Genomic DNA, 57,671 nt, shown 5'->3' on the forward strand with positions numbered 1-57,671 from the left:
CGGGAGCAGGGCGAGCGGGGCATCTGGGTGATCCATGACATCCGCTCGCGGGCGGTGCAGACGGGCCGCAAGCCGGTGGATGCCGGCCTGGTGCGGGGCTGGCAGGAGGAAGTGGATGGCGGCGCCAACCTCTGGCGCCTCGACCCGGTGGACGCCGTCCGGCACCAGGGTGGCCTCTACGGCTTCGACCCCTACAGCGACGAGTTCACCCTGGTCAACGTGGACCTCGGCCGGGGGCAGGCGGTGGTGCGGGTCAAGCACGACGGCCGGGACTACGAGGTGGTCCTGACCCAGCCGGTGCGCCGGGGCGAGAGGGGTGTCTGGTGGATCGACACCATCCGGGCGCTGCCGGCGGACAAGAACCGGTAGGCCGGTACGGCCAGGCGAAGGGATCCACGGGAAAAGAGGCGGCGGCACCGGGAGCCCGGGTTCCCGGTGCCGCCGCCCTTTCGCGCTCCGTCAGCTGGAGGTACCCGCGGACTTGCTCTCCTGCTTGCCGCCGAAGTAGCCGACCAGCCAGGTGAGGACCGCCGACGCCAGGATGGCCGCGATCATGTTGGCGCCGTCCAGGGTCCAGCCCCAGTTGCCCGGGATGAAGGCTCCCAGGACGCCGCCGATGACACCCGTCACCAGCGAGCCGGGCAGGTTGCCGGGGAACTGGCGGCCACCGATGGCGTAACGGCCTACGGCCCACCCAAGGATCAGACCGGCAACGATGGCGGCCACCCAACCAAGCACACCCATCATCGCAACCGCCCTCCTTTGCGTCCGGGATCGAGTCGCTCGCCGATCCCTGGCGGGATGGCGACGGTATGGGAAGACCGGCGAGCCGGCCGCCCGGGCCCGGCCGGGCCGGCCTTCTGCCTTCACCGTATGCAGGATCGTCAGGGAAGGTCAAAGTCAAGGGGCAGCCCTTAGCGGAAGTGCTAGCAAATCGCAAGGCCGGAATATTAGAGCTAGGTCAGTCATGCTTTCCAAATCTTCAGAAATCACTCTAATTCTATGAAAATTACAATCTGGACGGGCTGGCCCAGGCAGGCCGTCCGGGTCACCGCGCGGGTGGAAGAGGACTTGGCGGCCCGGCCAGCAGGAAACGACGGGCACGCCGGCGAATGGCGGAAGGGCGAATGTGTGTTCCATGGGGCGACGCACCTCGGGGGCCCTGGCCGGGGCCCGCCCCAGGGACCTGCTGCAAGAAGATCGGGCGACGGGGGGATGGGCATGCACGCGTACACGGGCCCCGGAGGCCGGGTGCGGACACCGGCCGGAACGCCGTGGGTCGCAACCTTCTCCATCGTGGCGGCGGACCCCGCGGCCGGCATCTGGGGGATCGGAGTCCAGTCCAAGTTCATCGCCGTCGGGGCGGTGGTGCCCTGGGCCGAAGCGGGCACCGGCGCCATCGCCACCCAGGCCTGGGCCAACGTGAGTTACGGCCCCGACGGCTTGGCGCTGTTGCGCCAGGGCCTCTCGGCGGAAGAGGTGGTGGCCCGCCTGGTGGAGGCCGACCCCGAGCGGGATCACCGCCAGCTGGGGGTGGTCGACGCCCAGGGGCGGGCGGCAGCCTACACGGGCAAGGCCTGCTTCGAGTGGGCCGGGCACCGGGTAGGCGAGGGGTATGCCTGCCAGGGCAACATCCTGGCCGGTCCCGCCGTGGTCGACGAGATGGCCCGGGCCTACGAGGCGGCCCGTGATCGCGGCCTGCCCATGGAAGAGCGGCTGATCGAGGCCCTGCGCGCGGCCCAGGCGGCGGGCGGGGACCGCCGCGGGCAGCAATCGGCCGCCCTGCTGGTGGTCAAGCCCCGGGGCGGCTACGGCGGTTACAACGACCGCTGGCTGGACCTGCGGGTTGACGACCACCCGCAGCCCATCGAGGAACTGGACCGGCTGATGCGCCTCCACCGGCTTTACTTCGGGACTCCCGACCCAAGCCGGCAGGTGCGCCTGGAAGGTCCCGTGGTGGGTGAGATCCAGCAGCTCCTGCTGGCGACGGGCTACTACCGGGGGCCCCTCACCGGCCGGCTGGATGAGGCGACCCTCAGCGCCCTGCGGACCTTTCAACTCAACGAGAACTTCGAGGAGCGGGTGGTGGGCCCGGAGGTCATGGACGGGGATGTGCTGGATTACCTCCGGTCCCTGGCCCAGCGGCAGACTGGGGCCGGCGGGGCGGGGCCGGCCCGGAGTCGGTGACCGGAACGCCCCGGTGAAGGGCGGGACCGGCAAAGGGAGGCCGTGGACAGGGTGGCCTGGGTGATATGACACCGGGTACGCGTCCGTCCCATTCCACCATCCGCATCACCCGCGAGCAGGCGGCGGCATACCTGCTTTTCCGGGTCGGCCTGGCGGAGTCCCGCTCCAGCATGCCCACGGGGCCGGCTGGCGTGGAGGGCGTGCTGAAACGGCTGGGAGCGGTCCAGCTGGATCCCGTCAATGTGGTGGGTCGAAATCACCACCTGGTGCTGTTCAACCGCATGGGCGAGTACCGGCCGGACTGGCTGGAAGCCCTGTATCAGCGGGGCCGGGTCTTCGAGGCGTGGTGCCATGCGCGGTGCATCCTGCCCGCATGCCTGTATCCAGCCTTCCGGCCGGCATTCCGGCGCCATGGGGAGGCCGAGCTGGAGCCCGCCGTACGGCAGTGGATGGAGCGGATCCTGGCCCTGGTGGAGGCGTCCGGCCCCGTCTCCTCGCGCCAGGTTGAAGCTCCGGAGCGGGTGGTCGGCTACTGGGATCGGGATGTCCCTAGGACCCGGGCCGTGAGCCAGGCCCTCCAGCACCTCTGGGAGGAGGGCCGCCTGGCGGTGCGGTGGCGCCGGGGCAACGAGCGGTGGTACGACCTTCCCGAGCGGGTCTTGCCGGACGGCGTCGCCCACCAGGAGCTGGACGAAGCCGAAGCGGCGGAACAGCGCCTGCGCCATTACGCCCAGGTGATGGTCCTCTTCGACGCCGGCGACCCTTGCTTCGGCTGGCAGCGCTGGCCGGCAGCGCGGCGGCGCCAGGAAGCCGAACGGCGGGTGGCGGCCGGCCAGTGGGTGGAGGTGGCCGTGGAAGGGGTCCGGCGGGTTTACTATGCAGTGGCCGAAGACCGTCCCGTCCTAGAGCGGGTGGCCGATCTGCCGGTGCTGGACGAGGCGCGGTTCCTCCCGCCCCTGGACAACCTGCTGTGGCGGCGGTCCCGGCTGCAGGACCTCTTTGCCTTTGAGTACACCTGGGAGATCTATCTCCCGGCCAACAAGCGGCGTTACGGGCCCTACACCATGCCCGTCCTGTACCGGAACCGGCTGGTGGGCCGGATCGACCTGGAATTCCGCCAGGCTGGCCGCACGCTGGTGCTTCAGCGGCTGGACCTGGAGCCTGCCTGGGAAGACCGCTGCAGGGAGATCCGGCGGGCGGTGGAGGCGGAGCTGGAGCGCCTGGGCCGGTACCTGGCGGCAGAGTCCATCGAGGTGGCGGTGCGTCGCTGAAGCTGCAGCGGGCCATGCCACCCCGTCACCAAGTCCAGGTCCGGGGTGAACCATCCCGGGATCAACCATCTCGAGGAGAGAAGCCCGGGGGCCGGTGTGCGAGAGCGACAAACCCCTTTGACCATCAGCCCTCGCCCGGCGTGAAGACGATCTTCACGGCCCCCGAGGAGCGCCGGTCCAGGGCAGCCTTGAGGGCCTCGCGGTAGCGGGCCAGGGGGAAGCGGTGGGTGACCATCCGCTCCACGGGGAGATCGGGGTGGCGGGCCAGGGCCTCCAGCACCAGATCAAAGGTGTGGACGGCCCGCCCGCCCACCTGCTCGAGGCCGTAGCCCACGGAGCCCACGATGTCCAGCTCCCGCATCCAGACGAAGGTCCAGTCGAGGCGGGAGATCTCTCCGGCGGCACCCAGCAGGATCACCGTGCCGCCCTCCCGGGCCAGGCGCAGGGCGTCATCCAGGGAACGGCGGGTCCCGGCGCAATCGACCACCAGGTCGAACCCGCCCCGGTACACGGGGCGGCCCAGCAAGGGGCGGAAGGCCCGGGCGCCCGCTTCCACAGCGGCGCGGCCCAGGTCCTGGGGCGCCACCACCTGGTCGGCACCCAGCTCCCGGGCCAGCCGGGCCTGCATGCCGTGGCGGGCGGCCACGGTGACGTGGGCCCCATAGCCCAGCAGCCGCAGGGCGGCCACCGCCGAAAGCCCGATGGTGCCGGCGCCGATCACCAGCACCCGGGCGCCCGTCGCCGGCGGCCGGCGCAGCAGGCCGTGGGCGGCGATGGCCAGGGGCTCCACCAGAACGGCCCGCTCGTCCGGAATGGTGTCGGGCACGGGGTGAAGCTGCGTGGCGTGGGCCAGCATCCGCTGGGCCCAGCCGCCGGGCAGGTCGCGGCAGTAGCCCACCAGAAAGCCGGGTGCCAGGGTCCCGCCGGTGCAGTTCTGGCAGAGATAGGGGAAACCCCGCAGGCACTGGGTGCAGGGCGGCAACCCCCGCATGGTGCACGAGATGGACGGGTCGATGACCACCCTGGTGCCGGCAGGCCACGGGACCCGGGCGCTTGCCTCGGCGATGACCCCGACCACCTCATGGCCCAGCACCGCGGGGAAGGAGCTGAAGGGGGAGGCGGAGGGGGAGGTGTGGGCGGCGATCACCCCCATGTCCGAGCCGCACAGGCCCGACAGGCGCGGTGCGATGACGGCCCAGTCGTCCCCCGGCGGCACCGGGTCGGGCCAGTCGGTATAAGTCACCGGCCCGGCCGGACCGTACACCAGCCAGGGCCAGCGATGGGCCAGCAACCTGGCCAGGACCACCCGGGGCAGCGACAGGCGGTAGACCAGGGCCTTCATGCAGCCGCCTCCTCTCCCCACAGTCGCCCGGCGCCGCTTCAGCTCATGGGCACCTGGCGCTGGATCCGCCCCTCGATGCGCTCGAAGATGTCGTCCAGCGAGCGGCCGGTGATGGTCAGGCCGTGGTTCTTGAGCCCGATGACCGCCGCGGCCGGATCGGGCGCCTGGCGCACCAGCTCCGCCACCGCCGTGGCCAGCTCGTAGGTGCCGCACGGGTAGTTGGCCTCCGTGGAGGGCACTCCCTCCATCCAGGCGTGGACGTGGATGATGGCCTGCACCTCGGGGTGCTCCCGGTAGATCATCCAGTGCTCGATGGCATCGACGGAGACCCGCCGCGGTTCGATGCCCGCCGGCACGCTGAGGATCATCGCCTGGCGCTCGGGATCGTAGTCCTTGACCAGCAGGATGTCGCGGCCCACCACCTCCATCCGCGACTTGTCGATCCCGCTGGCGCTCATCCAGAAGGTGTTGCCCTCGTGGCGGGCGCTCAGGTTGCCGTAACTCAAGCCCCCGATGCCGTACAGCAGCTTCAGGTGGCGCAGATCCCGGGGGGAGAGGTACTCCTCCAGAGGGAACGGTGCCGGCAAGAGGTCCAGGGCCGCCAGCCGCCGGCCGGCCCGGGCCAGGGCGCGGGTGGTTTCGTTGCCCTCCCAGAGCGCTTCCGGCAGGTCGGGTTCGAACACGTTGTCCAGGACGAACCGGGACTGGGCCAGGGGGCGCAACCGCTCGTACACCTCTTCGAAGAAGGCGCCCTCGTTGCGGGTTTCGTAAGCCACCTGGTAGTGGCCGAGTTCCGGCGTGATGAAGTGCAGCGTGCGGCGGCCGTCTTCATCGGTGACGTAGATCAGCAGGTTCGACAGGGTGCGGACCAGGTACGGGTAGGCCCGCTGGAGCAGGTTGGCCCCGGGCTCTCCCTCCATCAGGGTGACGACGAAGGTACCCCGGGACTGGCGCCGGAAGGGCCGCGGATCGGCCGGGTCGGCCACCTGGATGGCCAGGCCCAGGTCGGGGTCGTCGGCGGTGGTGGGCTCATGCCCGTGCAGGTCCAGCACGCCGCGCAGGCCGGCGATCAGGCGCCCCAAGAAGTCGTCCCGCGCCGGGGCCAGCAGGGCGTAACGCATGACCAATCCCCTCCCTCGAGGCTGGCATGGCTCGCGGCCGGCGGGCCGCTCCGGCCGGGGCGGGGGGAACCCCCCGGCGGCATGCCGCCCGCGGGCCTGGCGTGGCAGGGGGCAGCCGGCACGCCCGGATCGCCGCCGGCGGGGGCCGGCAGGCGCCGGCGGGGGCCGGCAGGCCGCGCCGCCGGTGCCCTTCCGGCCGGCCGGTGCCTGGCCGGCCGGAACTTGGCTGCCGCAACCGGCCGTAACCCCGCAGGCGGGCGAGCCGCCGGGCCCCGTCCGGGGACCGGCGAAGCCGGGGGCCGGCCGTCCGGGTGCCCGCCGGCCGGTGGCCACCCGCGCCGCACGCGTCCCCCGGCACGGCGGGCCTGGCAGGCCTGGGCAACCCCTGCCACCGGTGGTAGTCTGTCCCGCATCGCTGCATGACATTTTAGGAAGAAAGGGGCGGGTTCCTCCCGGTGGCGGGCCGCGGGCCCGCTCGAGCGGGCCCGCGCCGGCCACGCTCCCGCGGGCAGGCCTGCACGCTGCACGGGGTGCGGAACCCATGAACTGGATCAGCCGGCCACGAAGCGGAACCGGGCTCCCGGTCCCAGAAGGTCCAGCAGCGGCACGTCGTCGGGGTGGATCCAGGCCACCACGTTGACCCGCGGGTCGGCGGGCAGGTCCTGCAGGGTCACCTGCAGCTCGCCTGCATAGCGCAGGTAGGTGGTGTTGTCCACCGTCACCGTGCCCCGGGGCCGGGGTTCCGCCGGCCGCGGTTCGATCATCGCCCCCTGGCCCGCGTAGGCCCGGGAGGCTGTTGAGCGCAGCACGGCTTCGGCCGGGTCGACCCGGTTCACGTGGACGGCGTCCAGCAGGATGTGCCGCTCGGCGGCCGTCGCCGCGGGGTGGAGGCGCACCCGCAGGGGCACACCGTCGCCCAGCCACACCTCCCGCACCCCCTGCAGTTCCGCCGGGGACGGGCCGGGGTCGCCAAAGAGCACCGTGTGCACGCAACCCAGGGCCCGCAGCTCGGCCGCGGCCCGGTCGGGGGGAAGGCGGCGGTGGCGCTCCAGGGTGGGCAACCCTTCCCGCAGGGGTCCCCGGCGGCCGGCCTGGGAGGGGACGAAGGCGGCCACCCGGATGCCGCGCCGCGCCAGTTCCTCCGACCGGTGACGGAAGAAGTCCAGGCCCAGCCCCGTTTCCGGGCGCGGGTAGAAGTTGTGGCAAGCCGCCAGCCGTTCGGGCCGGGCGCCGGCCGCCAGGATGCGGTCCAGGTCGGCCGCCGTCACGGTGCTGGCGTTGAGCACCACGTCCAGGCCGTAAGGGTTGCGGGTCATCGCGGCGATGGCGGCGGCGTCGTAACCGTAGTCGACCCGCAGGGCGGCCAGGCCGAGGCGGGCCAGGGGCGCCAGGTCGCCGGGGGTGGCGCCCAGGGCCGCCAGGGCGGGGGGCGCCACGTCGGCCCAGAGGCGAAGGCCCAGGCGGCCGGCCAGCCCGGCCAGCCGCTCCAGCAAGCCGGCGGTGGCGGCCGGCGATGCCTCGGGCAGGTGTAGGGACGTGAAGACCTCGGTGTAACCCTGCCGGGCCGCCTGTTCCAGCAGGCGGGTGATGGCCGCCTCGCTGCCCTCCGGTCCGTAGCCCGGGTAAATGGCCACGCCCAGCGTGCGGGCGGGAGCCTGTTCGTCCATGGGATAACCTCCCTGGTAGGATCCGGGCCGGCGCGTTGACCCCGGCCCGGGGGATGTCTACACTACAGGCGAACTCCTTCCATAGTTTCCACACCGGGGAGGAACCGCCTTGGACCCTGCTGCCGCTCCCTTGCGCATCGCCGTCGCCCAGGTCAACGTCACGGTGGGCGATCTGGAAGGCAACGCCCGCAAGCTGGCCCGGTTCGCGGCCGATGCCGCTCAAGCCGGCGCCGACCTGGTGGTCTTCCCCGAGCTGGCCCTGACGGGTTATCCGCCGGAAGATCTGGTCTTCCGGCCGGCCTTCGTCGACACCACCCGCCACTGGCTGGGGTGGCTGGCCGGGGAGCTGGCCGCGGGGCCCGTGGCCCTGGTGGGGTTTGTCCACCGGGACCGGGACCTCTACAACGCCGCCGCGGTACTCCAGGGCGGGCAGATCAGGGCGGTGGCCTGCAAGCGGTTTTTGCCCAACTACGGGGTATTCGACGAGGAGCGCTACTTCGCCCCCGGCCGGCGGGCCCTGGTGCTGCACCTGCGGGGCGTGGCCCTGGGCGTCAGCATCTGCGAAGACCTCTGGTACCCCCACGGGCCCATCCGGGAGCAGGCCCTGGCCGGCGGGGCGGAGATCCTGCTCAACCTGTCCGCCTCCCCGTACCACATGGGCAAGCCCCGGGAGCGGGAGGGGCTGCTGATCACCCGGGCCACCGACTTCGGCGTGGCCATCGTCTACGCCAACCTGGTGGGCGGCCAGGACGAGCTGGTCTTCGACGGCCACAGCCTGGTGGTCGACGCCGGCGGCCAGGTCGCCGCCCGGGGCCGCCCCTTTGCCGAGGACCTGTTCTTCTGGGACTACGACCCGGCGGCCGCCGCCGTGGCCCGCTGGCACGAGCCCCGTTACCGCCACATGCCGGTGACGCCCGAGGAGGCGGCCCGGGTCGAGCATGTCGACCTGGACGAACCGGCCGCCGGAGGCGGCCCCGGGGGGCGACCCCCCGGCCCGGTGGCTGGGTCGGGGGTTGCGGTGCCCGGGGTGGCGGCGCCCGGGACGGCTCCGGAGGCGCCGGCGGCTCCGCAGCCGCCGGAAGGGCCTGCGGCGTTCCAGGGGGCTCCGCCTGCCGAGACGTCCCGATCGCCCCTGGTGTCGGGGCCGGCCGCGCACCCTGCCTCACCCCCACTGGCCGTGGCATCCCGGCAGGCGGGGACGGCTGGAGATCCCCCGCCGCTTCAGCCGGTTCGGCCGCCGGTGGCGTCGCGCCCGCCGCTTCCGCCCCGGCAGGTAGAGGTGCTGGAGGGCGAGGCAGAGGTCTACGCCGCCCTGGTGCTGGCCCTGCGGGACTATTTCGAGAAGAACGGCTTTCGCCGGGCGTGGCTTGGTCTCAGCGGCGGCATCGACTCCGCCCTGGTGGCCTGCCTGGCGGCCGATGCCCTGGGCCCCCGGCAGGTGACGGGCGTGCGCATGCCATCGCCCTTCACCTCCGCCTCCAGCCTGGACGATGCCGAGGCCGTGGCCCGCAACCTGGGCATCGGCCTTGAGACCATTCCCATCGGCGAGATCTTCGGCGCCTTCCGGCAGGCCCTGGCGCCCCTGTTCGGCGACCGGCCCTTCGACGTGGCGGAGGAGAACCTGCAGGCCCGCATCCGCGGCACCCTGCTCATGGCCCTGGCCAACAAGTTCGGCGGGCTCGTGCTGGCCACCGGCAACAAGAGCGAGCTGGCCACGGGCTACGCCACCCTCTACGGCGACATGGCCGGCGGCTTCGCGCCCCTCAAGGACGTTCCCAAGACCCTGGTCTACCGGCTGGCCGCGTACCGGAACGGCTGGCCCGGGGGCCCGGTGATCCCGCGCTCGGTGCTGGAGAAGGCGCCCACCGCCGAGCTGCGCCCGGGCCAGAAGGATGAGGACAGCCTGCCCCCTTACGCGGTACTCGACCCGATCCTCGCAGCGTATGTGGAGAGGGACCTGCCCGCCGCCGCCCTGGTGGCCCGGGGGTTCCCTGCCGAAGCGGTGCGCCGGGCCGTCCACCTGGTGGCGGGCAGCGAGTACAAGCGGCGCCAGGCGGCTCCGGGACCGAAGATCACGGCCCGGGCTTTCGGCCGGGACCGCCGCTATCCCATTACCAGCGGTTACCGGGAAGCTGTGCCGGGCGATGGGGGCTCCGCGGGCTAAGGGTTTGCTTCAAAGCGTTCACCATTGCCCTGAGGCCCGCCCGCTGGGCGGCTGTTGCGAAGGATGGTGTGTGGGGAGGTGGAACCGTGACGGGTGAGATGGATCTCTTCGCCATGGCCGCTGCACCCTTCACCCGCTGGCCCATCCTGGGCAATCCTGCCTGGCGCTGGCTCGTGGCCCTGGGCATCGCCGTGGCGGTCCTGCTGTTGCTGTTGCTGCTCCGGGACCGCCTGGCCTCGCGGCTGGCCCACCTGGCCGGCCGGACCGCCAGTGCCTGGGACGACTTCCTCGTCGAGCTGCTGCAGCGCCGCACCGGGTTCCTCACCCTGCTGGCGGTGGCCGTGTGGGCCGGGTCCCATGCCCTGCTGATCCCCGAGCCCGTCGCCTTCCGCATCCGCCAGATCACCTCCATCGTGTTGATCCTCCAGGTGGCTCTCTGGGCCAACTACGCCATCGGCTTCTTCCTGACCCGGGCCTTCGAGGCCCGCGGTGACGACGAAGAGGTGGCGGCGGCCCTGGCCGGTGCCCAGCTGCTCTCCCGGGTCGGGCTCTGGACCGTGGTCATCCTGGTGGTCCTGCGGCAGCTAGGCATGGACATCACCGCCCTGGTCGCCGGCCTGGGCATCGCCGGCATCGCGGTGGGCCTGGCCCTGCAGAACGTGCTGGGGGATCTCTTTGCGTCCCTCTCCATCGTGCTTGACAAGCCCTTTGTCGTGGGCGATTTCATCGTGGTTGACAACTTCGCCGGTACCGTCCAGCACGTGGGCATCAAGACCACCCGCGTTCGCGCCCTGACCGGCGAGGAGATCGTCTTCAGCAACGCCGACCTGCTCAAGAGCCGCGTGCGCAACATGAAGCGCATGGCCGAGCGGCGGGTGGAGTTTCGCCTCGGTGTGCCCTACGGGACGCCCGTGGAGAAGCTGGAGCGCATTCCCGCCATGGTGCGGGAGATCATCGAATCCCAGCCCCAGGTGCGATTCGACCGCGGTCACTTCAAACAACTGGGCGATTCCGCCCTGATCTTCGAGTTCGTCTACTTCGTGACGGATCCGGATTACCTGCTCTACATGGACATCCAGCAGGCCATCAACCTGGCCATTTACCGCCGCTTCGGCGAAGACGGCATCGACTTCGCCTTCCCTACCCAGACGGTCCACGTAGTGGAGGGTACAGAGACCATCCCGGCTGAGGCGGCTCGGGCTGAGGGCCAGGGGCCGGTGCGGGTCCAGCCTCAGGAGCAGAGCGAGCCGGAGGAGCAGGGCCAGACTCGGGCGCGGACGCAGGCGGAGGGTTAGGTTTGGCTCGTGATGCCCCGTCGACGAGTATGGCTGGATGCCGCCCCCGCCGAGCTACCGGCGGCGGGCGGGAACCAGCGCCCCGGGGGGACCGGTGATGCAACCTGACGGTGAGGTAGCCGCTGGACACGCGGCGCGGCGAACCGTGCGGCGAACCGGCTGGAAGATACTCCGGCCCGGCGGGGGGTGGGCGGGGCTGCCTCCCGGTGTCCCGCCTGGCCTGGCCGGCGGGGGTTCCGGCGGCGCTGGGCCGGCGGGCGCCCGTTGGAGTCCCCGCCTGCCGCGGGGGCTCCGGTCGCGCCATTCCGGCGCCACTGTCCTCGGACTGCTGTTGGCCCTGCTTCTCAGCCTGTTTCTGGCCGGCTGCAGCCGGGCTCCGGGTCCCGACGCCGTCCTGCGCCAGTACCTGGACGCCTGGCAGCGGCAGGACTACGCCGCCGTGTACGCCCTGCTGGATGCCACCAGCCGCGAGGCCATCTCCCAGGACGACTTCGCCGACCGCTACCGGCGCATCGAAGAGGGGATCGAGCGCACGGGCCTCTCGGCGGAGGTGCACGTGCCCGACGACTTCCGCCCGGAGGGGGATCAGGTCACCTTGTCCTTCACCGCCCGCTGGGAGACGGCCCTGGCCGGCGCCTTCACCCAGGAGTACCAGGCCCAGCTGGTGCGGGAGGAGGAAGGCTGGCGCATCCAGTGGACGCCGGCCCTGATCTTCCCCGACCTCAAGGAGGGCGACAAGGTGCGGGCCCAGAGCCTGCCGGCCCGGCGGGGCAGCCTCGTGGACCGCAAGGGCCGGCCCCTCGCCCTGGACGAACCGGCCCGCGCCATCGGCCTGGTCCCCGGCAAGATGGCCGCGGATTCCGCCGAACGGCTGGCCCAGGTGCTCGGCATCTCCACCGCGGCCGTGGAGAAGCAACTGGCGCAGCCCTGGGTCCGGGACGACCTGTTCGTCCCCATCGTGACCTGGCCGGAGTCCCGGGCAGAAGCGGCGGAAGAGGACCTGCTGGCCATCCCCGGCGTCCTCATCAGCTCCAGCCGCGAGACGGCCCGGTGGTACCCCCACGGCGCCCTGGCCGCCCACACCCTGGGCTACACCGGCCCCATCACCGCCGAGGAGCTGACGGACGAGCGGCGGCAGGCCGGGTACGGCAGCAACGACCGCATCGGCAAGCAGGGCCTGGAACGTGCGCTGGAGGAAGACCTCCGGGGCCGGCGGGGCGGGCGCATCTGGATCGAGCGGGCCGACGGCAGCGACGGTCCCGAGATCGCCCGCCGCGAGCCGGAGGCGGGCCGGGACCTGCAGCTGACCCTGGACCTGGACGTCCAGCAGGCGGTGGAACGGGCCCTGGACGAAACCCTGGGTTCCGCCGGAGCCGGCGCAGGGCGAAGGGGCAGCGGCCAACTGGACGGCCAGGCGGCGGCGGTGGTCCTTGACCCGGCAACGGGGGAGGTGCTGGCCCTGGCCAGCCGGCCGGCATTCGACCCCAACCGGCTGGCCGACGGCATCACCGCGGAGGAGTGGCAGGCGCTCAGCGACGATCCCCGCTCGCCCCTCTATCACAAGGCCCTGGCCGCCCTGACGCCGGGGTCGACCTTCAAGCCCTTCACCGCGGCCGTGGCCCTGGATGAGGGCGTCATCGCCCCCGACACGGACTTCGGCCCAAGCCCCGAGCGGTGGCAGAAGGACGCCTCCTGGGGTGATTACTACGTCCGCCGGGTGCCCCACCCGCCGGGGCGCGTCGACCTGATCCGCGCCCTGGTGTGGTCGGACAACGTCTACTTCGCCCGGGCCGGCCTTGCCCTGGGGGCAGAGCGCTTCCAGCGGGGCCTGACCCGCTTCGGGCTGGGGGAGGAGGTGCCCTTTGTCCTGGGCGTGGTCCCGGGCCGGGTGGCCGGCGAGGGCGGGATCCAGGGGGAGATCCAGCTGGCCGACAGCGCCTACGGCCAGGGGCAGGTGCAGGTGAGCCCGCTGCAGCTGGCGGCCATGTACACCGCGTTCCTCCATGACGGCGACGTCCTGCGGCCGCGCCTCCTGCTGGACGAACCGGCCTCCGGCCAGCCGGCCGGTACGACGCCCGGCGGCCGCATCTGGAAGGAAGGGGCGGCCCGCCCGGAGACGGCCCAGGTGATCCGGCAGGCGCTGCGCCAGGTGGTGGCGGACTCCACGGGCACCGCCCACAGCCTGGCGTCTCTCCGGGGCTGGGTGGTTTCGGGCAAGACCGGCACCGCCCAGGTGGCCGGCGGGGAGCAGGGAGCCCGCTGGCGCTGGTTCGCCGGATGGGCGAACCCGGCCGGGTCCGACGAGCCGCGGCTTCTGATGGTGTTTGCCATCCACCAGCAGGGGGCGGCGGATGAGGGCAGCCCCAACCCGGCCGTGGTGGCGGCCCGGCGCCTCCTGGAAGCGTGGCGCCCTGAGGCCGATTGACCCTCTTGACAAGCGGCGCTCCTGCAGGCTCAGACTCGGTGGCACCGAAACCGCTGCAGCCCGCCGTACCGAAAGGGCGGCATCCCGGCGCACTGAAACGGCCGCGGCCATCCGCACCGCAATGGCCCCCACGATCCCGTTGACACCGCCCCGGCCGGCGCATATACTGGCACCAGATCTTAACGCGGCTGCCACAAGGGCGTGGCGGCAATCCGGTGGGCAACGGCGCCCCTGCAGGTTCGACCTGCAGGGGCTTTGTCGTTTCGAGGAGGTGAGGGCACGTGTTTACCATGGGCGCAGCGGAGCGGCTCACGGGACTGACCCAGCGGCAAATCCGCTACTACGAGGCCAAGGGCTTGGTCCGCCTTGCGCGCAGTCCCTCCGGACAACGCCTGCTCACGGCCAGGGACATCCGGCAACTGCGTCGCATCCGGTGGCTCCTGCAACAGGGGCACAACGTCCACACCATGCGGGTCATACTGGCCGCTGACGGCGCAGGGCTGCAGCCGCAGCGGGGCGCCCGGGGAAATGGGGGGCAATGGGTAAACAACAAGGGTCGCAGCACGGCATCGCCACGGACCGTCGTCGGACGCTGATCGTATGCACCGGCCCAAGCCTGGGTCAATCGCTGAGAGGAGGAACCGGCGTGAAGAAGATGTCCCCCGGCGACATCAAGGCCGCCATCCGCGACATGAACATCGGCACCATCAGCCTGCAGTTCACCGACATCCTGGGCACCGTCAAGCACGTGGAGATCCCGGCCAGCCAGATCGACAAGGCCCTGGCCGGCGAGCTGATGTTCGACGGGTCGTCCATCGAGGGGTTCGTCCGCATCGAGGAGTCCGACATGTACCTGCGGCCGGATCCGGCCACCTTCGTCATCCTGCCGTGGAAGACCCGCGAGGGCCGGCGGACCGCCCGCCTGATCTGCGACGTCTACAACCCCGACGGCACCCCCTTCGAGGGCGACCCGCGGTATGTGCTCAAGCGCGTGGTGGCCGAAGCCGCGGAGATGGGCTACGTGATGAATGTGGGCCCCGAGCCCGAGTTCTTCCTCTTTGAACGCGCCTCCGCCGAGCAGGGCCGGACGGTCACCCTGGACCACGCGGGCTACTTCGACCTGGCGCCGGTGGACAAGGGCGAGGAGGTACGGGCGGAGATCGTCCTCACCCTGCAGGAGATGGGCTTCGAGATTGAGGCCGCCCACCACGAGGTGGCGCCTTCCCAGCACGAGATCGACTTCAAGTACGCCGACGCCGTGACCACCGCGGACAACATCGCCACCTTCCGCAGTGTGGTCCGGACCATCGCCCTGCAACACGGCCTGCACGCCACCTTCATGCCGAAGCCTCTGTTCGGCGAGAACGGCTCGGGCATGCACCTGCACCAGTCCCTCTTCCGCGGCGACCAGAACGCCTTCTACGACCCCAACACGCCGGACCGGTTGAGCGACGTCTGCAAGCAGTACATCGCCGGCATCATGGAGCACGCGCGGGCCATCACCGCGGTGACGAACCCCCTGGTCAATTCCTACAAGCGGCTGGTGCCGGGGTACGAGGCGCCGGTATATGTGGCGTGGTCGTATCGCAACCGCAGTCCCATGATCCGGATCCCGGCCAAGCGGGGCCTTAGCACCCGCATCGAGCTGCGCTCGCCCGACCCCGCGTGCAACCCGTACCTGGCGCTGGCGGTGATCCTGAAGGCGGGTCTGGATGGCATCAAGCGGCACCTGACGCCGCCCGATCCCGTGGAGGGCAACATCTACCACATGTCTGAGGCCGAGCGGGAAGAACTCGGCATCGCCAGCCTGCCGGGCTCGCTGGCCGAGGCGATCCGGGCCCTGGAGCAGGATCCTCTGATCCTGGAGGCCCTGGGCAGCCACGTCGCCTCGCGCTACCTGGAGGCGAAGAAGATCGAGTGGGACGTCTACCGCACCCAGATCTCGCCGTGGGAGCTGCAAGAGTACCTGGCGAAGTATTGACCGGTTGACGGGTTCTTGATACCAGCGGCTTCCTCCGCCGGCCACGCCGGGGAGGAGGGCCCTGTCGCCAGTGCCGGCCGGGACCGTGCCCCCGCAGCACGGTCCCGGCCGCATTGGTTCCATGCCCGCCCACGGGAGCCTGTGCGCCCGGCTGCGCCGGAGCGGACCGGCGCCGGGCGGTGGTCCCTTGGCTGGTGGACGGGGTCGTTGCTGGGGTTCCCCCGGCCCCCGGTTCCCTGGATGGGCGGAGGGCGACGGGCGGGGCCCGGCAGGCCGGAGGGCATCCTCAACCGCCGGCCGGCGCCGTATGATAGCGGGGAGGCGCGGCGTCCCGGCGCAGCGGGACCCTGCGCCGCCGGGACGGCGGCGACGCGGGCGAGAGAGACGCGGGCCCCCGCCCTGGTGCCACCAGGGCTGGCATGGCGCTCCGGCAGGGCGGCCGGCCCCTTTCGGGGGCGGACCTCCCCGGCCGGGGCGCCGGTGGAGCCGGCAATAGGCGGGGAGGCAAGGGATGAACAAGCCGGAAGTGATCGTGTTCGGCTTCGACTCCGCAGGCCCCGGGGGCCGCTTGCCCGGGGCCCTTCTGGATACGGGGTGGTCCATCCTGGTGCAGGTGGGGTGGCCGTCGGAACAGTGGCTTGCCCGCCGGCATGCCGACCTGTTCGTGATGCGTCCCGCGGGCATCGAGCGCCCCGCCGAGCGCACCCGGACCCTGGGCCGGGTGACGGGCAGGCCCGTGCTGTGGATGGTGGATCCTGGGGACCCGGAGCCCGAGGGATTGTGGCAGCATCTGGCCTCCGAGGATTGGCCGGTCTGGGCGTTGCTCCCCGCCGACGCCCCCAAGTGGCAGCTGGTGGCCGTCTGCCGGGCGCTGATGGCCGGCGCCGGGCGCCTACAGCAGGCCCGGGAGATGGTGGACGAAGCGATGCGGAAGCTGGAGGACCGGAAGATCATCGAACGGGCCAAGGGCATCCTCATGGACCGGTTCGACCTGGCGGAATCCGAGGCGTACAAGCGGCTGCGCGACACGGCCATGCGCCACCGCAAGCCCTTGCGCGAGATTGCGCAGAGCATCATCGAGTTCACCGCCCTGGACGAGACCGGGTCCCGCCGCTCCGGACGCGGGCGGCGGTAGGGAGAACGCACCGGCCCGCAAGGCCGGTGGCCTTGCGGGCCGGTGCGGGGCCGTGGGGAATGTCCCCTGGATTCAGTCGCCGCCGCCACGGGCGGACGCCGGAGCCGGTGCCATCACGGGTGTGCTCGGCAGGGGCGCCACCTCTTGCGCCGTCGCGGCGGTGGCGACAAACTCGGGATACGCCACGGTGTCGTGCTCGCCCAGGTCGAGGCCGTGCTCTTCTTCCTGGGGAGTCACCCGCAGGCCGATGGTGGCCTTGATCAGGGCGAAGGTGACGTAGGAGGCGGCGAAGGTCCACACGGCCACCGCGACCACCCCGATGAACTGGGCGACCAGCAGCTGGCTGCCGCCACCGAAGAGCAGGCCCTGTTCCTCATGGAAGAGGCCGACCGCCAGGGTGCCCCAGACGCCCGCGGCACCATGGACGGGGATGGCGCCGACCGCATCGTCCACGTGCCATCGCTCCAGGAGGGCCGTTCCTGCGAGGACGGCGAGACCGCCCACGCCGCCGATGACAATCGAGCTGGCAGGGCTCACCCAGGCCGTTCCGGCGGTGATGGCCACCAGCCCGCCCAGGCAGCCATTGAGGGCGGCCTCCACGTCGGGCTTGCCCTGCTTGAGCCACGCCGCCAGCAAGGCCGCCAGGGCCCCGGCGGCCGCTCCCAGGTTGGTGGTGACGGCGATGCGGGCGATGTTGGCATCGGTGGCAGCCAGGGTGCTGCCGGGGTTGAAGCCGAACCAGCCGAACCAGAGGATGAAGACGCCCAGGGCCGCGAGGGTGACGCTGTGACCGCGAATCTTGTGGGGCCGCCCGTCAGGGCCGAAGCGCCCCAACCGGGGACCCAGCAGGATGACGCCGGCCAGCGCTGCCCACGCACCGACGGAATGCACCACCGTCGAGCCCGCGAAGTCCAGCATGCCGAGTTGGGCGAGCCATCCCCCGCCCCAGATCCAGTGCCCGACCACCGGGTAGATCAGCATGGACATGACCGCGCTGAAGACCAGGTAGGAGGCGAACTTCGTCCGTTCGGCCATGGCGCCCGAGACGATGGTGGCCGAAGTACCGGCAAAGACCGTCTGGAACATGAGGAAGGCCAGGAACGGCAGCGACAAGTCGAGGTGGCCGAAGCCGGCCTCCTGGCTGAACCAGCCCGTCGTCCCGATCAGCCCCGCGGTGTCGGCTCCGAACATCAGGGCGAAACCGACGGTCCAAAAAGCCGGCGAGGCGACGGCGAAGTCCATCAGGTTTTTCAGGACGATGTTGGCCGCGTTCTTGGCGCGCGTGAAGCCTGCTTCGACCAGTGCAAAACCCGCCTGCATGAAAAAGACGAGAAAGGCGGCCAACAACGTCCACGCCGTGTTGAGGGCAACCGCCACCGCGTCGGCACTGACGGCCTCGGGCATGATCCTCACTCCCTCCCACGAGCTGTAAGCCGAGCACAGCAGCAGGGACCGCAACAACAAGCAAAGCCCACCCGCAGCGCTACGGCTGCAGGTGGGCTCCGTTGCCCGTGGCGGACGCCGCTGTCCTGTCCCGGCCCTGCCTGCGCGCACCCCCGCCTGCGGCGGGACGCCCAGGTCGACCTCACTTCCGAAGGTAGGGACCTCCTGCGGGGCCGTCAACGATCCCGCGCTGACCGCGCCCTGACCATCCCCTGACCAGAAGATGACGGTCGGAGAAGCCTGGAGGAGCGCCGCCGGGCGCCACCCCTGCGGGCCCGCCGCTGCCTTGCCCGCGCCTGGACCGCTGACGCCTCGGGCGGGCCCGGCCGGATGGACAGGCACGGCCCGGGGAAGCCCGCGTACCATGGCCCAGGCAGGATGGGCACCTGCCCGGCATCGCCCAGGAAGGGCCCTGCCGGCCAGGCTGCGGTTTCCGGCCGGGCCTGCCGCCTGCCAGAGGAGGTCGAAACCCCATGTGCGGTATCGCGGGCTGGATCGACTGGGAGCGGGATCTCACCCGGGAGGGGGCCGTGCTGAAAGCCATGACCGGCACCCTTGCATGCCGTGGCCCGGACGACGACGGGTACTGGGTCTCCCGCCACGCCGCCATCGGTCACCGGCGCCTGATCGTCATCGACCCGGCCGGCGGCGCGCAGCCCATGGTGCGGGAGCGGGGCGGCGGCCCCGTGGTCCTGACGTACAACGGCGAGCTCTACAACACGGCGGAATTGCGCCGGGAGCTGGAGTCCCTGGGCTACACCTTCACCACCCGCTCCGACACGGAGGTGGTGCTGGCCGCCTACCTGGCCTGGGGAGAGCAGGCCCCCCGGCGGTTCAACGGCATCTTTGCCTTCGCCGTCTGGGACGAACCGGCCCAGCGCCTCGTCCTGGCCCGGGACCACTTCGGCATCAAGCCGCTGTTCTACCGGGAGCAGGGCACCGGCCTGATCTTTGCCTCCGAACTCAAGGGCTTGCTGGCCCATCCCGCCGTGGAGCCCGTGGTGGATGCCGAAGGGCTGGCCGAGATCTTCGCCGTCGGCCCGGCCCGCACCCCGGGGCACGGCATCTTCCGCGGGGTGCGGGAGGTCCTGCCGGGCCACTATGTGATCTTCGACCGGCGCGGCCTGCGCCAGGGCCGTTACTGGCACCTGGAGAGCCGGCCCCATACCGATGGCCCGGCGGAGACGGTGGCGACGGTGCGCGACCTGCTGGCCGACGCCGTCCGCCGCCAGCTGGTCTCCGACGTTCCCCTGGGCACGCTGCTTTCGGGCGGCCTTGATTCCAGCGCCGTCACCGCCCTGGCCGTCCGCGCCCTGGCCGGGGCGGGGCAGGCGGAACCCCTGCGGACCTTCTCCGTCGACTACGAGGGCAACGACCGGTTCTTCCAACCCAACGACTTCCAGCCCGAGGCCGACGCCCCCTACGTCGACCTGATGGCCCGCACCCTGGGCACCCGGCACCGGGTGGTGCGGCTGTCGACCGCGGCCCTGGTGGAGGCCCTGCCTGCGGCCATGACGGCCCGCGACCTGCCCGGCATGGCCGACATCGACGCCTCGCTGCTGCTCTTCTGCCAGGAGATCAAGCGCGACGTCACCGTCGCCCTCTCCGGGGAGTGCGCCGACGAGGTGTTCTGCGGGTACCCCTGGTTCTACCGCCAGGACGCGCTGGAGGCCGGGACCTTCCCCTGGTCCCTGAAGGTCGACGCCCGCCTGCAGGTGCTGAACCCGGAACTGCGGGCCCGGCTCCGCCCCGTGGAGTACCTGGCCGAACGGTACCGGGAGGCCCTGGCGGAGGTGCCGCGCCTGGAGGGGGAAGAACCGGCCGCCGCCCGCCGCCGGGAGATCGCCTACCTGACCCTCACCCGCTGGATGCCGGTGCTGCTCGACCGCAACGACCGGATGAGCATGGCCGTGGGCTTGGAGGTGCGGGTACCCTTCTGCGATCCCCGCTTGGTGGAGTACGTTTGGAACGTGCCTTGGGAACTCAAGACGATGAGTGGCCGCGAGAAGGGGCTGCTACGCCACGCCCTTGAGGGCATCCTGCCGCCGGAGGTGCTCTGGCGCAAGAAGAGCCCGTACCCCAAGACCTTCAACCCCGCCTACCTGGCGGCCATGCAGGCCTGGATGCGCTCCGTCCTGGACGATCCGGCCTCGCCCCTGCGGCTGCTGATCGACGAGGCGGCGGTGCGGCAGCTGGTGGAGGCGGAAGGGGAGTTCGACATCCCCTGGTTCGGCCAGCTGATGCGCCGGCCGCAGATGCTGGCCTACCTGGCCCAGGTGGACCTGTGGCTCCGCAAGTACAAGGTCCGGATCGAGGTCTGAGCGCGGGGCGGTGGCCATGCGGCTGCCACGGCGGTGGTGTGAGGGCGGGTCGGACGGCCGTGGCGGGCAGAGGACTCCTTCTCAGGCGGCCGGACGGGCTACAACGGCCGGGTCGATCCTGGCGGCCGGATCGACCGCAGCGGTCCGGCCGGCAGGAGCGACGGCGTGCGGCCCGGTAGGCAGGGCGAACATGGACCCCGGAGCGCGAAGGGGAAGGACGGCGGGAGAGGCTCAAGGCGCGATGGATGACGATAGGGCGGCCCGGGATGTCCCGGGTCGCCCTATCGTGGTTCGGGTTCCGGTTCGACTTCCGCTTGGTGCTCCTCTTGGGCTGCGACCTCAGCCCTGGTTCGCGCCCTGCTGGACCAGCTCGACGTCCACCGACACGCGGACCTCGTCGCCCACCAGGACGCCACCGGACTCCAGCAGCATGTTCCACTGCAGGCCGAAGTCCTTGCGGTTGACCTTGGTCTCGGCGTGGAAGGCCACCCGCTGGTTGCCCCACGGGTCCTTGCCGCCGCCCTCGTAGGTCAGGTCCCAGGTGACCTCCTTGGTCACGCCGCGGATGGAGAGGTCGCCTGTGACCTTGTACCGGTTCTCGCCGGTCTTCTCGATGCGGGTGCTGCGGAACTCGATGTGGGGATAGTTGGCCACGTCGAAGAAGTCCGCCGAGCGCAGGTGCTCGTCCCGCTGGGGCTCGCGGGTGTCCACGGTGGAGGCGTCGATCCGGGCCTCCAGCCGGGCGCCCTGGCTCAGGTCGTTGATGTTCGGCGCATCGAGGTAGCCCTCGATCTTGCCGAAGTGCCCCTTCACCGTGGAGATCATCATGTGCCGGACGGCGAACTCCACGGTGCTATGGGAGGCGTCGATGGTCCACCGAGTGACGGTGGCTGCGGCTTCGGCCACGATCCCGACCTCCTGTCGTCCCTGGGCCGGGTTCGTCCCCAAGGGATAGTAACGAACCGGACGGCCCATAACTTACTTTAGTGAAGCAACTCTATCGTATAGTGTCGCTTCCCAGGTCGTCAACAGGCATGTTACGATGGAGATGGTCGTGACCCCGGTCATCTCCGTTTCCCGGCGCCACCGGGTCCCCCAGGATGGTGCCGGTCCCCCGGCAGGTCGCGGGGCAGCCTATCGGCAGGAGCCGGCCATTGCCGGCGTCCGGTGCCGGGTGGCCCGGTGCAGGGTGGCCTGGAGGGCGTCCTGCGCCGCCCCCGGGGCAAGCCGTCGACCCGGCGGATCCGGAAGAGGTGCAGCGCGCCCGCCGGGCCAGCGAGGCCATCGTGCGCGAGGCGGCCCAGCGAAAGGAGGTAGCCACCGGCCGTGGATCCCGTCAAAGTGTGCCCGCGCTACGAGCAGGCCGTGCAGATCCTGGGCAAGAAGTGGACGGGCCTGATCTTGCGCATCCTCCTCACCGGGAAGAAGCGCTTCTGCGACTTCAAGGCCAGCCTGCCCGAGATGAGCGACCGCATGCTCTCGGAGCGGCTCAAGGAACTGGAGGAAGCCGGGATCGTCGCCCGCCACGTGCGGGACACGCGGCCTGTGCTGATCGAGTACGAGCTCACCGAGAAGGGGCGGGCCCTGGAGCCGGTGGTGGCCGCCATTCAGGCGTGGGCCGACCGGTGGTGCGATGGGGTGACCGCCGAACCCGCTGCCGGGGAGACGGGTGAGGGGGACGGTGGCGACGGCGGCGGTGGGGACGGGGACGCCGCTCCCGCCGGGCTCGAACAGGCCGGTCCGGACCCCGGCCGCGGTGGCGGCTCCGGCTCCGAGTGAAGGCGGCGGCATGACGGGCTGGACCCGCCCGCCCGGTGCTCCTTCCTAGGCCTGCCCGCCGCCAGTCTGACGGTTGATCCCCACCTGGCAGCGGTCTGAGGGGCCGTTCCTGCCTTCGGCAGCGAGCCTTCCCCGGCCACCGCGCGGGACACTCCTGCCCCGCGTGCAACCGGGCGTGGAACCGCGCGCCGGCCCTGCCAGCCCCCCCTAGCGCACACGCCGGGCGATATCGATGCCGGCAGGCCTTTCCCGCCCGCCTGCCGAAGGAAACCCCGCCTGTCAACATCTGCCGCCCACGACGAGGGGGGAGAGGCCCGTGACCGGTGCCCATGGGCTCCAAGAGATCATCGTCGAGACGCGCTACGGCGCCCTCCGGGGCCAGACCGACGGCACGGTGTGCGTGTGGAAGGGCGTTCCCTTTGCCCGGCCGCCGGTGGGCGAGCGGCGCTTCCGGCCGCCGGAACCGCCCGAACCCTGGCAGGGCGTGCGCGACGCCACCCGCTTCGGGCCCGCCGCCGTCCAGCCCGACGACCGCCTCATCAGCAACATCACCGGCGGCGGCACCCTGCCCCAGGATGAAGACTGCCTCTACCTCAACATCTGGTCGCCCTCGCCCCAGGGCCGGCGGCCCGTGCTGGTGTGGATCCACGGCGGCGCCTACCTGACGGGAGCCGGGTTCATCCCCTGGTATGACGGCAGCTCCTTCGCCCGGGAAGGCGACGTGGTGGTGGTCACCATCAACTACCGCCTGGGCGCCCTGGGCTTCTTGTACCTGGAGGAGGCCTTCGGCCCCGATTTCGCCGGCTCGGGCAACCTGGGCATCCTGGACCAGGTGGCCGCCCTGCGCTGGGTGAAGGAGAACATCGCCGCCTTCGGCGGGGATCCCGACCGGGTGACCATCTTCGGCGAGTCGGCGGGGGCGGGCAGCGTGGGGGTGCTGATGGCGGTGCCGGCGGCCCGCGGCCTGTTCCACCGGGCCATCCTGCAGAGCGGCTCGGGCGCCCTGGGGGTGCGCAGCCCCGAATCGGCCGCCCGGGTGGCGGCCCGGGTGCTGCAAAATGCCGGGGTCGAACCCGGCCGGCGGGACGCCCTCTACGCCCTGCCCGCCCGCGCCTGGGTCGACGCCCTGGCGGCCCTGGGGCCGGGCCTGCCCGTGGGGCCGGTGATCGACGGCACAGTCCTGCCCGAGCACCCGCTGGCCGCCCTGGCGCGGGGGGCGGCGCGGGACGTGGCCACCCTGACCGGCGTCAACCGGGACGAGTACAACCTGTTCGCCCTGATGGACCCCGTGTGGCTGGGGGATGACGAAGCCGCCCTGCGCCGGCAGGTGGAGGCCGTGGTGGGCGCCGCCGCCGGGCCGCTCGTGGATTTTTACCGGAGCCGCGGAGAGGGCCCCCTGGGGCGGCGGCTGCTGCCCCTCATGAGCTACGCCGTGTTCGTCCGCGGGATGCTGGCCACCGCCGATGCCCAGGCGCGGGCGGGGGCGCCCGTCTGGGTCTACCGGTTCGACTACGCCACGCCGGTGCTGGGCGGCGTGCTGGGCGCCTGCCACGCCCTGGAGATCCCCTTCGTGTTCAACACCCTGGACCGGGCCGGAGCCGACCGCTTCACCGGCACGGCGCCCGAACGGCATACCATCGCCCAGGCCATGCACCGGGCGTGGATCGCCTTTGCCCGGGACGGCAACCCCCAGCACGGGGGCCTGCCTTCCTGGCCGCCCTATGACCTGCAGGACCGGGCGGTCATGGTCTTCGGGCCGGGGCCGGAAGCTCATGTGGAGCGCGATCCCTGGCGGGAGGAGCGCCAAGTCTGGGCGGAGGTGGCGGGGCCGGCGTCGTGAGCGGGCGCCGCGCCGCGAGCCGGCACCGGCAGCAGAGCACCGCCAAACCGGAGCGGGCCGGGGATGAACCCGGCCCGCTGCCGTGCATCGGGGGGTGTGGCGTGCCCGTGGACAGGCCGCCTCAGTCCAGGCCGGCGGCCACCGCCGGCAGGACCAATGCTGTCTCCTTCAGGATCCGCTCTCGGGAGGCCCTGGGGACCACCCACCAGAAGTGGGGAAGAACCCGGTCCCACTGGGCCAGCAGTTCCCGGGCCCGGGCGCTGCCGGTCCGGCGGGCGTGGAGCACCACCAGGCCGTGCAGGGTCTCCCGGGCCGCCTCCAGGGCGGCGGGGCTGGGCACCTCAGGCAGCCGGAACAGTTCCACCGACGGGGCGTGGTGGCGGGTGGCCAGGGCGCCGTGGGGATCGTAGACGAAGGCGGTGCCGCCCGTCATGCCGGCGCCCAGGTTGCGGCCGGTGGGGCCCAGGATCACCACGGTGCCGCCCGTCATGTACTCGCAGGCGTGATCGCCCGCCCCCTCCACCACAGCCACGGCGCCGCTGTTGCGCACCGCCAGCCGCTCGCCCGCCGCCCCGGCGCAGAAGAGGGCGCCGCCCGTAGCCCCGTAGAGCACGGTGTTGCCCACCACCACGTTGCGGGCGGGGTCGGCGGGGGTACCGGGTTCCGGCCGGATGACGATCTCGCCGCCGGCCATGCCCTTGCCCACGTAGTCGTTGGCCAGGCCCGTTAGCTCTAGGTGCAGGCCGCCGATGCAGAAGGCGCCGAAGGACTGGCCCGCCACGCCCCGGAAGGACAGGTGCAGCGTGCCGGGCGGCAGCCCCTGGTCGCCGTAGCGGCGCGCGATGGCCCAGGCCACGGTGGCACCCACCGTGCGGTCCGTGTTGCGGATGGTGTAGCTGCGCCGGACCGGGCGCCGCCGCTCGATGTAGGGCTCGAGTTCCGCGGCGATGCGGCGGGCCAGGTTGTCGTCGTCCGGCAGGGGGTTGCGCAGCTGGAGCCGCCGCAGGACGGGAGCCGGTTCGTCCGGCGCCGCGGTCCCCGGGGCACCTGTCGCCCGCGCCGGCCCGGCGGTTCCCGCAGCCGGCGCCGCCCCCGCCGCCCCGGTTCCCGCCGGCGCCGCCGGGACCAGCAGCCCCGACAGGTCGATCCGCTCCGCCCGGGGCAGGGACGCCGGCTTTTGCACCAGCAGGTCCGCCCGGCCGATCACCTCGTCCAGGGACCGGTACCCGAGCCCCGCCAAGAGTTCCCGCACCTCCTGGGCCATGTAGAGGAAGTAGTTCATCACGTGCTCGGGGGTGCCCGGGAACCGCTGGCGCAGCCGCTCCGCCTGGGTGGCGATGCCCACCGGGCAGGTGTTGGTGTGGCAGGCCCGGGCCATGACGCAGCCCTCGGCCACCAGGGCGGAGGTGCCGAAGGAGTACTCGTCGGCGCCCAGCAGGGCCGCCACCAGCACGTCCCGGCCGGTCTTCAGGCCGCCGTCGACCCGCACCGTCACCCGGCTGCGCAGGCCCGTGGCCACCAGCATGGCCTGGGTCTCCGCCAGCCCCAGCTCCCAGGGCAGGCCGGCGTGCTTGATGGAGCTCAAGGGCGACGATCCCGTGCCCCCGCTGTGCCCGCTGATCACCACGATGTCGGCGTAACCCTTGGCGACCCCGGCGGCGATGATGCCGACCCCCGTCTCGGCCACCAGCTTGACGGAGATCAGGGCCTCCGGGTTGGCCTGCTTGAGGTCGTAGATCAGCTGGGCCAGGTCTTCGATGGAGTAGATGTCGTGGTGCGGCGGCGGGGAGATCAGGGGCACCCCCGGCACCGTGTGCCGCAGCCGGGCGATCAGCTCCGTCACCTTGTGGCCGGGGATCTGCCCGCCCTCGCCGGGCTTGGAGCCCTGGGCCATCTTGATCTGGATCTCCACCGCCGACGCCAGGTAGGCGGGGGTGACGCCGAAGCGCCCCGAGGCCACCTGCTTCACTGCGCTGTTGCGCTCCGTGCCGTAGCGGGCCGGGTCCTCGCCGCCCTCGCCGGAGTTGGAGCGGCCGCCCAGGCGGTTCATGGCGATGGCCAGGTTCTCGTGGGCTTCGGGCGAGAGGGCGCCCACCGACATGGCGCCCGTGGAGAACCGGCGCACGATGGCCTCCACCGGCTCCACCTCGTCCAGAGGAACCGGCGGCCGGTCCGGGCGGAAATCCAGCAGGTCCCGCAGCTGGCTTGGCGGCCGGTCGTGCACCAGCCGGCTGAAGCGGCGGTAGTGCTCGTAGGAGGCCAGGAAGTCGCCGTCCAGCACCCCCGGCCGGGGCTTGGCCGCCGCCCGCACCGCCTCGTGCAGGGCGCGGACCACCTCCGGGTTGAACTCGTGAAGCTCCCCGTCCTTCTTGAACTTAAAGAACCCGTACCCGTCGGCGGCGGTCGCAGCCAGTTCGTGGCCGCCGGCGGCCTCGCCCGGGACGGCCCCGGGCGGCGACCCGGCACCCGGCTGGGCCTCGGCGCCTGCCTGGGGCCCGCTCACCGCCCGGGCCCCGGCGCCTTTCTGCAGCACGGCCGTAGTCCCGGCTTCGGCGCCTTCCCGGGACCCGCTCGCCGGCTGGACCCCGGCGCCTTCGTGGAGCCCGCCTTGGGCCCCGGCGGCCGGGTACCCCTGCCGGTGCCAGTAGAGCACGTCCTCCGCCAGCTCCCGCAGCCCGTTGCCGCCCACCGCGCAAGGCGTGCCGGTGAAGCAGCGTTCGACCACCGCCCGGTCCAGGCCGATGGCCTCGAAGATCTGGGCCCCCTGGTAGGCGTCCAGGGTGGAGATGCCCATCTTGGACATGACCTTCTTGAGGCCGGCCTCCACCGCCTGGATGAACCGCAGGGCGCCCTGGTCGCCGCCCATCTCCCGGGCCACGGCCAGCGCCAGGTACGGGTGGACCGCCGAGGCCCCGTACCCGACCAGGGCGGCGAAGTGGTGGACGTCCCGCGGCTCGCCGCTTTCCACCACCAGGGAGGCCAGGGCCCGCTTGCCCGCCCGCAGCAGGTGATGGTGGACCGCCCCCACGGCCAGCAGGGCGGGGATGGGCGCCTGGTCCGGCCCCACGCCCCGGTCCGTCAGGATCAGGATGGACGAACCGGCATCCACCGCCGCCTCGGCCTGGCGGCAGAGGGCGTCCAGGGCCGGCTCCAGGGCCGCCGGGCCGGTGGCGGGGAAGAGCATGGAAAGCTCGGCCACCCGGAACCCTCCGGCGCCGGGGGCCAGGGAGCCCACCTGCCGCAGCCAGGCCATCTGGGACTCGGTCAGCACGGGCCCGGGCAGCTCGATGACCCGCGCCTGGGCCGGTTCCTCCACCAGGAGGTTGGGGTGGCGGCCCAGCCGCACCGCCAGCGAGAAGACCAGCTCCTCCCGCAGGTGGTCGATGGGCGGGTTGGTCACCTGGGCAAAGCGCTGGCGGAAGTAGTGGTGCAGCGGCCGGTGCACCAGGGAGAGGACGGCATGGGGCGTGTCGTCGCCCATGGAGCCGTCGGGCTCCTTGCCGGTCTCCACCATGGGCCGCACGACGACCGTCAGCTCCTCCCGCGTCCAGCCGAAGGCGGCCAGGGGCGGGAGGGGAGCGGGGGATGGGCCGCCGGCAGCCGCGGCCGCTGCCGGCGCCGCCACGATCTGCTCCACCCAGCGCCCGTAGGGGCGGCGGGCGGCCACCTCCGCCTTGACCTCCTCATCGCGGAGGAACCGGCCCGTCACCAGGTCGACGGCGATGATCTGGCCGGGCCCCAGCTTGCCGTGTTCGTCCACGTCCGCCGGCTCGGCGTCCAGCACCCCCGCCTCGGAAGCCGCCACCACCAGCCCGCTCTTCAGCACGGTGTAGCGCATGGGCCGCAGCCCGTTGCGGTCGAGCCGCGCCCCCACCCAGCGGCCGTCGCTGAACACCAGCGCCGCCGGCCCGTCCCACGGCTCGGTCAGGCAGGCGTGGAACCGGTAGAAGTCCCGCAGCACGGGGGGCAGGCCGGCCACCTTCTCCCAGGCCTCGGGGACCAGCATCATCAGGGCGTGGCGGGCGTCGCGGCCGGCCAGGACCAAAAGCTCCAGCACGTTGTCCAGCATGGCCGAGTCGGAGCCCGAGGGGTCGATCACCGGCGCCACCGCCTCCGGCGACAGCTCCGGCCAGTCCGGCACCGCCAGCCACGGCTCCCGGGCTGCGATGCCGTTGACGTTGCCCTGGAGGGTGTTGATCTCCCCGTTGTGCCCCAGCAGCCGGAAGGGCTGGGCCCGCTCCCAGGTGGGGGTGGTGTTGGTGCTGTAGCGCTGGTGGAAGATCACGAACCGCGTGGCGAAGTCGGGATCCTGCAGGTCCAGGTAGAACCGGTCCAGGTCGGAAGCCATCAGAAGCCCCTTGTACACCACGGTCCGCGAAGACATGGAGGCCACGTACGGCCGCGGGTCGAACCCGGCCACCCGGCGCTCGAAGGCGCGCCGGGCCAGGTACAGGGCCCGGTCGAAGGGGAGGCCCGGGGCCACGCCCCGGCCGGGCACGATCACCGCGTGCCAGATGGACGGCTGGCTGGCGGCGGCGATGGGCCCCAGCACCCGGGGGTTCACCGGCACGGGACGCCAGGTCAGGACCTCCAGGCCCTGGTCGCGGCAGCTGGCCTCCAGAAGCGACCGGGCGCGTTCGGCGGCCGCCGGGTGCTGGGGGAGGAAGCAGGCGGCCAGGGCGAAGAGGTCGCCGGCCGGAAGGCGCAGGCCCCGCCCGGCCAGCTCGCGGGCCAGCAGGCGGCGGGGGATCTCCGTCATCACGCCCGCCCCGTCGCCGGTGGTGCCGTCGGCGGCCACGCCGCCCCGGTGCCGCAGCCGGTGGAGCGCCTCGAGGCCCAGCCTCACCAGGGACGGGTCCGGGCGGCCGGACAGGGTGGCGATGAAACCGACGCCGCAGGCGTCGTGCTCGGGCAGCCTGGGCCGGGCCGGGTGGGGGGTCGGATCGGGCGGTTGCCGGTGCATCGGGATCCCTCCTTTGCCCGCCGGTCCGCCGGAGTGGGCGCTCGCCAGCCGGGGACGGGGCCTGGGCCGGTTCCTGGGCGGTCCCCGGACCGGACCCTGGCCGGGACCTTGACCCGGGCCCTGGACCGGTGGGCTGGCTTCCCTCGATCCGGGCCTCGGACCGGATCCGGACCGGCGCCCTCGCCTGCGTGGCCGGCGTGCCCCTTGGCGTGCCACTTTGGGCGGCGGCCTGCGGCGGCGGGTGGCATTTGCAAGTTTGCTTTCATGGATCTTGCGGACGAACCGCGCAATGGCGCAGGGACTCACCAGGGCCGGCCCACCGGTTATACAGCCCATTGTATGAACCCTGTGGCCCGGGTGGGTCCAATCGTTCAGGCCAACTGCCCACGTTATGCCGGATATGTCCGCATATTTTGGGATGAATCGTCCGGCACTGCGGGGCTGGTCCACGGAGCGATTCGCTCGGTGAAGATTGGAAACGAATATTTAGGCATGATTATACGGTGCGCGGGGACCCCGTCAAGGGATCGTTAAGAAAGTTTATGATGTGTAACTTGCAAATGGCGCCCGGCCCTGGCGGAAGAGTTGCCGTCACCTGAAACATCGTCATCTGTTTCAGGCAGTCGATCCTCACGGATCGACGGTGCCGGTCTTACCCGGCAATGAGCGGGAGCCGGCTTCCCGCTTCCTCCGGGATCGCCTGCCTTGCGGCAGGTCTTCCATCCCGTCCACGGGCGTTTTACGTCTCCGGGCCACTCCCGGCGACGGCGGCCACCAGGGCTGCGAGATTTCGGGCCGCGTTTTCGTCCCGGTCGAGCACGAGCCCGCATTCCTCGCAGTGGAAAACTCGCTGCGAAAGCGGAAGCGACGTTTTGACCGGGCCGCACCGGGAGCAACGCTTGCTGCTGGGATAGAAGGGCGGCGCTTCGACCAGGACCGCCCCGTGCCAGGGACACTTATACCTGAGCTGGCGGCGGATCTCCGCCAGGGCCGCATCGGCCAGCACCCGGGCCAGCCGGCGGTTCTTCAGCATGCCCGCCACATGCAGATTCTCGACCACCACCACGCCGTAGGTGGTGGCGAGATCGTGGGTCAGCTTGTGGATGGCGTCCTGCCGGATGTGGGCCGCCCGGGCGTAGGCCCGCTGCAGCCGGCACAGCGCCTCCTGCCACCGTCGGCTTCCCCGCTGGCGCCGGGCCAGGGCGCGGTTGGATCGGGCGATCTTTCGGAGGGCTTTTTCAAGGGACCGGGGGTTCGGCCACTTCTCGCCCGTCGAAAGGACCGCCAGGTACTTCACCCCCGCGTCCACGCCCACCACCCGCCAGGGGAACCGGGGGCGGCCCGGCTGCCGTTCCACCTCGCAGGTGAAGCTGACGAACCACCGGCCCCCTTCCCGGGCGACCGTGGCCGACAGGATGCGGGCCGTTCCCGCTTCGATGCGCCGGAGCAGGGCCGTGGTCGGCTCGTGGGTCTTCACCCGCCCGATCCGGGGCAGGACGACGTGGCTTTGGTCGTCCACCCGGATCGCGCCGGTGGTGAACCGCACGGACTCACGACCCCGCCCCTTCTTCCGAAAGCGCGGGAACCCCACCCGGCGTCCCTTGCGTTCACCCTTGCGGCTTTTTGACCAGTTCTGAAGGGCCCGGGCCAGCCCGTCCAGGCCGGAGGAATAGGCCTCTTTCGAGTTTTCCCGCCACCAGGGGGCGACGACGTGCTTTTGCCGGTTCCACTCCCGCCGCAGGGCGGGAAGGGTCCATGGTACTTCCACGTCCTCGCCCCGGGCGCGGGCGTCCAGGCGCTCCTTCACCAGGGCCAGGCCCCAGTTGAAGGCGAAGCGGCGGGCGCCCACGTGGGAGGCCAGCGCCCGTTCCTGGCGGGGTGTGGGGCCGAGGGCGAAGCGGTACGCCTGCAAAACACGCATGGGGAAGCCCCCCAAAATCATCCAAGGACAGCGTATCAGAACATCTGTTCTTAGACAACGAGCCGGCCGAGGAGGGGTGGGGATGCTAAGATTTGATGACGTTGGGCGAGAAACGATAAGAAACGCATTAGCTGTTCTCGGCCCCGTGCCGGCCAGCGGCCGGTGGGGCGGGGTGAACGGCAACGGGCGGCGGCGAACGGTCACCGGCGGTGAACCGGGGGTAACAGGATGCGGGCGGCAACCCACCCCGGCGGCGGCACCGCACCAAGGCACCGCACCCCCACCGGCGCCGGTGCAGGGCACCGGCATAAACGGCGGGCCGTTCCGGTACGTGCCGTACCGGAACGGCCCGTTGCGCGCCGCCCGCCCGCCGGGCTAATTCCGGATCTGCTGCCCGCCGAAGGCTCCCTTCAGGCCGCCCGACGGGTAACCCGCCAGGCTGGTGTTGACGGCGCCCCCGGGCGCACCGTGCCCCATGGTGCCAAGGGCCCCGTCGCCGGTGGCGCCGTTCATGGCCGGCGCCACCTTGAGGGCCTCTTCGGTCCGCCGGACGTCGTCCTCCAGGTGGCGGATCAGGTCGGCCGGCGCAGGGGGCACGGTGTAGAGGCCCCGCCGCCGCAGCCACTCGTAGTGCTGTCCCGCCATCTCCAGGTGCTGGCCCGCCATCTGGTACAGGGTCCGGCGCAGGTGCCGGTCGGCCGCCTCGGTGGCCGCGATCATCATCCGCACGGCCATGTGCTTGCAATCCTGCAGGCAGTCCGCCACGGCCAGGGCATCGGGATCGGCCAGGCGGACGCCGGCGGCCTGAGCCGGCCCCTGCTGCGCCGCCTCCGGCATCCAGGCGGACGGGGGCGCGGTGTAGCCCACCGCCTGCTGGGGGCCCTGGCCCGGCCGGGTTCCCGGGGCCGCCGGGGCCGGCGGGGTCGAACCGGCCGCCGGGCCGCTCCACGGGGCGGGCGCCCAGTCGGGCGCAAACCCCACCCGGGGCGAGTCGAAGCGAATCCCTTCGGTGCCGGGGCCTCCCTCCGGACCGCCCTGGGCCGTCCAGTGACCGCGGAAGCCGGGCCCTGCCTCGGCCACCGGGACCGGGCCGCCTGCGACCTGGGCCGCTGCCCCGGGGCCGTACCCCACGGGCCGCACGGCGGTGAAGGCTTCGGCTTCGGGGGCGCCGCTGGCCCGTGCCCCTCGCTCGCGCAGGCCGGCACCACCCCGTTCCGCGCCGCCCGCCTCTGCGGCCCTGCGCGGGCCCTGCCCGCCAAGGAAGCCGGCTTCCATCCGCCCGCCGCCCGCGACGTCGCCGTAGCCGCCCACGCCGGGCTCCCGGGCTCCTGCCAGCCCGGCGCGCCAGTAACCCGCCTGGTCCAGGGCCTCGGCCCGGCCTGCGCCCGGCCGGTCGAAGGCGGTGACGCTCCCCGGCGCCACGGGTGCCACGGATCCCTGGGCCCGGGTCGCGGTACCGCCGCCACTTGCCCCTGCCCGGGCCTCCAGGCCCGCCGGTTCCCGCCGTGCCCCGGCCTGCCAGCCCTCGTTGTTGCCGGCCCCGGGTTCCCAGCCCACCAGCTCAGGCCGGTGGCGCAGAGCCTGCTGGGTCGCGCGGGCGCCTTCCCCCTGGGGGCCCAGCTCCGGGCTGCCGCCGCGGATAGGCCGCAGGCCGTCGCCGGCCGGGTCGCCCGCCCTGTAGCGGTGATCGGGGGTCGCCGCCGCGGGCCGGTAGCTGTAGGTGCCCGGACCGGTGGGCGGGTAACCCGGCGCACCGCCGGCCTCTGCCGGATGAACGGGCCGCGTTGCCGGTTCAGGGCCTCCGGCCGGGCCCCTCACCGGCACGGCGCCCGGACCGGCAGAGCCGTAGCGGACGGTCCCCGGGCCCGCCCCGAAGGGAGCCGTACCCGGCCCCGTGCCGAAGCCAACGCCCGCCCCGGGGCTCCCCGGGCCGCCGAAGTCCCCCATGCCGGGGCCGCCCCGGCCGCCGGCACCTCCCGCGTCGCCGCCGAAAGCCCCCGGGCTGAAGGCAGCCGTCGCCGGCCCGGTGGGCGGCGCCGCGAAGCCGGTTCCACCGTCGCGGGCGGCCTCCAGGCCGTACAGCCCGCCCTCGCCCGCCAGGGCCTGCTTGAGCTGCTGGCACTGCTGGCGGAAGGTCCGCTGGTGCGCCCCCAGCATCTGGACCACATCGGCGTCCCGGGCCGTGCTGGCGGCGTGGAGCAGCTTGTTGGCCACCGCATCGCAGGCGACGATCAGGTCCCGCAGCTCCAGGACCTCGTGGACGGTGCGCTGCACCCTTCCCCCTCCTTGGCCGCCGCATCCCGCGGCGGAACGCATGATGCCATTCAAGAGGAAGCGTGTTCGGGGCCGCGAACGGCTAGGATAGCAGTTTCTGGCAGAGGGTGCACCGAAGGGGGACCGGCTGTCCCAGGGGAAACCGGCGTCACCGAGGGGGAACCGCCCTATTGCCGGGGAAATAATCCCATCATGACACGGGCGAACAAGGGCGGGCCCTGCCGAAGGCGGCCGCCTATGGTGTCGAACCGGCCCCCGGCGGCCAACGAAGCGGGAGCCAACGGCCGGCGCCGCCAAGGGAAAGCGGTGAACTGGGCCGAACCGGCCCGCAGTGCCGGCCCGGTGGTCCCTACCGGGAACCCGCCGGCCGGGGCCGGGGACCCGCCCGGATCGCGGGGAAGGGGAGAGGGGTCGCGGTGGCTGCCAACCCGGCGTACATGGGGAGCCGCACCGGCGGCCCGGGGGACGAGCCCTGGGCCGGCTGGTGGCGGGTGGTGATCCTGGGGACCGGCTATCTGGGCATCCAGGTGGTCTGGACCCTCTACAACGCGTACCTGCCCAACTTCTACGGGCAGTACCTGGCCAGCAACTTCCTCATCGGCCTGATCATGATCCTGGACAACGTGGCCGCCGCCACGATCCAGCCCTACTTCGGCGCGCTGAGCGACCGGGTGTCCACCCACCTGGGCCGGCGAATGCCTTTCATATTTATAGGCGTTCCCCTGACGGCCCTGGGGCTCGTCCTGATCCCCCGGGAGCACAGCCTGGCCTTCCTGCTGCTGGCCACGGTGATCATGAACGTGGGCATCAGCGTCTACTCCAGCCCCGCCGTCGCCCTGATGCCCGACGTCACCCCGCCGGACAAGCGCGCCCGGGCCAACGGGATCATCATGCTGATGGGCGGGCTGGGGGCCATCCTGGCCATCTTCGTCCTCTCGCCCAGCTTCGACCGGGGCCGGACCCTGCCCTTCGACCAGGCGGCCCTGGTGGTGCTGGCGTCGCTGGCCCTGGTGGCCCTTCTGGTGCCCGAGCGGCGCCTGGCCCGGTTCGCCGGCAGCGAGGGGGACGAACCGGCCGCCGTGCCGGCGGGCGACGGCGCCCCGGCCCAGCGCGGCCATTTGCTGGTGGCCCTGCGGGCCGTGGCCCGCTCCAGCGACCGCCGGGCCTTCTGGCTCCTGCTGGCGGCCCTGGCCTGGGTGGCCGCCGTCAACGGTGCCCAAAACATGTTCACCCGCTACGGCACCGAAGCCCTGGGCCTGAGCCAGGTGCAGGCCACCTTCATGCTGGGCTACTTCGCCGGGCCCTTCATCCTGCTCTCCATCCCTGCCGGCATCCTGGGCGACCGCATCGGCCGGCTCCTGGCCACCCGCCTGGGCAGCGCGGGCATCGTCCTGGCCTTTTTCGCCCTAGCCCTGCAGCCGCCGGGGGCCCTGGTCCCGGTGCTCTTTGCCGTGGCGGGCCTGTGCTGGGCCCTGCTGATGACCAACGCCTACCCGATCCTGGTCAACCTGGCGCCGCCCGGCACCCTGGGGACCTACACGGGGCTCTGGAATCTGGCCATCGCCGTGGCGGGGCTCATCTCGCCGCCCCTCTACGGCGCCGTGGTCGACCTTCTGGGCTGGGCGGCCTTCTTCCCCGTGGGGCTGGTGTTCCTGGTGCTGGGGACCTGGTTCATCCTGCGGGTGCGGGGGGCGGGCGGGACGGCCTCGTGAGGGGGGGCGGCCGCGGGGTGCGGCGGTGTGCGGTGCCGCCGGGGCGGCCGGATGGTGCCGGGGAGGGCTGCCCCGAGGGCAGGCGGGGTGGAGTCGCGGAATCCGGGATGACGCGACGCCAGCGGATGCCTCCACGGGCAGGCGGTGTGCAGTCGCGGGACACGGGGGTTCCGCCGGAGCGGTTGGGTGCGCGGGGCCGGCGGATGCCCCCCACCCCGGCCGGGCGGAGTGCGGCCGCGAGGCCCGGGGGTCACCGGGCCAGCCGGGTGCCGCCGCGGGCTGCGCGGTGCCCCGCAGGCCGGCCCCTTGCCGACGGCCCGCCCGTGTGCAAGGAATTAATAAGGTTTGGACCGTGCGGCCGTTTCCGGCACCGCGCATCCGTAACCCTATGGCCAGGGAGGACGATGATATGCCCGAACGGATTGCCGTCATCGGCCTGGGGTACGTGGGCCTGCCCACGGCGCTGCTCTTTGCCGGCGCCGGCGTCGACGTGCTGGGCGTCGACATCAACCCGGAGCTGGTGGCGGCCCTGAACGCCGGCCGGTGCCCCGTGGAAGAACCCGGCCTGCCCGAGCTGCTGCAGGAGGTCCGCGCCACGGGCCGCTTCCGCGTGACCCAGCAGCTGGAGAGCCGGGACGTGTACATCATCACCGTGCCCACGCCCCTGGATCGGGAGACGGGCGGCTCCGATCTGACGGCGGTGCGCAAGGCCGCCGAGGCGGTGGCCGAGGTGGCGCGGCCCGGCCAGATGGTGATTCTGGAGTCCACGGTGCCGCCGGGGACGCTGGAGCGGCTGGTTCGTCCTATCATCGAGAGCCGGGTGGAAGGGCTGGATTACGTCTTCTCGCCCGAGCGGGTCCTGCCCGGCCGGATCCTGATCGAGCTGCCGGGCAACCCGCGGCTCATCGGAGCCGCCTCGCCCCGGGCGGCCGAACGCGCCCGGGCCCTCTACGCCACCTTCGTCCGGGGGGAGATCCGCATCACCGACCCCACCACCGCCGAGCTGGTCAAGCTGATGGAAAACACCTACCGGGACGTGAACATCGCCCTCGCCAACGAGTTCGCCCTGGCCTCCGAGCGGGTGGGCGTCAACGTCTGGGAGGCCATCGAGCTGGCGAACCTGCACCCGCGGGTGAACATCCACCGGCCGGGGCCGGGGGTGGGCGGTCACTGCATCGCCGTCGACCCCTGGTTCATCGTGGAGCGGGCGCCCCTGGCCACCGCCCTGATCCGCCAGGCCCGCACCACCAACGACCGGATGCCCCTTGTGGTGGCCGAGCGGGTGGAGGAGCTGACGGTGGGCCGGGGGCCGGGTCGCGGTCCCGGACGCGGCGAAGCGGGCGACGGGTTCCGGGCAGCGGCCGGCGACGGGCCCGGTACCGCTGGGGCTGCCACTGGCGGGGAAGCCGGGCCTGCACCAGCCGCACCAGCCGCTGCCAACGGCGCCCCTGGCGCCCTGCGCTCGGGCGGGATCCGGCCCGGCAGCATCAAGGTGGGCCTGCTGGGCCTGGCCTACAAGGGCAACTCCGACGACAGCCGGGAATCGCCGGCCTACGTGCTGGCCCGGATCCTGCGCAGCCGCGGCTTCGACGTGGTGGCCTACGATCCCCTGGTGCGGCGGGGCCCGCTGCCCAGCGCCACCCTGGAGGAGACGGCCCGCGGCGCCCACATCCTGGTGCTGGTCACCGACCACGACCGGTTCCGGGAGATCGACCCGGCGGCCGTGCGGGAGCTGGTGGCCCGGCCCGTGCTGCTGGACACCCGCAACCACCTGGATCACCAGCGCTGGCGAGCCGCCGGCTTCGAGGTCCACGTGCTGGGCGACGGCAAGGCGAGGTGGGCTTGGGCCGCTTCCGCCGGCGCCGCGGGCGCCGCCGGCAGCCTGGCGGAGACCGTCGTGCCAGGCACCGGCACGCTGCAACGCGGGTGAGGGCCCATGCCCGGCAGCCAGCCGCCCGCACCGGGGGCCGCACCTGGGCCCGCGCTTCCGCCCGCACCGGCACTCGCACCAGTGCCCACGCCGGGGCGCACGCCGGCTGAGGAGGCGCCGCCCGTCACCGGCCAGGACGCCGGCGAAGGGGAAGGCCGCCAGTCCCGCCCGGACCTGGCCGGCCCGGACCCGGCCCGCCCGGACTCAGCCGGCCCCGACCCGGATCGTCGCCCCCGGCCCGCCGGGCGCCCCCTGCGGGTCCTCGTCATCACCAACATGTACCCCAACCCGGACGAACCGGCCTTCGGCCTCTTCGTCCGCGGCCAGGTGGAGGCCCTGCGGGCGGCCGGGGCAGAGGTCGACGTCCTGGCCATGCCCCGCCGCGGCCGGAGCCTGCGAGGCCGGCTGGCCTACGCCGGCTGGTTCCTCCGGGGCTTGGCTCGGCTGCCCCGCCGCTATGACGCCGTCCACGCCCATTACGCCGTGCCCAGCGGCGTGGTGGGCATGGCCTTCCGGCGCTGGGCGCGGCGGCCACTGGTGGTGACGGTCCACGGCTCGGACGTGCTGGTTCTTCCCGAGCGGTACCCGCGGCTGGAGCCCGCGGTGCGGCGGGTGCTGCAGTGTGCCGACCATGTCATCGCCGTTTCCCGGTTCTTGCGCGACCGGGTGGTCCACCACTTCGGCGTGCCGCCCGAGCGGGTGATGGTACAGAGCGCGGGCATCGACACCCGGATCTTCCGGCCCGAAGCGCCGGGATGGGAGGCGGTCCGCGCCCGTTACGGCCAGGAGCCCCTTGTGGTGTTCACCGGGAACCTGATCCCCCGCAAGGGCGTCGATCAGCTGGTGCAGGCCTTCGCCCGGGTGCGGGAGCGCCAGGGGGCCGGCCACCTGCTGCTGGTGGGGCCGGCCGTCGACCCGCCCTACCGGGAGCTTCTGGAGGCCCGGATCGCCGCCCTGGGGATCCAGGACCACGTCACCTTCACCGGCGCCCAGCCGCCGGAGCAGGTGGCCGCCGCCATGGCCGCCGCCGACGTGTTCGTCCTGCCGTCCCTGGAGGAGGGGCTCGGCCTGGTGGTGCTGGAGGCCCTGGCCTGCGGGACGCCGGTGGTGGCCAGCCGCGCCGGCGGGATCCCGGAGGTGGTCCAGGACGGCGACTACGGGCTGCTGGTGCCGCCGGGGGACGTGACCGCCCTGGCCGCCGCCATCCGCCGGGTGCTGGACGAACCCCGCTTCCGCGAGCGGGCCCGCCGCTACGGCCCCCAGCTGGCCGCCCGGCACGACCGCTGGCGCCAGGCGGCGGAGCTGGTGGTGCTGTACCGGTCCCTGAGCCAGCGGGCCGGCCCTTAACCCTTAGGCATAGGCACCGGGGCACCGGTCGCCGGGTTCGGCCATGGGCAGGGACCCGGGCCGCCCAGGCGCCATCGCCATGGGAACTGGCCCGGCCGGGGCGGCCCCGCCGGCACGCCCGGAGCGGCTGCCCAAACGGCGCGGCCCCGCCGGCACGCTCGAAGCGGCCGCCCGAACGGCCCGGGCGGCAAGCGCGGCCATGATGAGCCACTGCCCCGGCCCCATGGCGGCGACGCCGCCGGTGGGAAGGCTACGCCGCGACCGCGGAGCGGCCTATCGATTCTGCACGACCGATTCTACCCGTTGGGGAGGGTGCCTTCCCTGCGCATCGAGCTGCTCGGCCTGCCCCTGGACGCGCTGACCTTCGACGAGACGGTGCGGCTCATCGTCGACCGCATCGCCCGGGGCGAGCCCACCATGCAGGTTTCGTTGAACGCCGCCAAGTACGTCCGGGCGGCGGAAGACCCCTTGCTGCGCGGCTTCATCCGCCGCGCCCACGTGGTAAGCCCCGACGGGGCCGGCCCCCTCTGGGCGGCCCGCCGCCTGGGCCTTGAGGTCCCCGAGCGGGTCCCCGGCGTCGACCTGATGCTGGCCCTCCTGCCCGAGGCCGCCCGCCACGGCTGGCCGGTCTTCCTGCTGGGCGCCCGCCCGGAGGTGGTGGAACGGGCCGCCGCCGAGGCGACCCGTCGCTGGCCGGGTCTGCAGGTGGCGGGCACCCACCACGGCTACTTCCGCGCCGATGAGGAGGCGGCGGTGGTGGAGCAGGTCCGCCAGAGCGGGGCGCGGCTGCTCTTCGTCGCCCTGGGCAGCCCCCGGCAGGAGCGGTTCCTCGACCGGTGGTTTGCGAAAACCGGCGTGACCTACGCCCAGGGCGTGGGGGGCGGGTTCGACGTGCTGGCCGGCTTCGCCCGCCGGGCCCCGGAGTGGATCCAGCGGGCGGGCTTGGAGGGCGTCTACCGGATGATACTGGAGCCCCGCAAGCGCTGGCGGCGGGTGGTGGTCGACAACGCCCGCTTCATTGCCCTGGTCCTGCGGGCGGCCCGGCGCCGCCGGGGCGGTGAAACCCGGCCGGGACCGGCCCCGTGAGGGAGCCGGCAAGCCCGGCGCTCCCGGCCGCCGACCTACCTGTCTCCAGGGAACCGTGCCTTGGGGGGAACCGCCAGCGGCCGGCCCGGCGGCAGCGAGCGAACCGCACCATGGGGGAACGGCCAGCGGTCGACCCCGCCGGCAGCCCACGAGCCTGACCACCCGGCACAAGGCCACCCGCCGCCCCGCCGCCAACCCTGGTCTCAACACCCGGCGAACTGCGCCCCCTCGACCCGGCGGCAGCCAGCGAACCTTGCCAGCCGGGGAACGGCCACCCGCCGCCCTGGCGCAGCCCCACGAGCCTCGCCATTCGGCCAACGGTGCCCTGTCGAGCCGCGGGTACCCAGCGAGCCTCGCCACCCGCTGAACGGCCACCCCTCGACCCCCACCGTGGCCGCCCCCTGCGTCATCCTGCCCACCGAGGGCCCGTGTCCTGCGAGCCGCGGTGACAAGCCCAATTTATCGCCACCCTTCGCCGCCGTTCCCGCCGTTTCGCCATCTTCCAACCCCATTCCATGGTGTGTCAGGGTGCGGCTGCCAGAATCCCCCACGACCCGGGCAGGACATGCCGCCCCGGGGACGAACCAACCTGTCCATGTGACAAATTTGTCAAATCGATGACACCCCCCTGGCCGCGGCGTCACCGCCGTTCGACAACCGGGGAAGAGGGCCGGTGGAGCCGGCGGCGGCGGGACGATCCGGTCCCACGCCGCCGACGAGGCCTTCCGGCTGACGGGGCGGGCGGGTTCGACCCCTTGAAGGAGCGCCGGTCCGGAGCCGTGCGGCGGCTTGAAGTGGAGGTGGAGGGAGATGGTCTGGAGGGAGACGGGGAGAGCATCCTGGGAGGCGGAGCCATCAGGCGGACGGTTACGGAGAGGCGGGGGCCGCAGGAGATCCGGCAACCGCCGAGGATCGGGTTCAGGACGCTGGCACCCTCTTCGCCGCGCCCTGGCCACCCTGGCCGCGGCGTCGCTCATGGCACTGGTGGCGGGGGCCGGCGCCGGTCTACGGCCGGCCGAGGCGGCGGGCCCGGTCCCGGCGCGGGCCATCGTCACCGGTTCCCTGCTCAACGTGCGGTCGGGACCGGGCACGGAGTTCGACCTCATCGACCGCTTGCCCGAGGGCACGGTGGTCCACCTGCGAACGAAGCAGGGCGGCTGGTTCGAGGTCCAGGCGCCCAGCGGCACCGTGGGCTGGGTGGCGGCCGATTACATCACCGCCGACCTGACGGGCGTGCGCATCGTGGTCGACCCCGGCCACGGCGGCACCGACGGCGGCGCTTACGCCAACACCCTGGTGGAGCGGGAGGTCAACCTGGCCATCGCCCTGCCCCTGCGGGACATCCTGGTGGCCCGGGGGGCGGAGGTGCGCATGACCCGGGAAGACCGGAACCCCAACCTGCCGCTCTGGAACAGCAACCCCTACGACCCCTCGACCCGCACGGGCATGGCCAACGCCTGGCCGGCCGACATGCTGATCAGTGTCCACAACAACGCCAGCGCCAACACCAGCACCCGGGGCCTCATGGCCATCTGGGGCAACGCCCCCGAGTCCCAGACCCTGGCCCAGGCCATCCACGACCGGACCCTCTACTGGACCGCCACCCGCCAGGGCTTCGACCACCTGAGCGCAGGCCAGGGGGTGTACCGGGATACCGCCATCCGCGGCCACACCCTGGCCATCACCAACCGCTCCCTGGTGCCCGCCACCATCGTCGAAGTGGCCTTCGTCACCAATGCCCAGGACGCGGCCCTGTTGAAGGACGCGAGCTTCCTGCGGGCGGCCGCCAGGGGCATCGCCGACGGTGCGGGCGCGTTCCTCCTGGCCCGGCTGCCCGACGGGCCCATCGTTCCCGGCCGCCAGCCCGCGGACGGTGGCAGCGGAAGCCCCTCGACCCCGGGCGGCGATCCCTCGGCACCCGGCGACGGAGGAACCCAGCCTCCGAGCGACGGCACCGGCGAAAGCCCTGCCCCGGGCACCGGTGACGGCACCTCCCCGGCCCCCGGCTCACCGGGTGACGGCACCGGCAGCACCCCCGGCACCCCGGGTGGGACGCCCGGTTCCGGGGATCCGGGAGGGGCTCCGGCACCTGCTCCCAACCCGCCGGCACCCCAGGCTCCGCCGGTGGCAGGGCCGCCCTTCCTGGATGTCAGCGGCACTCTGGCCGGCGAGGTCGAGCAGGCGCGCCAGCTGGGGCTGGTGAAGGGCTATGACGGCAACCTGTTCCGGCCCAAGGACCCCGTGTCCCGGGCAGAATTCGCGGCCATGGTGGTCCGGGCCGTCGAAGCGGCCGGGGGCAGGCAGCTGCCGCTGCCCGAGAGTAAGAGCTTCCCGGACGTGTCGCCACGCCAGGCGCTCTACGAATACGTGCTCAAGGCGGCCGGGCAAGGGTACATCCGGGGGACGCCGGCCGGCACCTTCGAACCCGACCGGCCCATCCGCCGGGAAGAAGCGGCAGCCATCCTTCGGCGGGCCGGCGAGCTGCCACCCGCGACGACCCGCTTCCGGGACGTGCCCCAGGGCAGCGGCTTCACCGAGGCCATCGCCGCTGCAGCCGCCGCCCAGATCCTGCAGGGATATTCGGACGAGCGCTTCGGTTACGGGGAGCCCATCGACCGCGCCCAGGCAGCGGCCGCGGTGGTCCGGCTGTACGAATACTTGCGGTAGCGAGAGGTCGCCCGGACCCGGGGCAGCCGGCATTGTGGACTTGGCGGGGGATCTTGGTCGGCCGCGGCCGCCACGCCCGGCCCGAGGCACGAGGTGACGCCGTGAATCGCCCTGAAGGCCTGCCGGGTTCGCAGAACCGGTGGTTCTTCGATCCCATCAACCTGGTGGAAGCGGCGGTGGTCCTGGTGGCCGCCGCCGGTTTTTGGGCCGTGGTGTCAGGGTCAGGGCCCTTGCCGGCCGTAGTGCCACCCGGGGCTGCGGTCCCAGCCGCGGCTGCGACCCCAGTCGGGCCCGCGGCCCCGGCACCGGCCGCCCCGCGTGCCGGTGCCCTCGGTTGGGCGGGACTCGGATGGGGACTCGGGGGCTGGATCGTTTACGCCCTGCTCCGGCGGTGGCGCCCGGCCGCCCCGCGGTCACCCGAAGAGCCGGTGCCGGCACCCGCCTCCTGGCTGCTGCCCGCCGCGACGCTGGTCATGGCGTTGGCGCTGGTCCAGGCCGTGGTGCTGGCCGTGGCGGGGATCCTTTCTCTGCCCCTGTCCTCGCTCCTTCTCCAAGCCCTGTACCCGCTCTATCCCTTGCCCTCGCTCGCCCCAGCGGGGTCCGCCACCGGCATGGCCGCTCCAGGCGACGGGCCGGGGGCGGGTCTTAGCCTGACCTGGGGAATGGCCTGGCCCATCGCCGGGGCAGCCGTCACGGCCCTGTTCCAGATGGTGCGCCGGGATGCCCGGCTGCGGCGCCCTGCCGGCCGGCTGCTGGCGGCCACCGTGTTGCTCCTGGTCGCCACAGCCCTGATGGCCCAGCTTCCCGCCGTAGGATGGGCAGGTTGGCTCGGCCCGCTGAGCCTGCTCGCCCTGCTGGGCTACCAGGTCGTCCTGGCCCGCCTGTCGGCGTATGTCGCCGCACGATGGCGCCTGGAACCCGGCGCCGTCCACCCCCGCGGCGCCCAAGGGCCTCCGCCGCCGGCGATGCGACCGCCCGTGGTCCTCTCGGGTTTCTTCGGCGCCGGCAACGCGGGGGACGAGGCCATCCTGGCCGCCGTCCTGCACCAGCTGCGGCAGCGGGGCTACCAGGACATCACGGTCTTCTCGACCCGGCCGGCGGAGACCGCTCGCACCCACGGCGTCAAGGCCGTGTACCGCGGGTGGCGGCGGGACATCCTGGCCAAGGCCCGGGCCCTCGCCCGGGCGGGCATCTTCATCTCGGGCGGCGGCGGCCTGCTGCAGGATACCTCCCGCACCTTCCTGCTGCGCGGTCCCGTTCCCTACTATTTGATGATCTCCACCTGGGCCCGTGTGGCCGGCTGCTGGGTGCTGTTCCTGGGCCATGGCGTCGGCCCCCTGCGGGGCCGGTGGGCCCGGTTCCTGACCCGCTGGCTGGCCTCCCAGGCCGACGTGATCACCACCCGGGACGAGGGCTCCCTCCAGCTGCTTGACCGGCTCGGGGTACGCCGGCCTGTGCGGGAGCTCCTGGCGGACTTCGTCTTCAGTCTGCCGCGGCCCGCGCCGGCAGAAGCGGGGGAGCCCTCCCCCGCGGGGCCCCATCCGGCGATCCCGGCCCCCGATCCCGGGCGCCGGTGGCTGGCCGTCTCGGTGCGCAGCTGGCCCGGCCAGGACCGGTTCTTCCCCGAGTTGGCGGCCTTCCTGCGCCATGTCCTGGCCACCCGCCCCGACGTCGAGGTGGTGCTGGTCCCCATGGAGGGCGAGCCGGACCACCGGGCGGCGGAAGAACTGGCCGCCCTGATCGGCTCGGTACCCCTGTCCCCGGGCCCTCGCACCCAAGCCTTCCCGGCCCCTCGAGCCCCAGGCTCCCCGCCGCCTGCTCCTCAGACCCCGGGCGTCCCGACTCCGGCTCGTCAGACCCCGGGGGACCCCGTGGCCCGTGTACGCATCCTCCCGGCCGACCTGAGCCCTTCTCAACTAGAGGCAGCGGTGGCCCAGGCCTGGGTGGCCGTCGGCATGCGGCTGCACTTCCTCATCTTCGCCGCCCGGGCTGGGGTGCCCGTCCTCGCCCTGAACTACGACCCGAAGGTGGCCGGTGTGCTGGCCCGCCTGGGGCTGGGCGAATCCGTCTACGACCTTGAAACGGTGACTGCGGAAGGCCTGCAGGCCGGCCTCGACGCCATCGAAGCCCGCTACGACGGCATTCGCCGCAACCTGGAGGAGGCGATGGGCCGGATGGCGGCCCTGGCATCGGCCCACCTGGACTACGCCGACGCCGCCGCCCGCCGCTGGTCCGGGGAGGCCTGAACCTCGCCGGCCCCGTTCTCTAGTGCCCGTTCCGCGGGCATGCTCTCCGGTGCCCGTCCCCCGGCCTCTTGCCCTGCGCCGTTCCCCCGTGCTTCTCCCATTGGGATGCATCCCTTGCCTGGCGGTATTCCCCGCCCTCTGCGACCAAGCCCGCTTGCCGGCCGCCATTTCCCGCCGCGCCCTACGCAATTCCACGACTTGCCGTGGAACGCTCCTTCCATGGAAAAATGAACGAGGGCGATTCGGGGAGAAAGAGGAAGCTGCGGCAGGAAAGCTGCTAACCGAATCCAATTATACCGGTGTCATACGGTTTGAAGCGTCCCAACAGAGTTGTCAAAAATACAGGTTGGTCGTCTTTAGTCGAGTTGGTCAATTCTAACGTAGGCCAGGAGGAGTTGGCGAATCGGCGGAGAAAAGCCCGGATGAAAGGCCAATTCGACACTCTTCGGGCCTCAAAAAATCGCGACCCTATAAGGATTCTTGGATTCCGTCAGAATGAAAGAATTCTTCAATAACCCCACTCAATACAAATTGGACGTTTTGAACATTTTAGTCGTTTATGCAGTTTTGCCGGATGCATCCATGGAAACGGCCCCGGGCCTTGACCTGCGGCCTGGAAACGCGGGCCGGTGATCCCGGGCCGGTGATCCGGGGTTGCGCCCGGGAGACGGCAAAGGGGGTGAAAGGGCCGCCAGCCCATCGGGCGATGGGCGGGGCGGCAGGGCGGATGGACCAGCACCGATCCAGCCGTCCAGCGAGCGGCTGGCCCTGCCGGTACCCAAGGGGGTGCCGGATCCCGGTGCGCGGCCCTGGGAGGGTCGCCCCGCGGCCGAGGAGGCTGGTTCCCCAGAGGAACAGGTCCGAGGCCGCTGAGCCAAGGCGCACCGCCGGATGGAGGGGGGGACGGTGAGTGAGTATCTGACCAGCTCGCAGGCGGCACGCCTCCTCGGCGTTTCACGCAGTACCTTTCTGAACTGGCAGTCATCCGGCAAGCTGGCCGAATACGGGGTTCACCCGATCCAGACGCTGGGTGGCCAGTACAGGTACAAGCGGGACGAGATTGAGGAGCTCCTGCGGATGCTGACCGCCGGCGGCCACCCCGACGGGGCGCCGCGCGGCAACGGTCGCCCGGCTCAACCGGTTCCGGACGAACCGGATCCCGACGAGCCGGACCCCGATGAGGGGGACGCGACCGGTACGCTTTAGCGCCGCGGAACCGGGCGGCAACCCACGCAAGGGGGCCCGTCCGGCGACCAAGGCGCAACACCCGCGGAACCCCCGACCCCACCGGGCCGGGTGCAAGCCGCGGGCGGTGGGTGTAAGCCCCACCTTGAGTCCCCGTCCATTCAGGGACAGAGGAGGAGGTCCGGAGTTGAGTACCGCTTATCTGCAGTACTCGCGCAAGACGGCGGCCATCCTGGTGGTGCTGGCCATGGTGCTGGCACTGTTCCCGATGGCCGCTTTCGCCGCCGACAATCCGTTCTCGGATGTAAGCGGCACGCTGGCTGACGAGATCATCAACGCGTACAACGCGGGTCTCGTCTCGGGCTATGAGGACGGCACCTTCCGTCCCAACAGCAACGTCACCCGCGACCAGTTCGCCAAGATGATCGTCCTGGCGCTGGAGAAGTCGTCGGGCCAGGCGTTGCCGACCGGCTCCGAGCCGTTCAGCGACGTGGTGCCGAGCCAGGCGACCTACCAGTACGTCGTCAAGGCGTACAACGCGAAGTTGATCAACGGCTATCCCGACGGGACCTTCGGCTACAACAAGCCGATCAACCGCCAGGAGGCCGCGGCCATCCTGCAGCGGGCCCTGAAGCTGGCCGACGCCGCCGAGAGCTTCGCCGACGTGCCGGACAACAGCCCCTTCGCCAAGGCCATCGGTGCCGTGGCCGCTGCCGGCATCATGAACGGCTACAACAGCACCACCTTCGGCCCGGGCGACAACATCACCCGTGGCCAGGCGGCGGCGACGGCGTATCGGGCGTATGACTACGCGCAGCCGTTCAAGGTCGCGTCCATCACCCTGGTCAACGCCCGCCAGCTGAAGATTACCTTCACCAAGCCGGTGGATTCGAAGACCGTCATCGCCTCGGACAAGACCTTGGTCGACAATGTCTTTGAGTTCAAGACCCTCGGCGATAAGGCTGTCACCGCCAATTCGGCTACGGCTGAGCTGAGCAGCGATGGCAAGGTTCTGACCGTGACGCCGTCGGGCAGCGAATACTTTGATGGCCGGTACGCCGTAACGATCGCGAATTCGGTGAAGAGCACCAGCGGTGACGCTCTACCGGCTTATTCGGCTGTATTGGACCTGAGTGACAGCATCCGGCCGACTGTGACGGGAATCACCGTGGACATCACTGGCAAGGTGACCGTCACCTTTAGTGAACCGGTCCTCGGTGCTACCAATCAGGATGCCTACACCGTGACTCTGAACGGCGCATCCGTTGCGGACACCAACCACGCCTACGTCGATAATTCTGGAAACACGAAGGCCACGTTCACGATCAGCGGTGCGCAGGCGGGGAAGACCTACACGGTCACCATTAACGGTTATGTCACGGACTACGCCGGCAATCTCATTTCGCCGAATCCCACGGTGCTGACCGTCAGCATGCCGACCGACACTACGAAGCCTTCGATTACCAACGTCGAGGCGTTGGATCTCAATACCATCCGCATCACGTTCTCAGAGCCCATTGATCAGGATGCTACCGATTCGCCTCTCAACGTGAGCATCGACGGTGGCACCGCGGCGGCTCTCGCGTCTGTCACCTGGAATTCGGACGGGACGCAGGCGACTGGTGACCTGGCCACGAATCAGAACCCTGGGGTACACCTGGTTAAGGTGAGCGGCTATAAGGATCTCGCTGGGCTTGCTGGCGATGATTACTCGAAGTTCGTCTCCTTCGCCGCTGATGACGTGGCGCCCACCGTCAAGTCCACAACGGTCAGCGTCATCAACGGCATTCGTTACATCGTCGTGCAATTCAGCGAGCCCATCACCTTGGTTGCCGTGGACCTGCAGGCGTCTTATGTAAAGGACGGCGTACTCTACACGGGCCAGACGATTGGTCAGGCCAAGCTCAGCCAACACGATTCTGACGGTGACAACGTGAGCGACGCAGTAAAGATCGATGCGACGGGCATGGCGTCCCCTGCCGAGTGGACGATTACGATTCCGGCTGGCCTGGTGAAGGACAAGTCGGACAGCCAAAACCCGAACGAAGCAACGGATGTTAAGGTCAGCCTTGGTAGCAGCAGTGACACTGTTGCACCCGAGGTAAACAGTGTAGCTGTGCAGTCGAGCAACAATAGCGTGGTCGAGGTTACCTTTAGCGAGTCGGTTACTAACGACACGGCTCTCAACACCGCAAACTATACGGTGGAAGGACGGGCCGTGTTTACCTCGGCAGTGTTTACGAATCCGGAGAAGACCATCGTGCGGCTCACGCTGGCGGAGGGTGCCATCACTGCGACCGGTCCGGCAGTGCTAGAGATCAAGAATGTCAAGGACACTGCCGGAAACGTCATGAAGCCCTACGCCAAGACGTATACGTTCAAGGAGAACGTACGGCCGAAGTTGGTGTCCGCGGTGCTCGTGAATGTCAACCAGGTGAAGTTGACGTTCAGTGAGGACATCACGGACCTGACTGCCAACGAATTCGAAAACATCAGTGTTGCTGGCGATACGTCCGCGAGCGTGAGCAACGTGCAGATCGATAAGAACGTAGCGACCGTGACATTCAGCAAGTCGGTCAGTAAGTCGGGCGATGTCATCAAGGCGGGCATTAAGGCCGGTTCGTATAAGGATGCCGAAGGCAACTTCAACTCCGCGGAAACCTTCGAAGCCAAGTTGCCTTGACGATGTCCACCGGAAAGCAGGTCGGGGCCCGGGGAAACCCGGGCCCCATTATGTTTCTCTTGCGTTTGGTTCGTTTGGTTGAGTGAACCTGAAGGCCGTATTCTACGACGCGAAATTCTACCACGCGGAAGCAGGCATATCGTCGAGCCAGTTGCTCTGGGTCAGCGGGGCCGGTAGTAGGTCGGTGGGGTGGCTGGGAGCGAACGGCCGGTGAATGTGCGGAACAGCAGGACCTTTTTGTCGAAGGGTGGAAAGAAAGGGGGAGTGGTGCAGTTGGGGCGGAGCTGTTGCGCCGGATCGGTTACGGAGGGTAAAGGATGGGGATTGGGTTTTCGAATGTCAACGCCGACCTGGAAGTGACCCACTTGGCGCCGGTTGGAAACTGACCCACCCCTTCGGGTCACTTACTCCGCAGAGCCGTCCTGTGGCATCACCTCCCTTCGGGGTGGGGTCCCGCCGAACAGTCCCGCCCGCTTCTTCTCCCGAAGCCGGTAGCTCTCGCCCCGGATGTTAATGACGTGGGTGTGGTGAAGCAACCGGTCGAGGATGGCGGTGGCGATCACCGAATCGCCCAACACTTCGCCCCACTCCGCAAAGCCCTTGTTACTGGTCAAGATGATGCTGCCCCGTTCATAACGGGCCGAGATCAGGGCGAACAGGGCGGTCGCCGCAGCCCGGTCGTAGGGCCAGACCCCGAATTCGTCGATGATCAGCACCTTGGGGGCCAAGTAGACTCGCATGCGTCGGTCGAGTCGGTGCTCGGCTTGGGCGCGGCGCAGGTCTTCGAGCAGTTCGTGAGCCCGCACGAAGTACACTCCGTAACCGGCCTCGATCGCCTTGATCCCGAGAGCCACACTCAGGTGGGTTACCATGTCAATAGGCTTGCACTTGGAATCGTTTGAGCTGAATAAGGACAAAAGAAGCATCAGCACCCCCACCGGAGGGCGTGGGCTGGGGATTCCTTTCATTGGGCAACCTAAGCCGTTGTCTTCACCCCCATGTGTCGCCAGAGCTTGACCGGGTCATAGGACTCGCGGCGGCGCATGCATACGTACATCACCGTGACGAGCTTGGACGCCACATGACCGAGGGCCACCTTCGGTACCTTGGGCGTGGGGTTACCCCGCAGAAGGCGCCGGTAATAATGCCGGAACGGGTTGTCCTGGGTTTGCTCCTTGATGAGCTGCATCGCCATCAGGTAGAGTTCTCGGCGCGTACCGCGGTAGCCGCCCCGGCCGAGGCGGGAGCGCGTGCGTGCACCCGACTGCTCGATCTCCACGTACCATCCCCACTGCTTCCGCAAGGCCCGGTCGCTGGGGAAAGCGTCAATCGGGGCCCCCATACCGGCCAGCAACGTGGCAATCCGACGGGCCGACATGGAGGGGAAAGTACGTAGGATCGCGGTCTCGGGGAATTCCTCCACTGCAGCTTCAATCCGGGCTTCCAGGTCCGCCAGGGAGCGCTCCAAGTCGTGGAGCTGCTGGATCAGCCACCCCTGGGCCAACTCCAACACGTCCCGGCCTTCGCGGGCTCCGACGCTGGTCTGGGCCAACCGGCGAAGTTCAGACTCGACTTTGACACCGTGATCCTTGAGAACCCTTGAAACACAAGGCTTTCTTGGGCACACGGGGACTGCGTACCACTACACTACCCGGCGGGGGTCGTGGCGGGACGTGGCATCGGCTGCACCCGCGCCGGCGGCCGCAGACCTACGGCTTTGAAGGCTTCGTAGGCTTGGCCCACCAGCTCGGTCCGGGTGAGGTAGGTCTCGCCGTCGAGTTCCACCGCCACGGCATGGAGCTGGGCGAGGTCGCTCAGCACGTCCTCGTAGCTCGCCTCGGGGTTTTGCTGGCGGAGCTTGCGCAACAACAGGCTCTCCAGCACCAGCGCCAGGAAACAGACCATGACGTGCCCCCGGACCCGCCGCTCCGTCCAGTGGAACATCGGCCGCAAGTCCAGGGCGGACTTGAGGGTGCGGAAGGCGCGCTCGACCCGCCAGAGATCCTTGTAGGCGCGGACCACCGCCTCCGGTTCCAGGTCGGTGTTGGTGCGCAGCAGGTACTTCCCATCGTAGCGGGTGGCTCGCTTGACGGCGTCGGTGTTCACCACCAACGCGCCCCCTGGGGCAGGGCCTTGAGGTAACGGGCCACGAGGCGGTTCCGCAGGAGATCCTTGGCTTGGCCGCGCTCGATCCGCTGCTTCAGGTGCGCGAGCACCGCCTCCCGGGCCTGGCGGTCGTGCTCGGCCTGCAGGGGTTGTGGCAGAGGATGTAGCGCTGGCCTTGGTGGGTCACCTGCTTGATCTGGAGTTGTTTGTTCACCTTGCGATACCGTCCCGGCTGGCTCAAGACCGCCTCGGCCGCCCGGTGCCGACGCAGGGGCATGCCGACGATGTACTCCATCCCGGCCTCCTCGATGGCCCGCAGGATCGGACGGCTGACCATGCCCCGGTCGGCCACGAAGATCACCCGGCGCAGGTGAAAGCGCCGCTTGAGGGCATCCAGCACGGTCGCCACGGTCGCCTTGTCGGCGGTATCGCCCGGGAAGACCTCGTGGGCGATGGGGTAGCCGTCCCGGGTCATGAGCACGCCCACCACCAGCTGGGGCCGGTCCGGGCGTTTGTCGCGGGAATAGCCGTAGGCAGCCAACCCCTCCGGCCCTCGGCCTTCGAAGTAGCTGGATGTACAGTCCCACATCACCACGTCGACCTCGGTCCAGAACAGGTCGCGAGCCCGGGCGAAGAGGCGATCCTCGATCGCCTCCTTGTGCTCGGCCAACACATCCAGGGCCCGGTAGTAGTGGTGCAGTTCCAACTGCTCTGCCTGGGGCCGGTAGACGCCCTGCAGCCACTGGCGCACCAGGCCGCGCTTGGAGCAGGGGTCGGTGAGGCGGTTGAGCACCATGGTGAAGACGGCCTCGGCGACATCGAAGGCAAGCTGGCGGTCTTCGAGCAGGGCGGCGAAGGCCTTGTCCAGCTCTGCCTCCTGCCAGAGGCGCTCGAAGATCAGGGCCGGTCCCCACTGCTTGGACCAGCGGACGTTCAGACGTTCGGCCTGTTCTTCGAGCCGACGCCAGGTGCTCTGGGAGAAGCGGGCCAGGTTCTCGATGAGGGCATCGAGGCGGCCGTCCTGAAGATCCTCCAGCCGGCCCAGGGTGGCGACCACCCGCTGGCGGACGCGGCCGCCCTGGCGCACGCTCTCGACGAGCTGGAGGTAGGTGCGGGTGGAGCCGTCTTTGTTCTTGAAGGTCTTCTGGCGGATGAACATGGCACAACCATCATAGCATGTTCGTGCTTACCATACAAGTGTTTCCCGAATACACGTGGCACTACACTTTTGACCCAAAAGAACCGCCGCCCCATGGAAACCCCTTGATTCATGCGGGTTCCTGGGGCGGCGTGGCACCAAGCAGGGCCGTCAACGGTCAAACCCGAGTCAGACACGGCGGCTTGATGGCGCAAGCTGCGGGCCTCATGGACCAGGACGTGGCGTAGATCCTGCTCGGATGCAGCGGCGAGGGCTTGCACCGTCGAGAAACGGCGGAGGAGATGGAGCGGCGTCGGGCGTGTGGTTCCCTTACGGAAGATCTGCCGCATCTCGGGAAACAAGACGTCCAGCACCTGCATCAGTTGGTTCGATGCCCGCCGGTGCGCTTGCACCTGCTTCCAACGCAGCTCTGGAGTTGACCCGGTTTCGTGGACGGGTTGAGGCTTATGCCACAATCCCTTCCTGGGGCTGAACCTTTCGCTCCTGCTTCCAACGCTCCTCGTATTCGTCGGGCGAGAGGTAGCCAAGTGCCGATTGACGGCGCCGCCGGTTGTAGAACCCTTCGACGTACTCGAAGATCGCCATGCGCAGCTGATGCCGGCTCGCCCAGGTTTGCCGGTCGAGGAGTTCTGTCTGCAGCGTCGCGTAGAAACTCTCGGCCACGGCGTTGTCCAGTGCATCGCCCACGGAACCCATCGATCCGGCGATGCCGAGGGCCTCCAAGCGACGGGTGAACGCCAACGAGGTGTACTGTGCCCCGTGGTCGGAGTGGTGGATCAGGCCGGGCCCCGGCCGGCGACGCCGCACCGCCATGGTGACGGCGTCGACCACGAGATCCGCCACGGGCCGGTCGCCCATGGCCCAGCCCACCACGGCGCGGGAGAAGCCGTCCACCACCGTGGCCAGGTACAGCCAGCCCTTTTCAGTGCGGTGCTGTGTGAGGTCCGCCACCCACACCCGGTTGGGCGCATCGGGCACAAACTGGCGATGCAGCCGATCGGGGTAGACCGGGCGGCGGGGGTCCCGGCGTGTGATCCCCCGGGTCCGGCGCCGGTACACGCCGGCCAGCCCCATGGCCCGCATCAGCCGGGCGATGCGCTTCCGACCACAGCGGACCCCATGCGCCAACCGCAGCTCCGCATGGATGCGGGGCGCGCCATACGTACCCCGGCTGCCGGCATGGATGAGCCGGATCCGCTGGCTCAAGGCCGCGTCCTCCCGGGATCGCCTGGAGGCGCCACGTTGCCGCCATGCGTAATAGCCACTCGTCGAGACGCCCAGGACACGGCACAGGGTGGCCACCGGATGGTGGACCTTCTCCTGCTCGATGAACCGAAACACGGTCACCGGTTCCGCCGGCTCTCCTGGGCAAAAAAGGCCGCGGCTTTTTTTAAAATCTCACGCTCCTCCCGCAGGATCCGGTTCTCCCGCCGCAGCCGGTTGAGTTCCTCCCGTTCGGCGGTCGTCAACCCGGGGCGCTGCCCCGCGTCGATCTCGGCTTGGCGAACCCACTTCCGCAGGCTGGCTTCCGAGACGCCGAGGTCGGCGGCAATCTGCTGGAGCTTCTTCCCGCTCTCCCGGACGAGACGGACGGCTTCGGCCCGGAACTCCGGAGGGTACGGCGGCTTCGTGGCCGGCATGGGGATCACCCTTTCCGGGGCTTATGCCCCAACTATCGGGGTGTCCACGAAACCGGGGCAAGTCCAGCTTCCACCAGGAGGCGAAGGTTTCGATAGGGTGCACTCCCCGTGTGGGCCACCTGGAACGCGTACTCCTGGCCGATCGCCTCGCGGAGATAGAGCAACCGGGCAATGAGCCGTGCGTCTTCCGCATCGGTCTTCGATCGGCGACCGTACAGCGTTTCCCGCAAGTCATGCACGGCCTGGTTCTTGACCCAGAGGACTTCGAACCCGTGGTACTTGAGGGCCTGGAAGATGGGCTGTGAGTAGTAGCCGCCGGTCGGTTCCAGTGCGCACATGGTGTTGGCGGGCGTGGCGCCCGCTGCGTGGAGGGCATCGAAGAACTCACGGAAACCGTCGGTGTCCGCCGTAAAGGCGAGCACCGGGGCGTGCTCCCACCCGTGCATGGCTCGCCCGATGGGCAAGATCGCAGCCCGGTGACTCCGCCGCCCGACATCGATGCCTACATAGGTACGAGGAACATTGTCCATCCTCGCCCTCCCGGTCAGGACCCGAGGAGACCGCCCCGGGCCGCGCCCAGGTCACCGATGAGGGCTCACGGCCGCGGCCGGTCCCATTGGTCGTTTGTGTGGGGCTTCCTGCCCGAGACGGTCGCCTCGGCTCCCGACCCCGTCGGCGCCACATCACCATCAAGGCTCTCGGCCCACCGGTCTGTTGGCCGTTCGACCCGCTGCTCGAACGGCCTAGCCCACATCTTGCCAAGGGTTTCCTAATCCCCAAACACACTTCAGAGCTTGAGACCGTTCGTGCAGCAGGGCCGGGAGCGGGGCCGTGCGGGCCCGTCCCCGCCTTCATCATAAGTGACAGACCATCTTGCCCACGCCTGGTGGTCCGAGGAAGATCACATTGGCGGCGTCGGCGACGAAGGCGAGGGTAGCCAGCTCGCGAATCTGGCGCTCGTCGACGGACGGCTGGAACCCGAAGTCGAACTGCTCCAGGGTGCGGTGAAAGGGCAAATGCGCCAGTCGTGTCCGTGTCCGCAGGTAGCGCTCCCGGCGCGCCGCCGCCTCGAGGCCCAGCAGGTCCACGAGGAAGTCGGGGTAGGGGAGCTGCTTCTGGGCGGCGGCCTCCAGGCGGCTTTCGAGAACCGCCGCCGCGTGGCTCAAGCCCAGCTGCTCCAGGTACTGCCGGGCCTTCTCCAGGGCGATCATCGCCGACTCACCGCCTCGGCCAGAGCCTCGTAGGTGCTCAAAGACCGTCGCTCGACTTCCACCGTGGGCCATTGCACCGCCCGGGGCTCCGGCCGCGGACGGCCACTCTTCGCGGACAACCCCGCCCACTGCTGCGGGTGCGTGAAGCGCTGGCCCGGCCGGAGGGCCCGGGGATGCACCGCCACCCGCTGGTCATCGACCCAGAGCTCGACCACGCCCTCGCCCGGCTGGACCTGGACGAGCTGGCCGGGCCGCCAGGGCCACGGCAGGCCGTACCACGCCCGTTCCCACTGCACGTAACCGTCCCGGCCCACCTGCCGCTGCTCGCGCAGCCACGGCCTAAGCCGCTCCTGCGGGGGCAACGGCCGCAAGGCCCCTCGTTCGATCGCCAACCGGTCCACGGGCCGCTCATGGGTGGTGCCGTGGATGCGGACGTTGGCCACGGTATCACACCACGCCAGGGCCTGCCGGTTCAGGTCATCCAGATCCGTGAACCGAACCGCGGGCCAGAAGTTGCCCTTGACGTACTTGATGCCGCTTTCCACCCGGCCCTTGGTCTGGGGGCGGTAGCCCTGGCAGAGCCGGATGGCAAAACCCAGCCGCAGGGCAAAGTCCAGAAAGCGTTCATTCCACTGCGGCTCGCCGTGCTCGTCTTGGCCCAACACCACCAGCTTGGTCCGGTCATACAGGCACGTCTCCGGAACCCCACCAAAGTACCGGAAGGCATTCAAGTGGCACCGGATGAAGTACGCGGTGTCGGCCCGATCCGTGAACTCGGCGTACACGGCCCGGGACCAGCTAAGGACCATCGCGAAGACCCACTTGCGCCGGACGGACCCGTCCGGGAGCGTGTAGGCACAACTGCCCCAGTCCCCTTGCTCCTGCTGGCCCGGCGACGTTTCGAACCGGACCGTCCCCGGTGCGGACCGGCCGCAACGGAGGGGGCGGACGAACTCCTTGAGGAGGGTGTAGCTGCCCGTATACCCCTGCGCCTTCAACTCCCGCAGGAGGACGACGCAGTTTTTCACTCCCTCCGTGACCCGTTGCCGGATAAACTCCTGGTAGGGGTCAAGTTTTGACCCGCGGGGCGCCCGCGGCGTCGGCCGGGGAACCTCGGGCGAGCGAAGGTAACGCCGCACGGTGTTCCGGGAGACCCCGAGGGTTCGGGCAATCTCCCGGATGGACCGCCCCTCGCCATGAAGCTCGTACAGTCGCTTCACTTTCCCACCTCCCAGCATGCTGTCGACGACACCTCCCGCTCCGTGGCTGGATTCGGAAGGTGTCTTTGCTGGGGGGTGGGTCACTTCTTACCTGGCGATCCCGGGTCAATTTATCACTGGCGCTGACACTGCCAAGGGTGTCCGCTGCTATCTTCGTGTCTGCCGCCTCAATCCAAACGGCGCTTCGTTCAACTTTCTGTCTACGAACGGGAACTCCAGGAAGCTGAGAGGCGGTTGCGAACGGCACGTTATCGTCGGTTGGCGCGAAGGCGCCGCACCGTCGTCGAGGGAGTATTTACCCGGCTTGACCGATTACGGTACCACCGAGCGAGGCGCTTTGGATTGGACGACGTACAGTGCGAAGGTTACTTGGCAGCCTTCGCACACAACCTGCTGAAGATCCTGCGATACTGGCGGGGCCCCCATGACCGGAGCCCAGACCCACCGAGTGGAAAGAACGACAATGCACGGGCGGGTTCCCGGTAGGATGTAAACGCGCGCAGCAGCCCCTATTTCAACAGTCCCTTTGCACCGGCGGTGACACGTCTGTCGGCAGCCTGTATTTGCACCGTGTTGGAGGACCTTATTGTATTACCGGTTGAGCCTCGCGTCAATGCAGCGCATTTCTAACCATTTATTAATCAAAGGCCGAATGAATGGGAACTCGAATATTATATAGAACCACGCCAACAGTGAGGCGTAATATAAAACATTAACGATTAGGGCGAGGATTTCGTTGCTGACGATATCTATGGGGCTGAACAGATAAGATTTTCGCAATAAATCGACGATAGCGCTTGAAAAAAGGGTGAGAAGTGCGCCAACGATAGTTGTTGCAAAAGAAAGTATGCCAAATTTAAATGCAAGCACGTTTTTTCTGACAAGAAGCACGTTCTCTGTATGAACTGAAATACGATAATATATAGTTTGCACCCTTTTATTGGCACTTTCAAACAGCCACCCGAATTCAAATAGCGCTAAACTTATGGCGCCTAACGTTAAAAACAGGGTCAAGAACAAGCGGATAGCCGAAAATGTATAAAATGGTAAGGACACTATCAAAACCAATGTTGCCGCTAGGGACACGCCTAGGCCTGTCAAGAGACCATTAATAAAGGCATACGTATTACTAACGTATTCGTCGTGAAACAGTTTGCGAAGAAACGCAGGGAAATTGTGCGTTCTTCTTGTGAACGCTGGGACGACGTAACGCCAATAAGAATAAATGGGCGTGTGGACTCGCCGCATGATGGTTAAAAGCAACCGTTCCACTGGCCCATCCTCCTTGTTCCGAAGAGTGAATTGCCAATCAATAATAATCGATACAATCCGTGCCGCCGTTGAGCCTATTTTGGGAAACTAACTTCACCGCATGGGGCTAAAAGGTACGGTCACGTCCCGTCAAGTGATGGAATTTCACTCTTCTTCGGGTTGGTTGGTGTCAGGAACCCTTCACCACCTCCTCCAGGTTGTCCCTACCCGTATACGGGTCCGGCCTTGGGGCTGTTTAAAGTTTCGGTAGGTGCTGGTGGGGGAAAAGCGAAGGAGAGACCTCACCAGGTTGTCCCAACCGGGACAGCCGATCACCCCGACCAAGAGTGGAGGTGAGGTCTCTCCATGGATGGGGTGATTCGTCAGCTCGGGGCGATTACCCTGCAGTTGGCGCAGGCTGTGGAGAAGGCATTGCGGGACGTGCCCGATTTCCGGGCGCTCGAGATGGCCCTATTGCAGGCCACGCAGGAAGCCGCACGGCAGGTGCTGGTGACAGCGCTGGAAGCGGTGGACCGGCAGTTGATGGAACAGCGTGACCGGCGGTGACTGCGGTGTGTGCATGCCAAGCCGCGGAGGCTGCTGACGTGGGTCGGGGAGATCCGGTGGACGCGGCGGTATTCCAAGGACCGGCAGGGCGGCGGCGGGCGGTACTTGCTGGACGAGGTGATGGGGCTGGCGCCGCGGCAGCGTGAGGTGCAGGAATTCGGGATTCAGCTATGCACGCAGGTGCCCTATCCCGCTGCCACGGAGTGGTTGGAGCGAGTGAGCTGCGGGGCCGTCCGCCTCAGTGCCATGGCCCTGTGGGAGGATGCGCAGGCGGCGGGCGCCCGGGCGGACGACGACGCCAAGGTCCAGCGGGAGGTGGTGTTTGAGCGGGGTGTCCTTCCGCGCGGGCGCCGGATCGCGACCGCGGTGGATCTGGAATTTGGCGAGGTGCTGGTCCGTAGCCGGCGGCGCGGGCCGGACGGGAGGAGGAACGGATCGCCCTGATGCATGCGTTGGCCTACGAGGGGAAGACCGAAGACGCGCGGGGGCGAACGGTGCTCAAGAACCGGCGGGTGCACGTGGCGGTGGGTGA

At 70.4% G+C, this 57,671-nt stretch carries 40 protein-coding genes and 2 pseudogenes (2 of these 42 running past the window's edge); 24 read left to right on the forward strand and 18 right to left on the reverse strand.

The annotated features are described in order from the left end of the window. A protein-coding gene (locus tag DYI95_RS02850; RefSeq protein ID WP_116900905.1) for a GerMN domain-containing protein crosses the window boundary here: on the forward strand, positions 1–369 show its end. 1,137 nt of this gene lie to the left of the window's left edge; the window shows 369 of its 1,506 coding nt (coding positions 1,138–1,506); the start codon falls outside the window, past its left edge; it ends in the stop codon at positions 367–369. Positions 370–459: 90 nt separating this feature from the next. On the opposite strand, the gene DYI95_RS02855 is transcribed toward DYI95_RS02850, so the two are convergent. Further along, entirely contained in the window at positions 460–747 is a 288-nt protein-coding gene (locus DYI95_RS02855) for a GlsB/YeaQ/YmgE family stress response membrane protein (RefSeq protein ID WP_006904218.1), read from the reverse strand. A 474-nt stretch (positions 748–1,221) separates the two neighbouring features. Between DYI95_RS02855 and DYI95_RS02860 the strand changes: the two genes are divergently transcribed. Both DYI95_RS02860 and DYI95_RS02865 read left to right on the forward strand, forming a co-directional pair. Next, the gene (locus DYI95_RS02860) at positions 1,222–2,187 is read left to right on the forward strand and encodes a DUF1028 domain-containing protein (RefSeq protein WP_116900904.1); all 966 of its coding nucleotides are present in this window, start codon (positions 1,222–1,224) and stop codon (positions 2,185–2,187) included. A 65-nt stretch (positions 2,188–2,252) separates the two neighbouring features. After that, positions 2,253–3,458 (forward strand): winged helix-turn-helix domain-containing protein, encoded by a 1,206-nt coding sequence (locus DYI95_RS02865; protein WP_116900903.1) that lies wholly within the window; start codon positions 2,253–2,255, stop codon positions 3,456–3,458. A 124-nt stretch (positions 3,459–3,582) separates the two neighbouring features. On the opposite strand, the gene DYI95_RS12940 is transcribed toward DYI95_RS02865, so the two are convergent. The 3 genes from DYI95_RS12940 to DYI95_RS02880 form a co-directional block, all read right to left on the reverse strand. Beyond that, positions 3,583–4,800, reverse strand: coding sequence for a zinc-binding dehydrogenase (locus DYI95_RS12940; protein ID WP_116900902.1), 1,218 nt, complete (start codon positions 4,798–4,800; stop codon positions 3,583–3,585). Positions 4,801–4,838: 38 nt separating this feature from the next. Beyond that, positions 4,839–5,921: a class II aldolase/adducin family protein gene (locus DYI95_RS02875; RefSeq protein ID WP_116900901.1), complete on the reverse strand. Its 1,083-nt coding sequence runs from the start codon at positions 5,919–5,921 to the stop codon at positions 4,839–4,841. Positions 5,922–6,472: 551 nt separating this feature from the next. After that, positions 6,473–7,588 carry a DUF871 domain-containing protein gene (locus tag DYI95_RS02880; RefSeq protein WP_116900900.1) on the reverse strand — a complete coding sequence of 372 codons (1,116 nt, stop codon included), beginning with the start codon at positions 7,586–7,588 and terminating at the stop codon, positions 6,473–6,475. Positions 7,589–7,697: 109 nt separating this feature from the next. On the opposite strand from DYI95_RS02880, the gene nadE reads away from it, so the two are divergent. From nadE to DYI95_RS02915, 6 genes are all read left to right on the forward strand, one after another. After that, on the forward strand, positions 7,698–9,752 hold the full coding sequence (gene nadE, locus DYI95_RS12210) for an NAD(+) synthase (RefSeq protein WP_243149827.1): 2,055 nt from the start codon (positions 7,698–7,700) through the stop codon (positions 9,750–9,752). Positions 9,753–9,838: 86 nt separating this feature from the next. Continuing rightward, positions 9,839–11,047 (forward strand): mechanosensitive ion channel family protein, encoded by a 1,209-nt coding sequence (locus tag DYI95_RS02895; RefSeq protein ID WP_116900899.1) that lies wholly within the window; start codon positions 9,839–9,841, stop codon positions 11,045–11,047. 331 nt (positions 11,048–11,378) lie between these two features. After that, positions 11,379–13,472 (forward strand): penicillin-binding transpeptidase domain-containing protein, encoded by a 2,094-nt coding sequence (locus DYI95_RS02900; protein WP_243149828.1) that lies wholly within the window; start codon positions 11,379–11,381, stop codon positions 13,470–13,472. A 290-nt stretch (positions 13,473–13,762) separates the two neighbouring features. Then, the gene (locus DYI95_RS13175) at positions 13,763–14,068 is read left to right on the forward strand and encodes a MerR family transcriptional regulator (RefSeq protein ID WP_371731894.1); all 306 of its coding nucleotides are present in this window, start codon (positions 13,763–13,765) and stop codon (positions 14,066–14,068) included. A 59-nt stretch (positions 14,069–14,127) separates the two neighbouring features. Next, the gene (gene glnA, locus DYI95_RS02910; RefSeq protein ID WP_371731895.1) at positions 14,128–15,453 is read left to right on the forward strand and encodes a type I glutamate--ammonia ligase; all 1,326 of its coding nucleotides are present in this window, start codon (positions 14,128–14,130) and stop codon (positions 15,451–15,453) included. A gap of 511 nt (positions 15,454–15,964) precedes the next feature. Further along, positions 15,965–16,588, forward strand: a complete 624-nt coding sequence (locus DYI95_RS02915; protein ID WP_116900895.1) for an ANTAR domain-containing response regulator — start codon at positions 15,965–15,967, stop codon at positions 16,586–16,588. 72 nt (positions 16,589–16,660) lie between these two features. Here the strand turns inward: DYI95_RS02915 and DYI95_RS02920 are convergent, their stop codons facing one another. Further along, complete coding sequence (locus DYI95_RS02920) at positions 16,661–17,992, reverse strand: ammonium transporter (RefSeq protein ID WP_116900894.1); 1,332 nt, start codon at positions 17,990–17,992, stop codon at positions 16,661–16,663. Positions 17,993–18,504: 512 nt separating this feature from the next. Between DYI95_RS02920 and asnB the strand changes: the two genes are divergently transcribed. Beyond that, positions 18,505–20,352, forward strand: coding sequence for an asparagine synthase (glutamine-hydrolyzing) (asnB, locus tag DYI95_RS02925; RefSeq protein ID WP_116900893.1), 1,848 nt, complete (start codon positions 18,505–18,507; stop codon positions 20,350–20,352). 339 nt (positions 20,353–20,691) lie between these two features. On the opposite strand, the gene DYI95_RS02930 is transcribed toward asnB, so the two are convergent. Beyond that, positions 20,692–21,258 (reverse strand): YceI family protein, encoded by a 567-nt coding sequence (locus DYI95_RS02930; RefSeq protein WP_116900892.1) that lies wholly within the window; start codon positions 21,256–21,258, stop codon positions 20,692–20,694. Between the two features lie 420 nt (positions 21,259–21,678). Between DYI95_RS02930 and DYI95_RS12215 the strand changes: the two are divergent. Both DYI95_RS12215 and DYI95_RS02940 read left to right on the forward strand, forming a co-directional pair. Further along, positions 21,679–21,981, forward strand: a pseudogene (locus DYI95_RS12215) (winged helix-turn-helix transcriptional regulator); the annotation flags it as partial. Positions 21,982–22,447: 466 nt separating this feature from the next. Beyond that, entirely contained in the window at positions 22,448–23,971 is a 1,524-nt protein-coding gene (locus tag DYI95_RS02940) for a carboxylesterase/lipase family protein (RefSeq protein ID WP_116900890.1), read from the forward strand. Positions 23,972–24,092: 121 nt separating this feature from the next. On the opposite strand, the gene DYI95_RS02945 is transcribed toward DYI95_RS02940, so the two are convergent. The 3 genes from DYI95_RS02945 to DYI95_RS12945 form a co-directional block, all read right to left on the reverse strand. Continuing rightward, positions 24,093–28,934 (reverse strand): glutamate synthase-related protein, encoded by a 4,842-nt coding sequence (locus tag DYI95_RS02945; protein WP_116900889.1) that lies wholly within the window; start codon positions 28,932–28,934, stop codon positions 24,093–24,095. A gap of 739 nt (positions 28,935–29,673) precedes the next feature. After that, positions 29,674–30,855 carry an IS607 family element RNA-guided endonuclease TnpB gene (gene tnpB, locus DYI95_RS02950; RefSeq protein ID WP_243149829.1) on the reverse strand — a complete coding sequence of 394 codons (1,182 nt, stop codon included), beginning with the start codon at positions 30,853–30,855 and terminating at the stop codon, positions 29,674–29,676. Positions 30,856–31,230: 375 nt separating this feature from the next. Then, entirely contained in the window at positions 31,231–33,129 is a 1,899-nt protein-coding gene (locus tag DYI95_RS12945) for a spore coat protein (RefSeq protein WP_116900888.1), read from the reverse strand. Between the two features lie 416 nt (positions 33,130–33,545). Between DYI95_RS12945 and DYI95_RS02960 the strand changes: the two genes are divergently transcribed. From DYI95_RS02960 to DYI95_RS02995, 8 genes are all read left to right on the forward strand, one after another. Continuing rightward, positions 33,546–34,841 (forward strand): MFS transporter, encoded by a 1,296-nt coding sequence (locus DYI95_RS02960; RefSeq protein WP_116900887.1) that lies wholly within the window; start codon positions 33,546–33,548, stop codon positions 34,839–34,841. 409 nt (positions 34,842–35,250) lie between these two features. After that, entirely contained in the window at positions 35,251–36,771 is a 1,521-nt protein-coding gene (locus DYI95_RS12950) for a nucleotide sugar dehydrogenase (RefSeq protein WP_116900886.1), read from the forward strand. A gap of 81 nt (positions 36,772–36,852) precedes the next feature. Beyond that, the gene (locus DYI95_RS02970; RefSeq protein ID WP_116900885.1) at positions 36,853–38,118 is read left to right on the forward strand and encodes a glycosyltransferase; all 1,266 of its coding nucleotides are present in this window, start codon (positions 36,853–36,855) and stop codon (positions 38,116–38,118) included. A 312-nt stretch (positions 38,119–38,430) separates the two neighbouring features. Next, on the forward strand, positions 38,431–39,204 hold the full coding sequence (locus DYI95_RS02975; protein WP_243149830.1) for a WecB/TagA/CpsF family glycosyltransferase: 774 nt from the start codon (positions 38,431–38,433) through the stop codon (positions 39,202–39,204). Between the two features lie 975 nt (positions 39,205–40,179). After that, on the forward strand, positions 40,180–41,871 hold the full coding sequence (locus DYI95_RS02980) for an N-acetylmuramoyl-L-alanine amidase (RefSeq protein ID WP_243149831.1): 1,692 nt from the start codon (positions 40,180–40,182) through the stop codon (positions 41,869–41,871). 101 nt (positions 41,872–41,972) lie between these two features. Further along, positions 41,973–44,117 carry a polysaccharide pyruvyl transferase family protein gene (locus DYI95_RS02985; RefSeq protein WP_116900882.1) on the forward strand — a complete coding sequence of 715 codons (2,145 nt, stop codon included), beginning with the start codon at positions 41,973–41,975 and terminating at the stop codon, positions 44,115–44,117. Between the two features lie 906 nt (positions 44,118–45,023). After that, on the forward strand, positions 45,024–45,323 hold the full coding sequence (locus tag DYI95_RS02990) for a helix-turn-helix domain-containing protein (RefSeq protein WP_116900881.1): 300 nt from the start codon (positions 45,024–45,026) through the stop codon (positions 45,321–45,323). Between the two features lie 166 nt (positions 45,324–45,489). Beyond that, entirely contained in the window at positions 45,490–47,985 is a 2,496-nt protein-coding gene (locus DYI95_RS02995; protein WP_158556065.1) for an S-layer homology domain-containing protein, read from the forward strand. A gap of 404 nt (positions 47,986–48,389) precedes the next feature. On the opposite strand, the gene DYI95_RS03000 is transcribed toward DYI95_RS02995, so the two are convergent. The 8 genes from DYI95_RS03000 to istA all read right to left on the reverse strand — a co-directional run bounded on the left by DYI95_RS03000 (position 48,390) and on the right by istA (position 55,321). Further along, entirely contained in the window at positions 48,390–48,857 is a 468-nt protein-coding gene (locus DYI95_RS03000) for an ATP-binding protein (RefSeq protein WP_305849869.1), read from the reverse strand. A 104-nt stretch (positions 48,858–48,961) separates the two neighbouring features. Further along, a complete protein-coding gene (locus DYI95_RS12235; protein ID WP_243149832.1) occupies positions 48,962–49,327 on the reverse strand; it encodes a hypothetical protein in 366 nt (121 codons plus the stop codon). A 305-nt stretch (positions 49,328–49,632) separates the two neighbouring features. After that, positions 49,633–50,094 carry an IS1634 family transposase gene (locus DYI95_RS12240; protein ID WP_243149833.1) on the reverse strand — a complete coding sequence of 154 codons (462 nt, stop codon included), beginning with the start codon at positions 50,092–50,094 and terminating at the stop codon, positions 49,633–49,635. 91 nt (positions 50,095–50,185) lie between these two features. Continuing rightward, a complete protein-coding gene (locus DYI95_RS03010) occupies positions 50,186–51,250 on the reverse strand; it encodes an IS1634 family transposase (RefSeq protein WP_243149771.1) in 1,065 nt (354 codons plus the stop codon). A 444-nt stretch (positions 51,251–51,694) separates the two neighbouring features. Then, positions 51,695–52,890 (reverse strand): IS3 family transposase gene (locus DYI95_RS03015; RefSeq protein WP_164581340.1). Its coding sequence is split into 2 segments (ribosomal slippage): positions 51,695–52,599 and positions 52,599–52,890, totalling 1,197 coding nucleotides; the frame shifts between segments, so codons are not numbered across the junction. 32 nt (positions 52,891–52,922) lie between these two features. Then, positions 52,923–53,420 carry an IS110 family transposase gene (locus DYI95_RS03020; protein WP_243149834.1) on the reverse strand — a complete coding sequence of 166 codons (498 nt, stop codon included), beginning with the start codon at positions 53,418–53,420 and terminating at the stop codon, positions 52,923–52,925. A gap of 324 nt (positions 53,421–53,744) precedes the next feature. Then, positions 53,745–54,101, reverse strand: coding sequence for an ATP-binding protein (locus DYI95_RS03025; RefSeq protein ID WP_305849870.1), 357 nt, complete (start codon positions 54,099–54,101; stop codon positions 53,745–53,747). Then, complete coding sequence (gene istA / locus DYI95_RS03030) at positions 54,098–55,321, reverse strand: IS21 family transposase (protein WP_164581341.1); 1,224 nt, start codon at positions 55,319–55,321, stop codon at positions 54,098–54,100. Before istA ends, DYI95_RS03025 begins: the two co-directional genes overlap by 4 nt. Before the next feature lie 138 nt (positions 55,322–55,459). Here istA and DYI95_RS13180 point away from each other — a divergent pair. Then, positions 55,460–55,807 (forward strand): annotated as a pseudogene (locus tag DYI95_RS13180) (transposase); the annotation flags it as partial. Positions 55,808–55,912: 105 nt separating this feature from the next. On the opposite strand, the gene DYI95_RS03040 reads toward DYI95_RS13180, so the two are convergent. After that, positions 55,913–56,593, reverse strand: coding sequence for a hypothetical protein (locus tag DYI95_RS03040; protein WP_147308123.1), 681 nt, complete (start codon positions 56,591–56,593; stop codon positions 55,913–55,915). 345 nt (positions 56,594–56,938) lie between these two features. Here DYI95_RS03040 and DYI95_RS03045 point away from each other — a divergent pair, with 345 nt between their 5' ends. The 3 genes in view from DYI95_RS03045 to DYI95_RS03055 are tightly spaced (at most 9 nt apart) and all read left to right on the forward strand, a layout consistent with a single transcriptional unit that may run on beyond the window. Then, positions 56,939–57,139 carry a hypothetical protein gene (locus tag DYI95_RS03045; protein ID WP_116900872.1) on the forward strand — a complete coding sequence of 67 codons (201 nt, stop codon included), beginning with the start codon at positions 56,939–56,941 and terminating at the stop codon, positions 57,137–57,139. Between the two features lie 9 nt (positions 57,140–57,148). Beyond that, positions 57,149–57,583, forward strand: coding sequence for a UPF0236 family transposase-like protein (locus tag DYI95_RS12810; RefSeq protein WP_158556061.1), 435 nt, complete (start codon positions 57,149–57,151; stop codon positions 57,581–57,583). Continuing rightward, positions 57,583–57,671, forward strand: partial view of a UPF0236 family transposase-like protein gene (locus DYI95_RS03055; protein WP_116900870.1) — the 5' portion only. 718 nt of this gene lie beyond the right edge of the window; 89 of the gene's 807 nt are visible here — the first part of the coding sequence; the start codon lies at positions 57,583–57,585; its stop codon lies off the right edge, out of view. Before DYI95_RS12810 ends, DYI95_RS03055 begins: the two co-directional genes overlap by 1 nt.

Source organism: Thermaerobacter sp. PB12/4term (assembly GCF_003403315.2).
Classification (GTDB): domain Bacteria; phylum Bacillota; class Sulfobacillia; order Thermaerobacterales; family Thermaerobacteraceae; genus Thermaerobacter.

What these genes read in the sequence shown, in the direction of transcription:
- glnA (WP_371731895.1), top strand. Translation starts at nt 14,128, where the DNA reads ATGTCCCCCGGCGACATCAAGGCCGCCATCCGCGACATGAACATCGGC.
- DYI95_RS12940 (WP_116900902.1), bottom strand. Translation starts at nt 4,800, where the DNA reads ATGAAGGCCCTGGTCTACCGCCTGTCGCTGCCCCGGGTGGTCCTGGCC.
- DYI95_RS13175 (WP_371731894.1), top strand. Translation starts at nt 13,763, where the DNA reads ATGGGCGCAGCGGAGCGGCTCACGGGACTGACCCAGCGGCAAATCCGC.
- DYI95_RS03020 (WP_243149834.1), bottom strand. Translation starts at nt 53,420, where the DNA reads ATGGACAATGTTCCTCGTACCTATGTAGGCATCGATGTCGGGCGGCGG.
- DYI95_RS02880 (WP_116900900.1), bottom strand. Translation starts at nt 7,588, where the DNA reads ATGGACGAACAGGCTCCCGCCCGCACGCTGGGCGTGGCCATTTACCCG.
- asnB (WP_116900893.1), top strand. Translation starts at nt 18,505, where the DNA reads ATGTGCGGTATCGCGGGCTGGATCGACTGGGAGCGGGATCTCACCCGG.
- tnpB (WP_243149829.1), bottom strand. Translation starts at nt 30,855, where the DNA reads ATGCGTGTTTTGCAGGCGTACCGCTTCGCCCTCGGCCCCACACCCCGC.
- DYI95_RS02980 (WP_243149831.1), top strand. Translation starts at nt 40,180, where the DNA reads ATGGCACTGGTGGCGGGGGCCGGCGCCGGTCTACGGCCGGCCGAGGCG.
- DYI95_RS03010 (WP_243149771.1), bottom strand. Translation starts at nt 51,250, where the DNA reads ATGTTCATCCGCCAGAAGACCTTCAAGAACAAAGACGGCTCCACCCGC.
- DYI95_RS12950 (WP_116900886.1), top strand. Translation starts at nt 35,251, where the DNA reads ATGCCCGAACGGATTGCCGTCATCGGCCTGGGGTACGTGGGCCTGCCC.
- DYI95_RS03000 (WP_305849869.1), bottom strand. Translation starts at nt 48,857, where the DNA reads ATGGTAACCCACCTGAGTGTGGCTCTCGGGATCAAGGCGATCGAGGCC.
- DYI95_RS02945 (WP_116900889.1), bottom strand. Translation starts at nt 28,934, where the DNA reads ATGCACCGGCAACCGCCCGATCCGACCCCCCACCCGGCCCGGCCCAGG.
- DYI95_RS03025 (WP_305849870.1), bottom strand. Translation starts at nt 54,101, where the DNA reads ATGATCGCCCTGGAGAAGGCCCGGCAGTACCTGGAGCAGCTGGGCTTG.
- DYI95_RS02855 (WP_006904218.1), bottom strand. Translation starts at nt 747, where the DNA reads ATGATGGGTGTGCTTGGTTGGGTGGCCGCCATCGTTGCCGGTCTGATC.
- DYI95_RS12235 (WP_243149832.1), bottom strand. Translation starts at nt 49,327, where the DNA reads ATGGGGGCCCCGATTGACGCTTTCCCCAGCGACCGGGCCTTGCGGAAG.
- DYI95_RS02865 (WP_116900903.1), top strand. Translation starts at nt 2,253, where the DNA reads ATGACACCGGGTACGCGTCCGTCCCATTCCACCATCCGCATCACCCGC.
- DYI95_RS02915 (WP_116900895.1), top strand. Translation starts at nt 15,965, where the DNA reads ATGAACAAGCCGGAAGTGATCGTGTTCGGCTTCGACTCCGCAGGCCCC.
- DYI95_RS02920 (WP_116900894.1), bottom strand. Translation starts at nt 17,992, where the DNA reads ATGCCCGAGGCCGTCAGTGCCGACGCGGTGGCGGTTGCCCTCAACACG.
- DYI95_RS02860 (WP_116900904.1), top strand. Translation starts at nt 1,222, where the DNA reads ATGCACGCGTACACGGGCCCCGGAGGCCGGGTGCGGACACCGGCCGGA.
- DYI95_RS03045 (WP_116900872.1), top strand. Translation starts at nt 56,939, where the DNA reads ATGGATGGGGTGATTCGTCAGCTCGGGGCGATTACCCTGCAGTTGGCG.
- DYI95_RS02875 (WP_116900901.1), bottom strand. Translation starts at nt 5,921, where the DNA reads ATGCGTTACGCCCTGCTGGCCCCGGCGCGGGACGACTTCTTGGGGCGC.